This is a genomic window from Arthrobacter gyeryongensis, assembly GCF_039543785.1.
GTDB classification, from domain to species: Bacteria; Actinomycetota; Actinomycetes; order Actinomycetales; family Micrococcaceae; genus Arthrobacter; species Arthrobacter gyeryongensis.
The window spans coordinates 115,344-173,014 of sequence record NZ_BAABKK010000004.1 but is presented as its reverse complement, the minus strand read 5'-3'; the positions used below and the strand labels follow the sequence as shown (position 1 = coordinate 173,014).

Annotated in this window: 48 protein-coding genes and 1 riboswitch (1 of these 49 only partly in view); of the genes, 25 read left to right on the top strand and 23 right to left on the bottom strand. The window is 64.2% G+C overall.

The genetic code is table 11. From position 1 onward, the window contains the following. The 4 genes from ABEA18_RS03250 to ABEA18_RS03235 all read right to left on the bottom strand — a co-directional run. A protein-coding gene (locus ABEA18_RS03250; RefSeq protein ID WP_345447895.1) for a GntR family transcriptional regulator crosses the window boundary here: on the bottom strand, positions 1–520 show its 5' portion. It extends 221 nt beyond the left edge of the window; 520 of the gene's 741 nt are visible here — the first part of the coding sequence; its start codon is at positions 518–520; the stop codon falls past the left edge of the window. Between the two features lie 261 nt (positions 521–781). Then, positions 782–1,228, bottom strand: a complete 447-nt coding sequence (locus tag ABEA18_RS03245) for a hypothetical protein (RefSeq protein ID WP_345447894.1) — start codon at positions 1,226–1,228, stop codon at positions 782–784. Between the two features lie 40 nt (positions 1,229–1,268). After that, positions 1,269–1,673, bottom strand: a complete 405-nt coding sequence (locus ABEA18_RS03240) for a cupredoxin domain-containing protein (protein WP_345447893.1) — start codon at positions 1,671–1,673, stop codon at positions 1,269–1,271. Between the two features lie 127 nt (positions 1,674–1,800). Beyond that, complete coding sequence (locus tag ABEA18_RS03235) at positions 1,801–2,580, bottom strand: gamma-glutamyl-gamma-aminobutyrate hydrolase family protein (RefSeq protein ID WP_345447892.1); 780 nt, start codon at positions 2,578–2,580, stop codon at positions 1,801–1,803. Positions 2,581–2,643: 63 nt separating this feature from the next. On the opposite strand from ABEA18_RS03235, the gene ABEA18_RS03230 reads away from it, so the two are divergent. After that, positions 2,644–3,777, top strand: coding sequence for an LOG family protein (locus tag ABEA18_RS03230; RefSeq protein ID WP_345447891.1), 1,134 nt, complete (start codon positions 2,644–2,646; stop codon positions 3,775–3,777). A 72-nt stretch (positions 3,778–3,849) separates the two neighbouring features. Here ABEA18_RS03230 and ABEA18_RS03225 read toward each other — a convergent pair whose 3' ends face one another. The 10 genes from ABEA18_RS03225 to ABEA18_RS03180 all read right to left on the bottom strand — a co-directional run bounded on the left by ABEA18_RS03225 (position 3,850) and on the right by ABEA18_RS03180 (position 18,135). Beyond that, on the bottom strand, positions 3,850–4,677 hold the full coding sequence (locus ABEA18_RS03225) for an IclR family transcriptional regulator (RefSeq protein WP_345447890.1): 828 nt from the start codon (positions 4,675–4,677) through the stop codon (positions 3,850–3,852). A gap of 121 nt (positions 4,678–4,798) precedes the next feature. Next, a complete protein-coding gene (locus tag ABEA18_RS03220) occupies positions 4,799–6,055 on the bottom strand; it encodes an aminopeptidase P family protein (protein ID WP_345447889.1) in 1,257 nt (418 codons plus the stop codon). Between the two features lie 32 nt (positions 6,056–6,087). Beyond that, positions 6,088–7,494 carry an MFS transporter gene (locus ABEA18_RS03215; protein ID WP_345447888.1) on the bottom strand — a complete coding sequence of 469 codons (1,407 nt, stop codon included), beginning with the start codon at positions 7,492–7,494 and terminating at the stop codon, positions 6,088–6,090. A gap of 305 nt (positions 7,495–7,799) precedes the next feature. Beyond that, positions 7,800–8,774, bottom strand: a complete 975-nt coding sequence (locus ABEA18_RS03210) for an ABC transporter substrate-binding protein (protein ID WP_345447887.1) — start codon at positions 8,772–8,774, stop codon at positions 7,800–7,802. 39 nt (positions 8,775–8,813) lie between these two features. Next, positions 8,814–10,847 (bottom strand): ABC transporter permease, encoded by a 2,034-nt coding sequence (locus ABEA18_RS03205; protein WP_345447886.1) that lies wholly within the window; start codon positions 10,845–10,847, stop codon positions 8,814–8,816. Beyond that, positions 10,847–11,881 (bottom strand): quaternary amine ABC transporter ATP-binding protein, encoded by a 1,035-nt coding sequence (locus ABEA18_RS03200; protein WP_345447885.1) that lies wholly within the window; start codon positions 11,879–11,881, stop codon positions 10,847–10,849. The genes ABEA18_RS03205 and ABEA18_RS03200 overlap by 1 nt, the downstream gene beginning before the upstream one ends. Then, positions 11,878–13,398: an aldehyde dehydrogenase family protein gene (locus ABEA18_RS03195; RefSeq protein ID WP_345447884.1), complete on the bottom strand. Its 1,521-nt coding sequence runs from the start codon at positions 13,396–13,398 to the stop codon at positions 11,878–11,880. Before ABEA18_RS03195 ends, ABEA18_RS03200 begins: the two co-directional genes overlap by 4 nt. An 8-nt stretch (positions 13,399–13,406) precedes the next feature. Next, the gene (gene betA, locus ABEA18_RS03190; RefSeq protein ID WP_345447883.1) at positions 13,407–15,170 is read right to left on the bottom strand and encodes a choline dehydrogenase; all 1,764 of its coding nucleotides are present in this window, start codon (positions 15,168–15,170) and stop codon (positions 13,407–13,409) included. Positions 15,171–15,226: 56 nt separating this feature from the next. Continuing rightward, positions 15,227–17,734, bottom strand: coding sequence for a GcvT family protein (locus tag ABEA18_RS03185; RefSeq protein ID WP_345447882.1), 2,508 nt, complete (start codon positions 17,732–17,734; stop codon positions 15,227–15,229). Positions 17,735–17,784: 50 nt separating this feature from the next. Further along, positions 17,785–18,135, bottom strand: coding sequence for a bifunctional 3-phenylpropionate/cinnamic acid dioxygenase ferredoxin subunit (locus ABEA18_RS03180; protein WP_345447881.1), 351 nt, complete (start codon positions 18,133–18,135; stop codon positions 17,785–17,787). 233 nt (positions 18,136–18,368) lie between these two features. On the opposite strand from ABEA18_RS03180, the gene ABEA18_RS03175 reads away from it, so the two are divergent. From ABEA18_RS03175 to ABEA18_RS03160, 4 genes are read left to right on the top strand one after another with little or no spacing between them, the layout of a single operon-like run. Continuing rightward, positions 18,369–19,565 carry an NAD(P)/FAD-dependent oxidoreductase gene (locus ABEA18_RS03175; RefSeq protein WP_345447880.1) on the top strand — a complete coding sequence of 399 codons (1,197 nt, stop codon included), beginning with the start codon at positions 18,369–18,371 and terminating at the stop codon, positions 19,563–19,565. Positions 19,566–19,609: 44 nt separating this feature from the next. Continuing rightward, complete coding sequence (locus ABEA18_RS03170) at positions 19,610–20,746, top strand: aromatic ring-hydroxylating oxygenase subunit alpha (protein ID WP_345447879.1); 1,137 nt, start codon at positions 19,610–19,612, stop codon at positions 20,744–20,746. Positions 20,747–20,806: 60 nt separating this feature from the next. After that, positions 20,807–21,895 (top strand): S-(hydroxymethyl)mycothiol dehydrogenase, encoded by a 1,089-nt coding sequence (locus ABEA18_RS03165; protein ID WP_345447878.1) that lies wholly within the window; start codon positions 20,807–20,809, stop codon positions 21,893–21,895. Next, positions 21,892–22,533, top strand: a complete 642-nt coding sequence (locus tag ABEA18_RS03160; protein WP_345447877.1) for an MBL fold metallo-hydrolase — start codon at positions 21,892–21,894, stop codon at positions 22,531–22,533. Before ABEA18_RS03165 ends, ABEA18_RS03160 begins: the two co-directional genes overlap by 4 nt. On the opposite strand, the gene ABEA18_RS03155 is transcribed toward ABEA18_RS03160, so the two are convergent. Next, positions 22,530–23,354: an IclR family transcriptional regulator gene (locus ABEA18_RS03155; RefSeq protein ID WP_345447876.1), complete on the bottom strand. Its 825-nt coding sequence runs from the start codon at positions 23,352–23,354 to the stop codon at positions 22,530–22,532. The genes ABEA18_RS03160 and ABEA18_RS03155 overlap by 4 nt on opposite strands. Positions 23,355–23,457: 103 nt before the next feature. Between ABEA18_RS03155 and ABEA18_RS03150 the strand changes: the two genes are divergently transcribed. Further along, positions 23,458–24,195: a VOC family protein gene (locus ABEA18_RS03150; RefSeq protein WP_345447875.1), complete on the top strand. Its 738-nt coding sequence runs from the start codon at positions 23,458–23,460 to the stop codon at positions 24,193–24,195. A gap of 107 nt (positions 24,196–24,302) precedes the next feature. Next, positions 24,303–24,524, top strand: a complete 222-nt coding sequence (locus ABEA18_RS03145; protein ID WP_345447874.1) for a hypothetical protein — start codon at positions 24,303–24,305, stop codon at positions 24,522–24,524. A gap of 368 nt (positions 24,525–24,892) precedes the next feature. On the opposite strand, the gene ABEA18_RS03140 is transcribed toward ABEA18_RS03145, so the two are convergent. Continuing rightward, a complete protein-coding gene (locus ABEA18_RS03140; protein ID WP_345447873.1) occupies positions 24,893–25,564 on the bottom strand; it encodes a GntR family transcriptional regulator in 672 nt (223 codons plus the stop codon). 154 nt (positions 25,565–25,718) lie between these two features. Between ABEA18_RS03140 and glyA the strand changes: the two genes are divergently transcribed. Genes glyA through purU form a run of 7 tightly spaced genes read left to right on the top strand, consistent with a single transcriptional unit; the run spans position 25,719 to position 34,505 of the window. Next, positions 25,719–27,074 carry a serine hydroxymethyltransferase gene (glyA, locus tag ABEA18_RS03135; RefSeq protein ID WP_345447872.1) on the top strand — a complete coding sequence of 452 codons (1,356 nt, stop codon included), beginning with the start codon at positions 25,719–25,721 and terminating at the stop codon, positions 27,072–27,074. Further along, complete coding sequence (locus tag ABEA18_RS03130; protein WP_345447871.1) at positions 27,071–28,291, top strand: sarcosine oxidase subunit beta family protein; 1,221 nt, start codon at positions 27,071–27,073, stop codon at positions 28,289–28,291. The genes glyA and ABEA18_RS03130 overlap by 4 nt, the downstream gene beginning before the upstream one ends. A gap of 24 nt (positions 28,292–28,315) precedes the next feature. Next, positions 28,316–28,630 carry a sarcosine oxidase subunit delta gene (locus ABEA18_RS03125; RefSeq protein WP_345447870.1) on the top strand — a complete coding sequence of 105 codons (315 nt, stop codon included), beginning with the start codon at positions 28,316–28,318 and terminating at the stop codon, positions 28,628–28,630. After that, positions 28,627–31,584 carry an FAD-dependent oxidoreductase gene (locus tag ABEA18_RS03120; protein WP_345447869.1) on the top strand — a complete coding sequence of 986 codons (2,958 nt, stop codon included), beginning with the start codon at positions 28,627–28,629 and terminating at the stop codon, positions 31,582–31,584. The genes ABEA18_RS03125 and ABEA18_RS03120 overlap by 4 nt, the downstream gene beginning before the upstream one ends. Next, positions 31,577–32,212 (top strand): sarcosine oxidase subunit gamma, encoded by a 636-nt coding sequence (locus tag ABEA18_RS03115; protein WP_345447868.1) that lies wholly within the window; start codon positions 31,577–31,579, stop codon positions 32,210–32,212. The genes ABEA18_RS03120 and ABEA18_RS03115 overlap by 8 nt, the downstream gene beginning before the upstream one ends. Then, a complete protein-coding gene (locus ABEA18_RS03110; protein ID WP_345447867.1) occupies positions 32,212–33,603 on the top strand; it encodes an L-serine ammonia-lyase in 1,392 nt (463 codons plus the stop codon). The genes ABEA18_RS03115 and ABEA18_RS03110 overlap by 1 nt, the downstream gene beginning before the upstream one ends. Positions 33,604–33,605: 2 nt before the next feature. After that, on the top strand, positions 33,606–34,505 hold the full coding sequence (purU, locus tag ABEA18_RS03105) for a formyltetrahydrofolate deformylase (RefSeq protein WP_345447866.1): 900 nt from the start codon (positions 33,606–33,608) through the stop codon (positions 34,503–34,505). A gap of 31 nt (positions 34,506–34,536) precedes the next feature. Here purU and ABEA18_RS03100 read toward each other — a convergent pair whose 3' ends face one another. Next, a complete protein-coding gene (locus tag ABEA18_RS03100) occupies positions 34,537–35,103 on the bottom strand; it encodes a dihydrofolate reductase family protein (protein WP_345447865.1) in 567 nt (188 codons plus the stop codon). A 101-nt stretch (positions 35,104–35,204) separates the two neighbouring features. Then, the gene (locus tag ABEA18_RS03095; protein ID WP_345447864.1) at positions 35,205–36,686 is read right to left on the bottom strand and encodes a PucR family transcriptional regulator; all 1,482 of its coding nucleotides are present in this window, start codon (positions 36,684–36,686) and stop codon (positions 35,205–35,207) included. 109 nt (positions 36,687–36,795) lie between these two features. Here ABEA18_RS03095 and ABEA18_RS03090 point away from each other — a divergent pair, with 109 nt between their 5' ends. Together ABEA18_RS03090 and ABEA18_RS03085 are read left to right on the top strand one after the other, a co-directional pair. Next, positions 36,796–38,325: a purine-cytosine permease family protein gene (locus ABEA18_RS03090; RefSeq protein ID WP_345447863.1), complete on the top strand. Its 1,530-nt coding sequence runs from the start codon at positions 36,796–36,798 to the stop codon at positions 38,323–38,325. Between the two features lie 11 nt (positions 38,326–38,336). Next, positions 38,337–39,290: a polysaccharide deacetylase family protein gene (locus tag ABEA18_RS03085; protein WP_345447862.1), complete on the top strand. Its 954-nt coding sequence runs from the start codon at positions 38,337–38,339 to the stop codon at positions 39,288–39,290. A 19-nt stretch (positions 39,291–39,309) separates the two neighbouring features. On the opposite strand, the gene ABEA18_RS03080 is transcribed toward ABEA18_RS03085, so the two are convergent. Then, positions 39,310–40,152 (bottom strand): matrixin family metalloprotease, encoded by an 843-nt coding sequence (locus ABEA18_RS03080; protein WP_425550468.1) that lies wholly within the window; start codon positions 40,150–40,152, stop codon positions 39,310–39,312. A 124-nt stretch (positions 40,153–40,276) separates the two neighbouring features. Then, positions 40,277–41,464 carry a VIT1/CCC1 transporter family protein gene (locus ABEA18_RS03075; protein ID WP_345447861.1) on the bottom strand — a complete coding sequence of 396 codons (1,188 nt, stop codon included), beginning with the start codon at positions 41,462–41,464 and terminating at the stop codon, positions 40,277–40,279. 265 nt (positions 41,465–41,729) lie between these two features. Here ABEA18_RS03075 and ABEA18_RS03070 point away from each other — a divergent pair, with 265 nt between their 5' ends. Beyond that, positions 41,730–41,918: a hypothetical protein gene (locus ABEA18_RS03070; RefSeq protein WP_345447860.1), complete on the top strand. Its 189-nt coding sequence runs from the start codon at positions 41,730–41,732 to the stop codon at positions 41,916–41,918. Positions 41,919–41,955: 37 nt separating this feature from the next. Here ABEA18_RS03070 and ABEA18_RS03065 read toward each other — a convergent pair whose 3' ends face one another. Beyond that, positions 41,956–42,270 carry a hypothetical protein gene (locus tag ABEA18_RS03065; protein WP_345447859.1) on the bottom strand — a complete coding sequence of 105 codons (315 nt, stop codon included), beginning with the start codon at positions 42,268–42,270 and terminating at the stop codon, positions 41,956–41,958. Positions 42,271–42,284: 14 nt separating this feature from the next. After that, a riboswitch (SAM riboswitch) is annotated at positions 42,285–42,404 on the bottom strand. An 83-nt stretch (positions 42,405–42,487) separates the two neighbouring features. Continuing rightward, positions 42,488–44,020 carry a sodium:solute symporter family protein gene (locus ABEA18_RS03060; protein WP_345447858.1) on the bottom strand — a complete coding sequence of 511 codons (1,533 nt, stop codon included), beginning with the start codon at positions 44,018–44,020 and terminating at the stop codon, positions 42,488–42,490. Positions 44,021–44,323: 303 nt separating this feature from the next. Here ABEA18_RS03060 and ABEA18_RS03055 point away from each other — a divergent pair, with 303 nt between their 5' ends. From ABEA18_RS03055 to ABEA18_RS03045, 3 genes are all read left to right on the top strand, one after another. After that, on the top strand, positions 44,324–44,899 hold the full coding sequence (locus tag ABEA18_RS03055; RefSeq protein WP_059388136.1) for a helix-turn-helix domain-containing protein: 576 nt from the start codon (positions 44,324–44,326) through the stop codon (positions 44,897–44,899). Positions 44,900–45,169: 270 nt separating this feature from the next. Beyond that, entirely contained in the window at positions 45,170–46,585 is a 1,416-nt protein-coding gene (locus tag ABEA18_RS03050; RefSeq protein WP_236815871.1) for an ammonium transporter, read from the top strand. Then, positions 46,582–46,923 carry a P-II family nitrogen regulator gene (locus tag ABEA18_RS03045; protein ID WP_345447857.1) on the top strand — a complete coding sequence of 114 codons (342 nt, stop codon included), beginning with the start codon at positions 46,582–46,584 and terminating at the stop codon, positions 46,921–46,923. The genes ABEA18_RS03050 and ABEA18_RS03045 overlap by 4 nt, the downstream gene beginning before the upstream one ends. A gap of 65 nt (positions 46,924–46,988) precedes the next feature. Here ABEA18_RS03045 and ABEA18_RS03040 read toward each other — a convergent pair whose 3' ends face one another. Continuing rightward, positions 46,989–48,977, bottom strand: coding sequence for an APC family permease (locus ABEA18_RS03040; protein WP_345447856.1), 1,989 nt, complete (start codon positions 48,975–48,977; stop codon positions 46,989–46,991). A 283-nt stretch (positions 48,978–49,260) separates the two neighbouring features. Here ABEA18_RS03040 and ABEA18_RS03035 point away from each other — a divergent pair, with 283 nt between their 5' ends. The 5 genes from ABEA18_RS03035 (at position 49,261) to ABEA18_RS03015 (ending at position 57,541) form a co-directional block, all read left to right on the top strand. Beyond that, a complete protein-coding gene (locus ABEA18_RS03035; RefSeq protein WP_345447855.1) occupies positions 49,261–51,921 on the top strand; it encodes an exo-alpha-sialidase in 2,661 nt (886 codons plus the stop codon). A 181-nt stretch (positions 51,922–52,102) separates the two neighbouring features. Next, positions 52,103–53,167 carry an agmatinase gene (gene speB, locus ABEA18_RS03030; RefSeq protein ID WP_345447854.1) on the top strand — a complete coding sequence of 355 codons (1,065 nt, stop codon included), beginning with the start codon at positions 52,103–52,105 and terminating at the stop codon, positions 53,165–53,167. Then, positions 53,164–54,828, top strand: coding sequence for a thiamine pyrophosphate-binding protein (locus tag ABEA18_RS03025; protein WP_345447853.1), 1,665 nt, complete (start codon positions 53,164–53,166; stop codon positions 54,826–54,828). Before speB ends, ABEA18_RS03025 begins: the two co-directional genes overlap by 4 nt. A 179-nt stretch (positions 54,829–55,007) precedes the next feature. Then, positions 55,008–55,490, top strand: a complete 483-nt coding sequence (locus ABEA18_RS03020) for a MarR family winged helix-turn-helix transcriptional regulator (protein WP_059388130.1) — start codon at positions 55,008–55,010, stop codon at positions 55,488–55,490. Positions 55,491–55,501: 11 nt separating this feature from the next. After that, a complete protein-coding gene (locus ABEA18_RS03015) occupies positions 55,502–57,541 on the top strand; it encodes an MFS transporter (protein ID WP_345447852.1) in 2,040 nt (679 codons plus the stop codon). Positions 57,542–57,671 lie beyond the last annotated feature (130 nt).

The window sequence follows — 57,671 nt, the reverse complement described above, 5'->3', positions numbered from 1 at the left end:
TGGCGTAGAGGCCCTCTGCCTGGAGCATGGACTCGTCCATGGTGGTGATGTCGTCGCGGACCCAGTTCTCCATCAGCGCCAGCGGCTTACCGCCCACTTTGCGCAGGCGGGTGAAGTGGTAGACCTTGGAGCCGGCCGGAAGCTGGAGGGCGGTCAGGGTGGCTGCGTCGGCTTCCATATGCGAGAAGCTGAGGACCTGCGTTGTGGGCTTCTTGCCGTTGTTGCTCAGGTCGTCGTAAAGGCTCGAAAGCTCCAGGGGTCGGCGGACCTGGCTCGACACCACCTGTGTTCCGACGCCCCGTTTTCGGACCAACAGGCCCGAGCGGACGAGTTCGTCCATGGCCTTGCGCATAGTGGGCCGGGACAGGTTGAGCTGGGCGGCGAGGTCTATCTCGTTGTCCAAACGGCTGCCGGGCTCCAGCACTCCGCTGTGGATGGCTGCCTCGATGCCCTGGACCACCTGGTGGTACAAAGGCACAGGGGAAGAACGGTCGATAGTGAGGCCAAGTTGATTCGCCATTGCATGCTCCCTCGCATTCCGGGACTGTCCCGGAAGTTGCAAGCATGTCCGCTCATGTTCGCTTGATAGGACATACTGCTTTACTGATGATAGCAGGAGCATTGTGCGGGTCAAGGATGCCGGAAGCGCGTTTATTGCGGCGTTTCAGGGGGTGTTGTTTGGGACCTTGTTTGGGAAATGTCCAGACATCAGAACCATGCGTGGGCAGGCCATCGGCGGACGCCTTTCGGCGGCCGGTGCGTCTTCCGGCGTCGGGCGCTTTCAGCGTCGGCGGGCGCTGCCGCGTTGCCGGAAGTAGCCGACGCCGGCCAGAACGGCACCCAGTCCCTCGGCGACTGCGCTGAGGGACTTCTCAAAAAACCAAACGGGCTCATACATGGACGGGAGTGGACCTATGGCGGGTATGTCGACATAGCGGTAGAGGAGGACCGCTAGGAAGGCGCTTCCAGCGACGACCACCGCAGCGGCGTAGGCCGGCCGACTGCCGCGGACCAGGACATACAGGGCGACGAGAATTGCGACCGCGCCCTCAAGGCGGAACAGATTGCCCTCCCCGATTCCGCCAGGGGCACCCAATTGGTAGCCGGAGGCGAGATCGAAGTGCACCACGGCGTCGACAACCAGGGCTGCCGCCACAAGCAGTCGCAACAGGATGTCCTTGGGCCGGCGGCTCATCGGCTTGCGGCGGGCCGCTTCACGGGTGCTCATTTCACTGTGCTCATTTCCCGTGTGCTCACTTCCCGTGCGCTCATTTCACGATCAGGGTTCCGTGCATATTCGGGTGGTAGACGCAGTGGTAGGGGTAGCTGCCCGGTGTTGTGGGCGCGGTGAACTGGGCTGTTCCGCCCCCGCCATCGACGGCCGCGTCGAAGGCTTTTCCATCGTCCGAGGTGACCGTGTGGGCCTGGGTGTCCTCGTTCTTCACGGTGATTTTTGCGCCTGGGCTGACCGAGACAGGTCCTTGATAGCCGAAGTCCTTGATGGTGATGGTGAGCGATTGCGAGGTCCCGGACGGCGGGGCAGTCGAGGACGCGGCGGAAGGTGGGCTCGACGATGGGCCCTGGTAGCCGGTTCCGGACGCCCCGCAACCGCTCACGGCGATCAGGGCGGCCGCTCCTACGATGACCATCATGGCTTTGGGGCTGTTTCTCATGATTGGTTCCCCGCTTCTCGTGTCCGGTGGCGCGAATGTGTTTGCCACATTGATGAGACGAATTCCGGAGCGGTCAGGTTCATGGGCGTGGGAAATTGATTCCGGCGAGTGGAGGCGTACCGCTCGATCACCCCACGGGACGCAGCGTCCTGCAGACCTCCACGAATGCCTTGAACGGCGCGAGCCGTTCCTCCGCAGGCAGCTGCGAGGCCTCGGGATGCCATTGCACGGATGCCACCCAGCGCTGCGGATCCTCGAGGGCCTCCACGGTCCCGTCCTGCGCGACCGCCGTCACCACCAAGCCGTCGCCTACCCGAGCCACAGCCTGGTGATGCCCTGAGGCGATCCGCACCGAGTTCCGTGAACCATAGAGCCCGGCCACCTTGGAATCCGGTGAAAGTTCGACGTCGTGCCACGCCCAGGCGCTGAGCCCACCTTCCGCCGGGGTCAGGGCGTTGTGCTCCACTAGCGATGGGTGCATGTCCTGGATGAGCGTCCCACCATAGACCACGTTGAGGAGCTGGTGGCCGCGGCAGATGCCGAGGGTGGGCAAACCGGCGTCGAGCGATCCCCGGGCGACCGCCAGGTCCAGGCGATCCTGGTCGGGGTTGACGTCGTAGCAGGCCTCAGTTGCTTCTTCGCCATAGAGTCGCGGATCCAGGTCTCCGCCGCCGGGCAGCAGGACCCCGTTGAGGGAACGGAGCTCAGCGGCGAGCGGACCGGCTTCGTCGGTAAAGGAAGCGTCCAGCAGCACGGGCTCCGCGCCGGCGTCGCGCACTAGGTCGACAATGAAGTCGAAGAGTTCATTCGCCTCTCTCACGCGAGGATCCGCGGTTTCGGAGCCGCTGAGGCGGACAGGTATGCCGATCCGGGGCCTTGAGCTGCTTTGCTGTTCGGAAGTCTGCATGCTCCATGATGCACTGGCCGGTCGGCTCCTGCGCAACGGGAACCGCGGGCATACGCTGATGCCATGAATCCGTCCCGCGCCCTGACTCCTAGTCCCCGCACGCTCGACATTGAGAGCGTGGCCCATTTCGACAGGCTCCTGGGCTCCGGTGCCGCAACGATGCACGGATGGCACGCCCAGTCGCTGGACCTGCGAGGCCGACGCACGGACCTGGAGAGGCTCGACCCCCAAGGTGCCATCTTCCTGGGCTGTACCTTCGACGACGGCGTGGAGGACTCCCTGCGTAGCCGCGGCGCCCTCATCTTCCCCAAACTCCGCGGAGTGCCGTTCAACCCATACCGAGGCCGCCTCTACAGTGCCGCCGAACTGTACGAGGACATTGACTCCACGGAGTACGAAGCCACCCTAGACGCCCAGATCTACCACTGGAGCATCATGCCGGGGCAACGGACCAGCCTGGACGCCACCCTCGCCGCCGCACTCCACGACCACGCCATCGGGGACGCCCTGGATGAACTCCTGGGCAACGGGGATTTCGCGGGGAACAAGATCGTGGGAGTCATGGGCGGGCACGTCGCGCAACGTGGAACACAGGAGTTCGAGGACGCGGCGCGGCTGGGCCGGCTCCTGGCTCTGTCCGGCTTCACGGTGGCGACCGGCGGGGGACCGGGTGCCATGGAGGCGGCCAATTTGGGCGCCTACCTGAGCGGCCTGCCCGACGCCGACTTCGCCTCCGCGCTGCGATCGCTCGCGGCGGTGCCGGGTTTCCGCCCCTCGGTGACGGCCTGGGCGCGGGCGGCGGCCGCCGTCGTCGGGCACCACCCGAGCGGGAAGATGTCGCTGGGCATTCCCACTTGGTTTTACGGGCATGAGCCGCCCAACCTCTTTGCCACCCACATCGCCAAGTACTTCGCCAACTCCATGCGCGAAGCGATCCTGCTCGAGCTATGCAACGGCGGCATCGTTTTCCTTCCAGGCTCCGCCGGCACCGTGCAGGAAATCTTCCAGGACGCGTGCGAGAACTTCTACGGCGCCCCGGAAACCGTCACGCCCATGGTGCTCGTGGGGCGTGACCACTGGGAGCACAAGTATCCCGCGTGGCCCATGTTGCAGAGCCTCGCTGCGGGGAAGGTGATGGAAGGCCGGATCTTCCTGGTGGACAGCGTCGAGGAGGCGCTCGCCGTCGTCGCGGGCTAATTGCTTGGGCCCACACCGCCAGGGTTCCCTGGCCGTGGGGACTTGCGAGGCGAGGGTCGCGGTGGGTGGGAGTTAGTGCGGGGCGCGGCCGCCCAGACGCGTGGTGATTTTGCGGGCTGCGTCTTGGCATGCCTCGCCGAGGCTGGCGAGCGTGTCCTGCGAGACCCGGAACTTTGGCGCGGGGATCAGGACGGAGGCCACGATGTCGCCACGGTGGTCGAAGACGGGGGAGGCAACGCCGACTTCTTCGATGGACGTTTCGCCGAAATTGAAGGCCCAGCCCCGCTCCACAGACTCCCGGAGCCGGAGCAGGTAGGCCTCGAGTGCTTCGTCGTCGAGCCCGGGCAATGTGATGGAGCCGCTGCGCAGGAGCTTGCGCACGCGGTCGGCGTCTTCGGCTGCAAGGAAGACCTGCACCGAGGAGCTGAGCGCCTCGTTGTAGCGGGCACCCAGCGGAGCGAGATGCTTGACCTGGTGACGGCTGGCGATTTGCTCCACGCACATGGACTCGCTCCCGTTCCACACCATGAGGGCGCTCGTCTCGCCCGTCCGTTCGCTCAGTTCGCGCAGCACGGGATAGGCAACCCGGCGCTCTTCCAGCTCGGCAAGGAGCGGGCCGGCAAGGGCGATCATCCCCAGGCCCAGCCGGAAGCGGCGGGACTCGGGGTCGCGTTCCACCAAGTGTTCTTGTTCGAAGGTCGCCAGGATCCGGGACACGGTGCTCTTGTGCAAGCCGATCCTGCCGGCGATCTCGGTGACTCCTAGCAAAGGTTCCTCGGCGGTGAAGCTGCGGAGCACGGCAATGGCATTCTCGAGTACCGAAGCGCCTTTGGAATCGCCGTTGGCCGGGGTTTCGCTGGTGGTTGCACGCGGTTCTGCACGCGGTTCTGCTGGGGTCATGATGGTCACTATATGGCTCTTTTTATTGGGACATGCCCAGCCTTCGCCTAGAGCAATGAGCATATGAGTCATATGTCCACTGCTCGGGCGCAAGGCTGGGCATGTCCATTCGAGGTGGGTGTCAGGCGCCGATGATGTTGTATTCCGGGCCGAACGGGAACTTGGTGATGTTCTCGGCACCATCTTCACCGACCACCAGGATGTCGTGTTCGCGGTACCCGCCGGCACCCGGCTGGCCGTCGAGGACCGTGATCATCGGTTCCATGGAGACAACCATTCCTGGCTCCAGGACGGTGTCGATGTCTTCTCGCAGCTCCAGTCCGGCTTCGCGGCCGTAGTAGTGCGAGAGGACCCCGAAGGAGTGTCCGTAGCCGAAGGTGCGGTTGGCGAGCAGTCCATGTGAAACGTAGATTTCGTTGAGCTCGGCCGCGATGTCCTTGCAGACGGCGCCGGGCTTGATGAGTTCCAATCCGCGCTTGTGGACCTCCACGTTGATGTTCCACAGTTCCAGGGAGCGGGCATCGGGTTCGCCGTAGAACAAGGTGCGCTCCAGGGCCGTGTAGTAGCCCGAGGTCATGGGGAAGCAGTTCAGCGAAAGGATGTCGTGTTCCTGGATCTTGCGGGTGGTCGCCCAGTTGTGGGCGCCGTCCGTGTTGATGCCGGACTGGAACCACACCCAGGTATCGCGGATCTCGGAGTCCGGGAACGTCCGGGCGATCTCGTGCACCATGGCTTCGGTGCCGATCAATGCGACCTCGTACTCTGTGATCCCCGCCGTGATCGCGTTGCGAATGGCCTCGCCGCCTAGGTCGCCGATCCGGGCACCGTGCTTGATGACCTCGATTTCCTCGGAAGACTTGATCATGCGCTGGCGCATCGCGGCCTGGGCCACGTCCACAAGCGTCACGCCGGAGAAGACGGCCTGGATCTTGTTGCGGTTGTCCAACGGAAGGGAATCGTCCTCGACACCCAGGCGCCGGACGTTGATCCCGCGGGTGCGCAGCACTTCCTGGATGCCGAAGATGTAGTTGTCCCGGCGCCAGTCCGTGTAGACCAGGTTGTCCCCGTAGCTACGGCGCCACGGCATGCCGGCGTCGATGTTGGCGGTGACGGTGACGGTGTCGTCGGCCGTGACAACCATGGCGTAGGAACGGCCGAAGTAGGTGAACAGGAAATCGGAGTAGTACTTGATGGAGTGGTAGCTGGTCAGGACGACGGCGTCCAGTTCCTTCTCTGCCATGATCCGGCGAAGACCCGCAAGGCGTCGCTCAAACTCTGCGTCGGAGAAAGTCAGGGAGACCTTCTCTCCGTTGTTGAGGACCTTGAGGCGCTCAAGCTTGGCGACGTCGTTGACCGCTTCATTCTCGGTGATGGTCATGGGTGGTGTTCCTTTCAATGGGTGGGTTGTTTTCAGTCCTGCTGCAGGGGCTTCTTGGAAGTCTCCACAGCGAAGAGGACCGCGATGAGGGAAATGACGGAGGCTGCCACGAGGTACCAGCCGGGGGCCAGCTGATTGTGGGTCAGGCCGATGAGGAGTGTTGCCATGAACGGTGCGGTGCCGCCGAACAGGGCGTTGGAAAGATTGAAGCTGACGGCGAAGCCGCTGTAGCGGACCCTCGTGGGGAAGAGCTCGGCGAGGAAGCTGGGCAGGGTGCCGTCGTTGAGGGTGAGCATGGCGCCCAGCAGGATCTGCACCAGGACGATGACCAGGAAATTGCCCGTGTCGAGGAGCATGAACGCCGGAACGGTCAGCACCACGAACAGCACGGAAGCGGTGATGAGCATGCGCTTGCGGCCGAACCTATCCGATGCGATCCCCGTCAAGAAGATGAATCCGATGTAGCTGAGGAGGGCAATGGTCGTAGCCAGGAACGATTCGGCTGCACCGAAGTGAAGCTCCTCGGAGAGGTACGTGGGCATGTAGCTGAGGATCACGTAGAACCCGACGGCGTTGAGCAGCACGGCGCCCGTCGCGATGATGAGCTGCTTGCGGTACGTCTTGAACATCGCGAATGCCGGAGCCTTGACCGCGGTGTCTTTCGCGGCCATTTCGCGGAATGCCGGGGTGTCCTCGAGCTTGGTGCGGATGTAGCGGCCGATCAGGCCCATCGGGGCGGCCAGGAGGAAGGGCAGGCGCCAGCCCCATTCGCCGAGTTGCCCGGCGCTCAGCACCGAGCTGAGCAGTGCCGCGAGGAGGGACCCGAGCAGCAGGCCTGCCGCTGTACTGGCAGGTACGACGGCGGCATAGAGTCCGCGCCGATTGGCCGGCGCGTACTCCACCAGGAAGGCGGAGGCACCCGCGTATTCGCCGGCCGCCGAAAAGCCCTGGACGACGCGGACGAGCAGCAGGAGGACCGGCGCCATGACGCCGATGGTGTTGTAGCCGGGGATGAGGGCGATGCAGAACGTAGCCACGGACATGAGCACGATCGAGAGGGAGAGTGCTTGTTTGCGTCCGAGCCGGTCACCGATGTGGCCCCAGATGAATCCGCCCAGTGGACGGACGAAGAAGGAGACCGCGAATACGCCAAACGTGGCGAGCAGGGCGGTCTGCCGGTCCGATGCGGGGAAGAAGACAGTCGAGATAATGCCGGCAAGGTAGCCGTAGACGGCGTAGTCGAACCATTCGACGAAGTTGCCGATGAAGCTTGCAGTGATGACGCGGCGGCGGGTGTCTTTGCTGACCGTGTGGTTGTCGGCTGGCTTTGACAGGCCGCCCGGGGTGGCTGTTGCATCGGGAAGCTCGCCGGATCCGCCTTTGGATCCGGCATGAGCGCTTCCCGGGATTGCTGCCACGGAGGATGTTTCGTTTTTCATGAATCCACCAAGAACTTTTGGGGTTGCATTCAACGCAACGCTGTTGCATCAGAATAGATGTGTTCCCCGTCACCGTCAAGGGTCTTCGCTCGCCACCCAACTGACCGGCACTTGTTGTCGTTTTGAGGGCGCTAAACGACAACAAGTGCGAGTCAGTTGGGGGAGGGTGGGGGAAGTTGGGTGCGGTAGTTGCAACATGGTTGCGTTGAGCGGTGCGAAAGGGGCAAGGCCCGCCTGGTCAAGGCACAAAAGAAGCTCCCCGGATCGCAAGGATCCGGGGAGCTTCAAAGCAAGTGTCAAAGGGACTATTTGAGCCAGGCAGCCACCACATCGGGGTGGGCATCCACCCATTTCTTGGCCGCGGCATCGGGCTTCATGCCGCCCTGGATGTCAGTTGCAACCGAGTTCTGGTCTGCGTTGGTCCAGGAGAAGGCCTTGAGCAGTTTCGCGGCGGGAGAACCGCTGTCCGCGAACTTTTTGGCCATCACTTTGTTCAGTTCGTAATCGGGGTAGTCACAGGCCACCTTCTCGGCGTCGGCATCGCAGCCCGGGGTGTAGGTGGGCAGGCTGACCTTCTTGAGGGGGACCTCGGAAAGGAACCATTGCGGTTCGTAGAAGTAGCCCAGCAGCGGTGTCTTGTTTTTCTCCGCCGTACGGAACGACTGGATCAGAGCTGCCTCCGAACCGGAGAAGACCACTTTGTAATCGAGGCCCAGGTTCTTGACGAGGGCTTCATCGTTGGTTACGAACGCCGGGTCGCCGTCCAGCACCTGGCCCTTGCCGCCCGACTCGGACGTGGCAAGGATGGACGCGTATTTGTTCAGGTTTTTGCTGTCCAGGATGTCCGGGTATTTCTGGGCCATCCATGGTGGTACGTACCAGCCAATGTGCCCTTCATTGCCCGTGGGGCCGGCGTCCACGGCTACTTTTTGGTCCGTGATGTACTGCTTCGTGAGGTCCGCGTGGCCCCAGTTCTCGAGAATGACGTCGACTTCGCCCGATCCGAAGCCCTGCCAGGAAATCTGTTCCGACAGGTCCTTCTGGACTACCGTGCAACCGAGCTTGTTTTGGGCGATGTAGCTGTAAACGGCCGCATTTGCCGTGTAGCCCACCCAAGCGTTGAGGGCGACATTGACGGTTCCACAGGGCGTATTCGAGGAGCCAGCGGCGGCCGCTTGATTCACGGAAGCGCCTCCGCAGCCAGCAAGCAAGAGGGCTGCCGTAACGGTTCCGGCCAATACGGGAATTGTTCGTTTCAAAAGCTGTCTGGTTCTACTCATGGTTGGGGTCTCCTGTTGGGGGCGGTAAGCGGGGAGGAATTAGTGCGCGCTCGATTTTCCTGAAGGGACTTTTCGGACGGGGTTGGCTGCGGCAGCTTGCGTCATGCGGTCCAGCAGGATGCCGAGGAAAACGATGGCCAGGCCTGCGGCGAGGCCCTTGCCGAACAGTGAACTTTGGACAAAGCCGGCAACGACGTCGTACCCGAGGCCACCTGCTCCGACCAGCGCTCCGACGACGACCATGGCGAGGACGTAGATCAGGCCTTGGTTGGCGGCGAGGGCAAGGGATTGCCGAGCCATGGGCAGCTGGACCTTGGTGATGACTTGCCAAGGAGTTGAGCCGCTGGAGACGGCCGCTTCCATGACGGTGGGCGAAATCGCGGCGATGCCGTCGGCCGTGATCTTGATGGCAACTGGCGCCGCATAGATGATGCCGGCGATGATGGCGGTGAAGCGGGTGGCGCCGAAGAGGCCCAGGAACGGAACCAGATAGACAAATGCAGGCATGGTCTGCCCCGCGTCAAGCATGGGCCGCATGAGCTGGTCCACTTTGTTGGACCTGCCCATGGCGACGCCGAAGATGATGCCCAGGACCATGACAACCGCGGTGGCGACAAGGGTTCCGGCCAGGGTGACCATGGAATCGCTCCACAGGCCCAAATAGATGATCACGCCCAAGCACGACGCAATGACCGCTGCCAGCTTCCAGCCGCCGAGGGCGAAAGCCGCCACGACGATCACGGCGACCAGGAGGTAGAACGGCGTTTCCGTGAGAAGTGACTGGAACGGGTTCAGGATTCCGTTGGTGACTGCCTCCCGGAAGGACACCGTAAACAGGGAGAGATTCGTCTGCAACCATTCGCTCGCGGCACTTACTCCGCTGACAATGGCCGGGCCGATGTTGAGGTCCTTCGGGAAGGCGGCGGCCCAGAGCATCGTGCGGGACAACTGGACCATGGCGAGTACCACCAGCAGCGTCGCTGCCAGCAATATGTACCGCGTTCGCCGCGATATCCGGCGTTTGCGGTTTGCTCCGGGTTCGGCCCGACGGCTGGCGGCCGTGGTCACCCGGTCCAGCACAATGGCCAGCAGGACGATGGACAGTCCGGCATTGACCGCCGTGCCGACGTCAAGCGACTGAAGGGCGCGGATCACCACCTGTCCCAGCCCTGGCGCTGCGATCAGCGCCGCGATGGTCACCATGGACAAAGCAGCCATGGTGCTCTGGTTGATCCCCATCACGATGGTGCGCCGGGCGAGGGGGAGCTGAAGGGTGACGAGCCGCTGCCAGCCGGTGGTTCCCAAGGAGTCGGATGCTTCCCTGGTGTTTTCCGGGATGTTCCGGATTCCGTGCGCAGTCAGCCGGATGAGCGGAGGCACCGCGTAGATCACCGTGGCGATTACCGCGGAGGCGGGGCCGATCAGAAAGATGAGGGCCAAAGGTGCCAGATAGACGAACGTGGGGAGGATTTGCATGAAGTCGAGGACCGGAGTGATCACTTGGGAGACCCTCCCGGAGATCCCTGCCAAGACTCCGAGCGGAAGTCCGATCAGGAGGCTGAACAGCACGGCTGTGAGGACGAGGGCGAAGGTGTAAGCCGCTTCAACAAACAGCCCCTGGAGGCCGAAGAACGTGAATGCGGCGGCCGTCAGCAATGCCACCCGGGCGTTGCCGACCGCAAAGGCGATCCAGCTCAGCAGCGCGACGGTTCCCAGCCAGCCGATTTCCGGGAGGCGAAGCCCGGTGGAGCTGGCGGCGAAGATACCGGTGAACAGGTTTGCAACCGCGTCGACGGCAGCCCGGAGGGGTGTGAAAACGTACTGGAAAACGGGATTGTCCGCACGGTTCGCTGCCACCCAGGCATTGAATTGGTTGAGCGAGCGGTGGAGGTCAGTCAGCTCCGACGCCGGCAGCGTGAGTGTCGCAGCGCCGTGGAGGATCAGGAATCCAACAAGCCAGACGACGCCCGCCCCGCCCAGAAGCAGGGTGCGGCGGCTGAGCCGTTTGCGAGCTGGGCGGACGGAAACGTGACCGGTCTGAACCGGGGCGCGATCGCGAACGAGAGTGGACATCACGCCGCAACTTCCGTGCTGCGGATGACCGACAAGATGCTGTCGCGGTCGATCTGGCCGGTGATCTTGCCGGAGTCTTCCACCAGGACAGGACACGATGAGTTCATGACGGTGGGAATTGCGTCGCGGATGATCATGCCTGCGCTCAGGACGGGAGCATCCCCTGGAGTGCCCAAAGCTACAGGATCGGTGATCCACTTGAGCGTCAGGACATCCGCGCGGGGTACTTCGGAGACGAAGTCGGCAATGTACTTGTCCGCAGGCGATCCGACGAGATCATCGCCTGAGCCGCATTGGACCGTCTCTCCGTTCCGCATGATCAGGATGCGGTCCCCGAGTTTGAGCGCTTCCGAAAGGTCGTGGGTGACGAACACCATCGTCTTGCCCATCTCTTTGTGCAGCCGGATGACTTCCGCCTGCATGTCGCGTCGGATGAGCGGGTCCAGGGCCGAGAAGGGTTCGTCAAAGAGGATGGTGTCCGGATCGCCTGCCAAAGCGCGGCCCAATCCGACGCGCTGCTGCATTCCACCGGAGAGTTGGTCAGGGAAATGCTGCTCGTAACCCTTGAGGCCTACGAGCTCGATGATTTCGCGGGACCTGGCGTAGCGCTCGTTCTTCGCGGCACCGCGGACCTGCAACCCGTAGGACACATTGTCCAACACGGTGCGGTGCGGCAGGAGGCCGAAATGCTGGAAGACCATGGACATTTTCCGCCGACGCAGTTCCCGAAGCTCAGTGGTTCCTGCCTGCGTCACGTCCTTGCCGTCCACCAGGACACTCCCCGACGTCGGTTCGATCAGCCGGGTGAGGCACCGGATCAGGGTGGACTTTCCGGATCCGGACAGGCCCATGACGACGAACACCTCGCCCTTGGCGACATCGAAGTTCATGTCCCGCACGGCAGCATTGCAGCCGGTGCGTTCACGCAATTCGGCGGAGCTCAAAGCCGAGAGTTCGGGGTCTTTGGGGATCTTTTCACCTCCGGGTCCGAAGACCTTCCAGAGGTTGCGAACTGATATGTCAGGACTGCTCATTGCTGTACTCCTGCCTGTGGAGGCTCGAACCAATGGCTGGGCCCGGGGCTGATGTTTTGCCAGATGTGTTTTGTTTCCCGGTATTCGGCCAAGCCCGCGAGCCCCAATTCGCGGCCGTTGCCGGACTGTCCGAAGCCGCCCCATTCGGCCTGCGGAACATACGGGTGGTAGTCGTTGATCCAGACCGTCCCGTGGCGCAATGCTCCGGAAACTCGCTGGGCCTTCGAAGCGTCCGCCGTCCACACTGCTCCGGCGAGCCCGTAGACCGTGTCGTTGGCCAGCCGGACAGCTTCTTCCTCGGTGGTGAACGTTTCCACCGTCATGACGGGGCCAAAGGATTCCTCCTGGACCACGCGCATCGAGGTGGTGCAACCGTCCAACACAGTGGGCGGGTAGAAACTGCCACCGGCCAGCTCCGGGCTGTCCGGAATGACGCCCCCGCAGAGCAGCCGGGCGCCCTCCCCGACCCCGGCCTGCACGTAGGCGTGGACCTTGTCCCGATGGGCCGTGGAGATCAGCGGACCGGTCTGGGCTTCCTCGTCGAAGGGGCCGCCCAGCCGGATCAGGCGTGCACGGCGGACCACCTCGGCCACGAACTCGTCGTGGATGGACTCTTCGACAATGAGCCTGGCCCCGGCCGAGCAAACCTGGCCGGAATTAAGGAAGACGGCCGTCAAGGCGTTGTCAATAGCGGCCTCCCGGTCGGCGTCGGCGAAGACCACGTTCGGGTTCTTGCCGCCGAGCTCGAGGGCCACGCGCTTGACCGTCTCCGCAGCAGCCACCGTGATCCGCTTGCCGGTTTCCAGTCCGCCCGTGAAGGAGACCAGATCGACCCGCGGATCCGAACTGAGCACAGCCCCTACTTCGGGTCCCGTTCCCGTCACGAGGTTCGCGACGCCGTCGGGCACGCCGGCCTCCCGCAGGGTGTCCATGAGCAGGATGGACGTCGATGGCGTCAACTCACTGGGCTTGAGGACAAAGGTGTTCCCGGCAAGCAGTGCCGGTGCAACCTTCCACGAAGCCTGCAGAAGCGGATAGTTCCACGGGGTGATGAGGCCGCAGACGCCCACGGGTGCATGGACGACCCTGCTGATGGCGCCGGGCCGGCCGGTGTCGATCACGCGGCCCGCGTCCGTGCCTGCCACGCTGCCGTAGTAGCGGAAGCAGGCTATGACGTCGTCGATGTCGTATTCGGCTTCGATGAGCCGCTTGCCGGTGTCGAGGGCTTCGGCCGCGGCGTATACGGCCTTGTCCCGCAGCAGCAGCCCGGCCACGCGGAGCAGGAGCGCGCCGCGTTCCAGTTCCGGGGTGTTCGGCCAGCGGCCGTCGTCGAACGCCTTCCGGGCGCTCGCCACCGCGGCCTCGGCATCGGCAGGGGTGCACTCCGCGACGTCGGCAACGTGGGTACCGTCCGCCGGGCAGCTGATGCTCCGGATGCCTCCGCTGGACTGCTGCCACACGCCGCCGACGTAGCTGCCACGCACCGTGTGGATCTGTGAAAGTTGGGGGCTGTTCATGCCGCTCCTTAGTTCCTAGCCGAAGTGGCTTCGGGCTGGCTTTCCAGGATGTCCGGAACCGGCCCGCCCACACCTGGACCCGGGCTTTCTGAACCCGGAACCGCGCCGTGCCGGTAGAACTCGGCGGCGATCGGAGCGAGGGGTTTGCGGCCCTGAATCAAGTCCGCAGCCTTCTCGGCCAGCATCATGACCGGTGCGTAGATGTTGCCGTTGGTCACGTAGGGCATTGCCGAAGCGTCAGCCACCCGCAGGCCAGAGGTGCCATGCACCCTCATGCTGAGCGGGTCCACCACGGCCATGGGATCGGTGGCCGGGCCCATCTTGGCGGTGCAGGAAGGGTGCAGGGCGGTTTCGGCGTCGCGGGCTACCCAGTCGAGGATTTCCTCGTCGGTCTGGACGGCCGGACCGGGGGAGAGCTCGCCGCCATCGAAAGGCGCCATGGCCGACTGCTCCAGGATCTGCCGGGAAATCCGGATGGCTTCGACCCACTCTCGCCGGTCCTGCTCCGTGGAAAGGTAGTTGAATTTCATGGACGGGTGGGCGGTTGGATCCGTCGAGGTGATCTTCAGGCTGCCGCGGGCGTCGGAATACATGGGCCCGATGTGCACTTGGTATCCGTGCTTGGCATCGGCTTTCTGGCCGTCGTAGCGGACCGCCACAGGCAGGAAGTGGAACATCAGGTTGGGGTAGGCCACGTCCTCGTTGGAGCGGACGAAACCGCCGCCTTCGAAGTGGTTCGTGGCCGCAGGCCCCTTGCGCCCGAACAGCCACTGCAGGCCGATCCACGGATAGCGCCACAGGCTCAGGCTTGGCTGCATGGACACCGGCTGGGTGCAGGCGTGCTGGATGTAGACCTCCAGGTGGTCCTGCAGGTTTTCGCCGACGCCGGGGAGGTCAACTACAGCTTTGATGCCTAGGGACTTGAGGTGCGTGGAGTCCCCGACGCCGGACAACTGCAGGAGCTGCGGGGTGTTGATGGCTCCTCCGCACAAGACGACTTCCTGGGCGTCCACGCTGTGCTGCTTGCCGTTGCGTCGGTAGCTGACGCCCGTGGCCCTGACCTCGGAAGTTCCAATGCCGTCGAAGTTGATTTTCGATACGAGGGCCCGGGTCCTTACTGTGAGGTTGGGCCGGTCCAGGTGTGGCCGCAAGTAGGCACGCGACGCGGAGAGCCGCTGGCCCTTGTGCACATTGCGGTCGAAGGGGCCAAAGCCCTCCTGCCGGTACCCGTTGACATCGTTGGTCCGTGCGAATCCCGCTTGTTGGGCGGCGCGGAAGAAGGCCTGGAAGAGGGGATTGCGCGCCGGACCCCGTTCAAGGACCAAGGGTCCGTTGTGTCCCCGCAGTTCATCGTCGGGTTCCGCGGCGAGGGCGGTCTCCATGCGGTTGAAGTAGGGGAGGCAGTGCGCGAAGTTCCAGGTCTCCATCCCGGCGTCGGCTCCCCAGCGTTCGTAGTCCAAAGGGTTGCCGCGCTGGAAGATCATGCCGTTGATGGAGCTGGAGCCGCCCAAAACCTTGCCGCGGGTGTGGGCGATCCGGCGTCCGTGCATGTGCGGCTCGGGGTCGGATTGGTAGCGCCAGTCGTAGAACCTGTTCCCGCTGGGGAACGTGAGCGCTGCGGGCATCTGGATGAACAGGTCCCAGGGGTAGTCGCTGCGGCCGGCCTCCAGGACCAGGACGGTCTTGGTGCGGTCTGCGCTGAGCCTGTCCGCCAGCACCGATCCGGCGCTGCCCCCACCCACAATGACGTAGTCAAACTTTTCGTTGGCCATTAGTTGAACTCCTTTGAAGTGATCCCCATTGCTGTGTCGAGTAGCCAGGAGGGGCGTCAGCCCCGTAGCTTTTCCATGGTTGGATCCACGAGGGGATCGGGGGAGATGGTGGCCGGGATCCGCTTGCCGAAGTATTCGATCTCGACGGCGTCACCCTCGCCCGCCTCGGCGGGCAGCCAAGCGTAGGCGATGGGCTTGCGGACGGTGTAGCCGTAGGCGGCGCTTGTGACGTAGCCGGAAGGCTCTCCCCGGTAATAGACAGGTTCCTTGCCCAACACGACGGACGTGCCGTCGTCGACGGTCAGGCAACGCAGGCGTCGGTTGACGGGCAGTTCACGGCGGGCTTTGAGGGCCTCGGCGCCGACGTATCCTTCCTTGTCCTTGCCGACGGAGAAGCCAAGGCCGGCCTGGAAGGGCTCGTGTTCCGGGGTCACGTCGGTACCCCATAGCCGGTAGCCCTTCTCGAGGCGGAGGCTGTTGAACGCGCCGCGGCCGGCGGCGATGATGCCCTGCTCCTGGCCGGCCTCGAACAGCAGGTCCCAGAGCCTTTGGCCGTTTTCCGCCGTCGTGTACAGCTCCCAGCCCAACTCGCCCACGTAGGACAGCCGCATCGCGGTGACAGGGATCCCGCCGATTCGGACCTTCTTGGTGCGGAAGTACTTCAATCCGTCATTGCTGAAATCGTCATCGCTCACCTTGGCGATGACCTCGCGGGCGAGCGGCCCCCAAAGTCCCACGCAACACGTGGATCCAGTGGTATCCCTGACCTGGACCCACTGGGTGACGTCCTTAGCGGTCTGTTTGCGGGCTTCGGTGGTGAGGTAGGCGAAGTCGATGTTGCCGTTCGCGCCCACCTGGAACGTCGTCTCATCCAGCCGTGCCACCGTGATGTCGCTGCGGATGCCGCCGTCGCCGTTGAGGAGCAGGCAGTACGTCACCGCACCCGGCTTCTTGTCGACCTTCCCGGCGCTGAGGCGCTGCAAGAGGGCTTCGGCGCCCGGACCGGAAACCTCCAGCCGCTTGAGCGGCGTCATGTCATAGAGCGCGACGGCGGTGCGCGTCTTCCACGCTTCGGCCGCGGAAATGGGGGAGTGGAACATCGCGGCCCACGGTTCGCGTTCCGGTGCGCGCCATTCTTCCGGGAGCACCTCCAGCAGGCCGCGGTTGGCCTCGAACCAGTGCGGGCGCTCCCAACCCTGGGCTTCGAGGAAGAACGCCCCGAGCTCCTTCTGCCGCGCATTGAACGGGCTCACGCGCAGTTCGCGAGGGGAGACGCGCGGCTGCAGCGGGTGCAGGACATCGTAGATCTCCACGAAGTTCTGCTGGGAGGTTTCGCTGACATAGCTCTCCGCAGTCTGGATCTCTTCAAAGCGGGAGACTTCGCATTCGTGGAGCGGCGTACGGGACTGGCCCTCGATCAAGAGCTCGGCCACTGCCCTGGCCACGCCGGCGGAGTGCGTCACCCAGACGGCCTCGGCAACGAAGAACCCTTCAACGTCCTTGGACTCGCCGACGAGGGGACCGCCGTCGGGGGTGAACGAGAAGATCCCGTTGAAGCCATCGGCAATCCGGGCGCCGGCGAGTGCAGGAAGGAGTTCCTTGGAGTCCTCCCAACTCGGCAGGAAGTCCTCCTCGGTGAACGCCAGGCGGGACGGCATGCGGTGCTCGGACATGTCAGCGGCGGCAACCTCGGGCAGCTCCCGGAGGTCCACGGGCATGGGCTTGTGGGCGTAGGAGCCGATGCCTATCCGGTCCCCATGCTCGCGGTAATAGAGGTCCTTGTCCTGGTGGCGGAGGATGGGCATCCAGGCGCCGTTGCCGGGGTCAAGCAGCCGCGAGGCATCGTTCCGGCCCACGAGCTCAGGCACGGAGGTGGTCTTGACGTACTGGTGGGCGAGGGGGAGGAGCGGCACGGACATGCCCACCATGGCCCCGACCCGCGGTCCCCAGAACCCGGCGCAGGAAATCACGATGTCTGCCGGGATCACACCGTCGGGCGTTTCGACCCCGGTGACTTTACCGCCTCTCTGTTCAATGCCGGTGACGGGAGTGGAACCGCGGAACGTGACGCCTGCCGCGCTCGCCTTGGCGATGAGCAGGCTTACCGTGCGGGCCGCGGAAGCCAGGCCGTCGGAGGGGACGTAGAGACCTCCAAGTACCTTTTCCTGATCGAGCAGCGGGTAGTGCTTGGCGCACTCGTCCGGATCGATGAGGCGGCCTTCGATACCCCACGACGCCGCGTAGCCCAGCTTGCGCTTGAGGTCCTCCAGGCGCCCTGGCGTGGTGGCCACCTCGAGACCGCCCACCTGGTTGAAGCAGGAGACGCCGGAATCGCTGAGTGAGAGCAGCTTGTCCACGGTGTAGGACGCGAATTCGGTCATGGCCTTGGAGGCGTTGGTCTGGAACACGAGGCCGGGGGCGTGCGAGGTTGAGCCACCCGCCAACGTCAACGGTCCCTGCTCGACCACGGTGATGTTGGTCCAGCCGCGGGTGGACAGCTCATCCGCAAGATTGGAGCCGACAATGCCGGCTCCGATGATGACGACGCGGGGTGTTGTGGACATGCGTGTTGCTCCTGAGGTAAGTCGTATGGAAGTTCGGGGCTCGCCGGAAGCTAGGCGTGGCCGTCGACGGTCAACCCGGGTGGGAGGTTGGGTGCGTCTTCGGATTCTTTGACCATGATCTGGCCGTCCACTACCAGGACTTCGTGGACCCTGATGGGCAATTTCGCGGGAGGCGCGTCGGCGGCTCCCGTGCGGAGGTTGAACTTTGAAGCATGAAGGGGGCACTCGACCCAGCAGTCCTCTACCCAGCCATCGGCAAGTGAGGCGTCTTGGTGGGTGCAGGTGTCGTCAAGGGCGAAGAGTTCGCCCTCTTCGGTGTGAAAAACGGCAATGGGCGGAGACGTCTCAAGTCGAATCGCGTCCCCCGGAGCCAACGAGCTAAGCGGGCAAGCACTGTGCATCTCATGAACCTTCTTTCACCGGGCTGACCGAAACCTGCGGGGCGGTTGTCTCATAATCAACGCTGATCACAATACGCAACAGAGTGATTGACCTCACAGTGCCTTGTCAAGGGGTTTAATTTCTTGCGCGGATTCCTTGACACGCGATGTGAAGTCGGTCACGCTTTTTCGCATAATGAGGTTTGTTGCGTATTGCGCAATATGCTTTCCAACGGCTCTGCGAGGAGGAAGCCATGGAGACATTGGCGATCGTGGGTGCATCATTGGCGGGTCTTTCCGCCGCCCGCGCTGCCCGGGCGCAGGGTTTTTCCGGCCGGTTGCTCATCATTGGCGATGAACAACAGCGGCCGTATGACCGCCCGCCCCTGTCCAAGGAGTTCCTGGCAGGAAAGATTGGTATTAAGCACGTCATGTTGGAAGCCGAGGAGGCGGGAGCAGACGACCCGCTCCAGGCCGATTGGCTGCTGGGCTCGCCGGCACGAAGCTTTGATGCCGCCACCAGGACCATCACGCTAGGCGATGGACGCACTGTGGTGGCGGACGGCGTCGTCATTGCCACGGGAGCTTCGGCCCGCACACTGCCCGAACTAGCGGGCCTGTCCAATGTGTTTACGCTGCGGACACTTCAGGATGCGCAGGATCTGGCTCCGGAGCTCGTTGCCGGCAGCCGCCTGTTGGTTGTGGGTGCCGGCTTTATCGGAGCGGAAGTCGCATCGACAGCCAAGGGTCTGGGAATGGACGTAACCATTGTCTGCAAGAGCGAAGTGCCGCTTAGCGCTCCGCTCGGTCCGGAGATGGCTGCCGTCATGGCGACGCTCCACGGGATCAACGGAGTGGAGCTGATTTGTGACGCGGGAATCGACTCGTATTACAGCTACGAAGGAAATGTGACCGGTGTCCGGCTCAGCGACGGACAGTACCGCTCCGCCGACGTCGTACTCCTTGGAATCGGCGCGGTCCCCAACGTCGGGTGGCTGGCCGGTTCGGGCTTGGCGATCGACGACGGCGTCACGTGCGATTCGATGGGCCGGACCAATGTCCCCGGTGTGGTTGCCGTGGGTGACTGTGCGGCCTGGTTCGACGAACGCGTCGGGCGCCACCACCTCGTGGAGCATTGGAGCGGCGCCCAGGAACGTGCCGCCCTTGCCGTGACCGGGCTCTTGGATCACTCAGCCGCACCTCAACCGCTCAACCTGCCGTACTTCTGGTCTGACCAGTACGGAGTGACGCTCCAGTTCGTCGGTCATGCGCGTGACGCGGAGCGCGTCGAGATCGAGGCGGGACAGCTCGAGAACCACAGCTTCCTGGCCGTGTACTACCGGGGCGAGGAACCGGTGGGCGTTCTGGGTGTGAACCAGCCGCGACTGTTCACCCGCTGGCGCCGGCAACTCAACGCCCGCAACGCCCCGCCCGTCCTGGCAACCCCTTAGACACCCTCAAGCCCCACCGCTTTCATCACTGAATAGGAGTCAGCATGACCACTGAAGTTGTTTCCCCCAGCCTGATCCCCACTCTCCCCGGCCACACTTATGTCAGTGAAGACATCTTCCGCGCCGAGCAGGACCACATCTTCGAACAAATGTGGTTCTGCGCAGTGCGGACGGCGGACCTGGAGAAGGCCGGCTCGTTCAAAACGGTGCAGATAGGCCGCGAGAGCGTACTCATCAACCGCACCCGCAAGGGGGAAATCCGCGCGTTCTACAACATCTGCCGGCACCGCGGCGTGAAGCTGTGCATGGAGGAGTCCGGCGAGGCCAACCGCTCGTTCCAGTGCCCGTACCACGCCTGGACCTACGATCTTGAGGGAAAGCTCATCGCGGCCCCGAACCTCACCAAGATGCCGGATATCGATCGCAACGAATACGGACTGGTCAAGGTCCATGTCCGCGAATACATGGGCTACGTCTGGGTCTGCCTCGCGGATGAGCCGCCGTCCTTCGAGGAAGACGTCATGGGGGCGATCGAGGAACGCCTCGGGGACCTGCGGGCTGTTGACGACTATGACATCGCGAACCTGAGCCTTGGCCGGCGCATCAAGTACGACGTCAAGGCCAACTGGAAGCTCATCATCGAAAACTTCATGGAGTGCTACCACTGCGCCACGATCCACCCCGAACTCACCGAAGTCCTGCCCGAGTTCGCCGACGGTCTGGCGGCACAGTATTTTGTGGGCCACGGCGCCGAGTTCGGTGACGACATCAAGGGTTTCACGATTGACGGTTCCGAAGGCCTGGATCGAATTCCCGGAGTGGGCGATGACCAGGACCGCCGGTATTACGCAGTGACCATCAAGCCGAATGTCTTCGTCAACCTGGTTCCGGACCATGTCATCATCCACCGCATGTTCCCGGTGGCCGCCGACCGCACGATCGTCGAATGCGACTGGCTGTACCTTCCCAGCGTGGTGGAATCCGGCAAGGACGTGAGCGCATCGGTAGAGCTCTTCCACCGGGTCAACGAGCAGGACTTCGACGCCTGCGAACGCTGCCAGCCAGCCATGGGTTCCAAGATCTACGCCAAGGGCGGCGTCCTGGTACCAAGCGAGCACCACATCGAGGCGTTCCACAGCTGGGTCACCAACAAGATCGCCGACGTACCCTCCGACAGCTAGCCTGAAGAATGTGTGTCTTGTGACGAGCTACCGCGAACTTAGGAAAAGGAACACCAACTAATGGTTTACAAAGTACGGGCGGTCATCGCCAAGGAAAAGAACGCTCCAGCCTCCGTGGAGACCATCCTGGTGCCGGACCCCGGTCCGGGCGAGGCGCTGGTGGACATCCTCACTTGCGGCGTTTGCCACACCGACCTGCATTACAAGCAGGGCGGCATCACCGATGATTTCCCCATCCTGCTCGGCCACGAGGCCACAGGTGTGGTCAGCGCCGTCGGGCCGGACGTCACCGAAGTGGCGCCCGGGGACCGGGTCATCCTGAACTGGCGTGCCGTGTGCGGGGAATGCCGGGCGTGTGCCAAGGGCCAGCCGCAGTACTGCTTCAACACGCACAATGCCACCCAGAAGATGACCTTGGAGGACGGCACGGAACTGACCCCGGCCCTGGGGATCGGCGCCTTCGCCGAGAAGACCCTCGTGGCCGCCGGGCAATGCACCAAAGTGGACGACGACGTCGATCCCGCCGCGGTCGGGCTGCTCGGCTGCGGTGTGATGGCAGGCATCGGCGCCGCCATCAACACCGGTGAGGTCAAGCGGGGCGAGTCGGTGGCCGTGATCGGCTGCGGCGGCGTCGGCATCGCCGCCATTGCCGGGGCAAAGCTCGCCGGCGCCACCACGATCATCGCCGTGGACATCGACGCCAACAAAATTGAGATGGCCAAGTCCCTGGGAGCCACGCACGGGATCAACTCCAGCCAGGAAGACCCCGTCGAGGCCATCCGGTCACTGACCGGCGCCAACGGTGCCGATGTGGTGATCGACGCCGTCGGACGCCCCGAGACCTTCAAGCAGGCCTTCTACGCGCGCGACCTCGCCGGCCGCGTGGTGCTGGTGGGCGTCCCGACGCCGGGCATGTTGCTGGAACTGCCCCTGCTGGATGTCTTCGGCCGGGGCGGTTCGCTGAAGTCCTCCTGGTACGGGGACTGCCTGCCCTCCCGCGACTTCCCGATGCTCGTGGCGCACTACAAGCAGGGGAACCTTGACCTGGACGCGTTCGTGTCGGAACGGATCACGATCGACCAGGTGGAAGAGGCTTTCGCCAAGATGCACGAGGGCAAAGTGCTCCGTTCGGTGGTGGAAATCGCATGAGCGTCGTCATTGAAAACCTCATCACCTCGGGCACGTTTTCGCTCGACGGCGGCACGTGGGACGTGGACAACAACGTCTGGATCGTCGGCAACGACGACGAATGCGTCGTCATCGACTGCCCGCACGACGCGTCGGCGATCATTGACCAAGTCCGTGGCCGGAAGGTACGGGCCATCCTGCTCACCCATGCGCACAATGACCACATCGGAGCAGTGCTCGAGGTGGCGAAGGCCGTGAACGCCCCGATCCACCTGCACCCGGCGGACATGGTTCTGTGGGAGAAGGTGTACCCGGATGCCGCGCCGGACCGTTACATTGCAGACGGCGACGTCTTCGAAGTGGCGGGCACGGCCCTGCAAGCCATCCACACGCCGGGCCACTCACCGGGTTCCACGTGCTTCTACCTGGAAAGCGAAGGCACGGTGTTCACGGGCGACACCCTCTTCAACGGCGGTCCAGGGGCGACGGGCAGGTCGTTCAGCGACCACCCGACCATCCTGGCCTCGATCCGGGAACGCCTCCTGACGCTTCCCGCGGAAACCGTGGTCCGGACCGGTCATGGCGGGGACACCACCATCAAAGCCGAGGGGGACAACCTCGCCCAGGCAGCGCTCGATCGCCAGGTCGACGGCGTTTAGGCGCCGCTGGCTGCGGTGTAACCCATCTTGACGCTGATTGAATACCCGGCTTGCTTGAGCGCATCGAGCAGGCCGGGTATTTTTTCCGGCTCAAAACGGAAGGCCGGCCCGGAAAGGCTGATAGCTCCGATCACCGTGCCGCTGTGGTTGCGGACCGGAACGGCGACGGCGTTGAGTCCGCGTTCGAGTTCTTCATACGTGACGGCGTACCCGGCCTCCGCGATGACCGGCATTTGCCGCTCCAGCTCGTCCCGGTCGGTGATGGTTTGAGGCGTGTATCGCGCCTGGCCGGATTCCCTGAGAACGCGGTCACGCGTCGCAGGCGGCAGCGCTGCAAGCATGACCTTGCCGCTGGACGTCGCGTGGAGCGGGGTGAGCCCACCGATCCAGTCCTGCGTGCCAAGCGTGTTGGGGCCGATGGCCTGATCCACATTGACCGCGAAATTTGACCGCAGCACGGCCAGGTTGGCAGTCTCCGCGAACTTCTCCGCCAGGGCTTCGAGATCTTCCCGGGCTTCCTTCACCAAGCTGAGTCGGGCCGGAATGGCACTGGCCAAGCGCAGGATGTTGAAACCGAGTTGGTACTTTCCGCGCTCGTGATTCTGCTGCACCATGCCACGGGCGTCCAGGGCGCTCAGCAGCCGCGACGCCGTTGACTTGTGGACGCCCATTTCCTCCGCGATCTCACTCACGCCGGCAGCTCCGTTGCGGGCGATGATTTCGAGCACGGTGATGGCCCGGTCCACGGACTGCACCCCGGCGTGCTGCGCGGCGGCGGGATCGGTATCGGGGTCGTTGGCAATGCTTGCATCAGCGTCCATGTGGTTCATCGTCTCAAACGCGGTCAAATGAGTGGCCTCTCCGGACAGCGTGTCTTGGGGTACTTCGGTCTGTCTCGCCTGCCTGGATATAGGATCGGGCGATATGGCACTGCGACTTGTTCAAGTGAATTTCAAGGCCCGGGATGACTCGGCTCTCGGCAGGTTTTGGGGGGAGGTCCTTGGCTGGGATATTTCCAGCGAAGGACCCGGTGTGAGCAATGTTGAACCCGTCGGCTTCATCGGGCCGGACCCCGTTGCCGTCTGCGTCGATGTCGTCACCGTCCCCGATCCCGAAACGGTGAGGTACCGCGCCCACCTCGACCTCGCCACCACCTCTGAGGCCCATCAAGCGGAGCTTGTGGCGCGCCTGTTGAAGCTCGGCGCGACGCCCGCCGACATTGGCCAGGGCGATGTGCCATGGACGGTCCTGGCCGATCCGGAGGGCAACCTGTTCTGCGTGCTGGAGCCCCGGCCGATCTACCGGGACACCGGCCCGATCGCCGCGGTGGTGGTCAATTGTGCGGATCCGCGGGCCATGGCCCGGTTCTGGAGCGGGGCGATGGACTGGACCCTGCACGAGGTAAGCGACGATCTTGCGCGGCTGCGTTCGGCCAAGGGCGTCGGGCCGTATCTGGAGTTCGTCCGGACACCCGCCGCGAATGCCGCGTGTGGCCGGGTCCATCTCGACCTGAGGCCGTACCGCGGCGATGATCAAGCGGCAGAGGTGGCCCGGCTGCGGGCCCTGGGCGCCACGGACGCCGACGTCGGCCAGGGCGATGTGCCATGGGTGTGCCTCGCCGACACGGAGGGCAACGAATTCTGCGTCCTCACCCCGGGCTGACGGATCTAAGACAGCTGACACGCGTTTCTTTTGGCCTGATGCGATTGCGCAGCAACGCATCGTCCCCCGCGCTGACTGCCTTCGCAATGAACCATGGGGTAGCAACCATGTCAACCACGCGGGCCATCACAAACTATCCGTTCACAGCTATCTCTGCTGTCCTGTCAGGATCTGCCCTCTTTCTTGCAGCCGGAGAAACGCCGAGTCGGAACCGCACCGTCACCATGGCCACGGCCGTCGTGCTGCTCGGAATGGTCATCCTCTTGACGCTCCTGAGCCTGCAGACAGGAACAATTGGCCCCCACAGCGGCGAGGTCTCGAAAGTGTAGCTCCCGCTGTTCAATGCTCTCAGGCGCGCACGACGGCGACACGCCCCGGAAAGGACACGTCGCCGTCGTTGTTAATTCCTTCGGTGCTGGGCGGCGTGGATCGCCTGGGCCGTTCCTTCTTGGGCGCCGTCGTGCCACACTTGGTGGACTATCGATTGACTGGGGGATCCGGGTCAGGAGATTGGTATGTGTGTTCTGATGCAACCGCGCACCTCGGGCCGCCGGCTGGCGGTGATCGAGCCATGATCATCGGTTGGGCTTACTTCATGTCGGGAATAATCGCAGTTGACTCGCTCTTGCTGGGATTGCTGCTGTTGAACGTGAAGTGGCCTAGGCACTGGAAGAGATGACGCCTGAGGTCCTCGAACCTAGAGCACCTTGCGGATCGTTTCTTCGAAACTCACCACGTGGTGCAGGGCGAGTGCAGCCGCCCTGTCCTCATCGCCGTCGGCGATTGCGGTGAGCAACTCAGCGTGCTCTGCGACGTGGCCCGTCACTGAAGGCACCTTGTCCAGCATGTGGCACCAGATGCGTGTTGCCAGGTTGTCGTAGCGGATCAGCACGTCCTCGAGGTGCGGGTTGGCCGCGGCCTTGTAGATGAGCCGGTGCACCTGGATGTCGTAGCGCATGAGTTCCTGCTGCCCGGCGTCGTGCGCTTCCAGGCCGCTTATGGCTGCCGCGACCTCGCGCAGTTCCTCCCGCAGCTTGGGGCTGGCCATGCGGGCAGCGCGCCGTGAGGCCAAGGGCTCAAGCAGTTCCCGGATTTCGGACACATCCGCCAATTGGGTGATGTCGACACCGGTGGCGAAGGTACCGCGGCGGGGATACGACACCACGAGGTGGTCGCTTTCGAGCCGCTTGATGGCCTCGCGCACGGGTGTACGTCCGATACCGAGCTCCGCGGCAATCTGACCGTCGTTGATGGGGTCGCCGGGTTTGATGTCCAGCATGATGAGCCGGTCGCGCAGGAGCAGATAGGCGTTTTCCGCCAGGGACGTTCCCTGCGTGCCTGTATCTAGTGCTTCCAGTGCAGTGCTCATGTGCCCTCTCCCGTTTGCCACAATTCCAAGTCTGGCGGATCAGTTGCTGCCGGACTGTTGACGTTTGTGTGATCTCCAACATACTATGGCAACAGTTCTAATATATCAGTTGCTGATTAGTCAGTAAATATAAGTATCTCAAAAGGAGAACACGATGGTTGAACCGCTGATCCGTCCGCTCGCCCAGGCGGACCCGGAGGTTGAACAGGCGATCGCCCAGGAACTCATCCGCCAGCAGTCCACGCTGGAAATGATCGCCTCCGAAAACTTCGCCCCTGCAGCCGTCATGCAGGCACAGGGCTCGGTCCTGACCAACAAGTACGCGGAAGGCTACCCGGGCAAGCGCTACTATGGCGGCTGCGAGCACGTGGACGTCATCGAGCAGCTGGCGATCGACCGCGTCAAGGCTCTCTTCGGCGCCGAAGCCGCAAATGTCCAGCCGCACTCCGGCGCCCAGGCCAATGCCGCAGCCATGTTCGCGCTCCTCGAGCCGGGGGACACCATCATGGGCCTCGACCTCGCACACGGCGGCCACCTGACCCACGGCATGCGCATCAACTTCTCCGGCAAGCTGTACAACGTCATCCCGTACCACGTCAGCGAATCCGACCTTCGGGTGGATATGGCAGAAGTCGAAGCCCTGGCCCTGGAACACCGCCCGAAGCTGATCGTTGCCGGTTGGTCCGCCTACTCCCGCCACTTGGATTTCGCCGAGTTCCGCCGCATCGCCGACCTCGTGGGTGCCTACCTCATGGTGGACATGGCCCACTTCGCCGGCCTCGTCGCCGCGGGACTGCACCCCAACCCGGTCCCGTATGCCGACGTCGTGACCACCACGACCCACAAGACCCTCGGGGGTCCGCGCGGCGGAGTGATCCTGTCGAAGGAACAATACGCGCGCAAGATCAACAGCGCAGTCTTCCCCGGCCAGCAGGGCGGCCCACTGGAGCACGTGATCGCGGCCAAAGCGGTCGCGTTCAAGATGGCAGCAGAGCCCGAATTCCAGGAACGCCAGGTGCGGGTGCTGGAAGGCGCCAAGCTCCTTGCCGAACGGCTCTTGAAGGAAGACGTGGCCGCAGCAGGGATCTCGGTGGTCAATGGAGGCACCGACGTCCACCTGGTCCTCGTTGACCTGCGCCACTCGGAACTGGACGGACAGCAAGCCGAGGACACCTTGCACCGCATCGGTATCACCGTGAACCGCAACGCCGTCCCGTTCGACCCGCGTCCCCCGATGGTTTCCTCCGGACTCCGGATCGGCACTCCGGCACTAGCCGCCCGCGGCTTCGGCGCCAAGGAATTCGCGGAGGTCGCGGACATCATCGCGACGGCGTTGATCGCCGCAGCGAGCGACGGCACTCTAGGTGACCACACCGCCGTCGAACTCCGTGCGAGGGTTACCGCGCTCGCCGAACAATTCCCGCTTTACGCGCATCTTTCCCAGAGCGGCAGCGGCAACGATGCCGCTGCGACCGAACTTGAGGCAGAAATGATTGGAGCAGCCCAGTGAGCGCAGACCAACTCCCCGAACACCCGGATTTCCTGTGGCGTAACCCGGAGCCGAAGGCTTCCTACGACGCCGTGATCGTGGGCGGTGGCGGCCACGGCCTCGCCACCGCATACTTCCTGGCCAAGAACCACGGAATGACCAACATCGCCGTCTTGGAAAAAGGCTGGCTGGCCGGCGGCAACATGGCCCGAAACACGACGATCATCCGTTCCAACTACCTCTGGGACGAGAGCGCTGCCATCTACGAGCACGCCTTGAAGCTTTGGGAGATCCTGCCTGAGGAACTTGAATACGATTTCCTCTTCAGCCAGCGAGGCGTCATGAACCTGGCCCACACCCTGGGCGACGTCCGCGAAAGCGTCCGCCGGGTCGGCGCGAACAAGCTCAATGGGGTCGACGCCGAATGGCTGGACCCGCAGCAAGTCAAGGAACTCTGTCCCATCCTGAACATCAGCGACAACATCCGCTACCCGGTCATGGGCGCCACGTACCAACCCCGGGCCGGCATCGCTAAGCACGACCACGTCGCCTGGGCCTTCGCCCGAAAGTGCGACGAACTGGGCGTGGACATCATCCAGAACTGCGAAGTGACGGGCTTCCTCAAGGACGGCAACCGCGTGGTGGGCGTCAAGACCAACCAAGGAACCATCCACACCGAAAAAGTTGGCCTCGCCGCGGCCGGCCACAGCTCGGTCCTCGCCGAAATGGCCGGCTTCCGCCTCCCGATCCAGTCGCATCCCCTCCAGGCGTTGGTGTCCGAACTGCATGAGCCCGTCCACCCCACGGTGGTCATGTCCAACCACGTGCACGTCTACGTTTCCCAGGCACACAAGGGCGAACTGGTCATGGGCGCCGGCGTGGACTCCTACAACGGCTATGGCCAGCGCGGCTCCTTCCACGTGATCGAGCACCAGATGGCCGCCGCCGTCGAACTCTTCCCGATCTTCGCCCGGGCCCACGTGCTCCGGACCTGGGGCGGAATCGTGGACACCACCATGGATGCCTCGCCGATCGTCGGGCTCTCGCCGGTGGAGAACATGTTCGTCAACTGTGGCTGGGGAACGGGTGGCTTCAAGGGCACGCCCGCTGCCGGCCTGACGTTCGCCCACACCATCGCCACGGGTACTCCTCACGAGCTCAACAAGCCTTTTGCGCTGGAACGCTTCGAGACCGGTGCCCTAATCGACGAACACGGCGCCGCCGCCGTCGCCCACTAGCCGCAGCCCTTTAGGAGACCAACCATGCTGCTCATCAGCTGCCCCAATTGCGGGCCACGAGACGAAACCGAATTCCACTACGGCGGCCAGGCCCACGTTGCCTACCCGGAAAACCCGGACGCGCTGACGGACCGCCAGTGGGCCGAGTACTTGTTCTACCGCGACAACACGAAAGGCGCCTTCGCCGAACGCTGGGTGCACAGCACCGGTTGCCGCCAATGGTTCAACATGCTCCGCGACACCGTCAGCTACGACATCCAGGCCATCTACAAAATGGGCGAACCGCGCCCCGATGTGAACACCGCAGCAGCCACCACTCCGGAAGGAGCCACGAAGTGATCCCGCAGAACGCCCGCCTCGCCACCGGCGGCCGCATCGACCGCAGCATCTCCTGGCGGTTCACCGTGGACGGCCAGGAATACACCGGGCACCCCGGAGACACCGTTGCTTCAGCATTGCTGGCCAGCGGCCGCATCAACGTCGGCAACTCGCTCTATGAGCATCGGGCCCGCGGCATCATGTCCGCCGGCGTGGAAGAATCCAACGCCCTGGTCAAGGTAGCTGCCCGCTTCCCCGGCCATGTCGCCGAGTCGATGCTTCCCGCGACCACCGTGTCCCTCGTGGACGGGCTCAGCGTTGAGTTCCTGAACGGCCTTGGCAAGCTCGATCCCAACGAGGACCGTGCCGAGTACGACAAGAAATACGTCCACACCGACGTCCTGGTGGTTGGCGGCGGCGTTTCCGGCCTCGCGGCAGCCCGTGAAGCCGTCCGCACCGGCGCCCGGGTCATCCTGATCGACGACCAGCCCGAACTCGGCGGCTCGCTGCTTTCCGCCTCCACCGCCCCGGAACTCGCCGAGACGATCGAAGGCAAGCCAGCCCTGGAATGGATCGCCGACGTTGAGGCCGAGCTCGTCTCCGCCGCCGAATGCACCGTCCTCAACCGCACCACGGCGTTCGGCTCCTATGACGCGAACTATGTGATCGCGGCACAGAACCGTACGGACCACCTCGGCAGCCCGGCCGCGGACGGCGTCTCCCGCCAGCGTATTTGGCACATCCGTGCCAAGCAGGTAGTCCTCGCCCCCGGCGCACACGAGCGTCCGCTCGTCTTCGAGAACAACGACCGTCCCGGCATCATGCTGGCCTCGGCGGTCCGGAGCTACCTCAACCGCTACGCAGTCGCTGCCGGGCGGAGGGTCGTCATCGGCACCACCAACGATTCGGCCTACCTGCTAGCCGCGGATCTGCTCGCTGCCGGTGTCAAGGTCGCCGCCGTCGTCGACGCCCGTCCGAAGCTCAGCGACAAGGCCGCAGCCGCCGTCGAAAGCGGCATCCGCGTCCTCGTCGGCAGCGCCGTCGCCGATACCTCCGGCGCGGGGGAAAACGGCCGGATCGACGGCGTCACCATCCGCAGCCTCAACGACGACGGCGAAGTCACCTCCGGCGTCGAACGGATTGCTTGCGATCTGCTGGCGGTTTCCGGCGGCTGGAGTCCTGTGGTCCACCTCCACAGCCAGCGCCAAGGCAAGTTGCGTTGGGACGACGAGCTGGCCGGCTTCGTGCCGAGCTCCGTGGTCAGGGATCAGCAGGTTGTCGGCTCAGGCCGCGGAAGCTACGAACTGGGGGATTGCCTCGGCGAAGGCGTATCCGCGGGTGCCGCGGCCGCCATCGCCGCGGGGTTCAGCTCCCAGGCGGTGCCCACCGAAATCAAGGCGCCGAAAGCCTCCGCCCCCACCCGCCAGTTGTGGCTGGTGCCGGGCCAGAGCGGAAACGCGGCGGAGTGGCACCACCACTTCGTCGACTTCCAGCGCGACCAGTCCGTGGCCGACGTGCTTCGTTCCACCGGGGCCGGCATGCGCTCGGTGGAACACATCAAGCGGTACACCTCCATCAGCACCGCCAACGACCAAGGCAAGACGTCGGGCGTCAACGCCATCGGCGTGATCGCCGCGGCACTCAAGCAAGCCGGCGAAGCCGTCGCCGGAGGCAGCCGCAGTATCGGCGACATCGGAACCACGACCTACCGGGCTCCTTTCACGCCGGTGGCCTTCGCGGCGTTGGCCGGACGCCAGCGCGGCGAGCTCTTCGATCCCGCCCGCGTCACCTCGATCCACCCCTGGCATGTTTCCCGGGGAGCGCTCTTCGAGGACGTCGGGCAGTGGAAGCGCCCGTGGTACTACCCGCAAGCGGGCGAGGATATGGACGCTGCCGTGCTTCGCGAGTGCGCCGCTGTGCGGGAATCCGTGGGCTTCATGGACGCCACCACCCTCGGCAAGATCGAGATCCGTGGCAAGGATGCCGGCGAGTTCCTGAACCGCATCTACACCAACGCATTCAAGAAGCTCGCCCCGGGTTCCGCCCGCTACGGGGTCATGTGCACCCCGGACGGCATGATCTTCGACGACGGCGTGACCTTGCGCCTCGACGAGGGCCGCTACTTCATGACCACCACCACCGGCGGCGCCGCGAAGGTCCTCGACTGGCTCGAGGAATGGCACCAGACCGAGTGGCCGGAGCTGGACGTGGTGTGCACTTCGGTGACTGAACAGTGGACGACGATTGCCGTCGTCGGACCCAAGTCCCGCGCCGTGATCGCCAAGGTCGCCCCGCAACTGGCGGCCGACGGCGGGTTGGACGCCGAAGCGTTCCCGTTCATGACGTTCCGCGAGACCACGCTGGCGTCCGGAGTCCAGGCACGGGTTTGCCGGATTTCGTTCTCGGGTGAGCTCGCCTACGAAATCAATGTTCCGTCCTGGTACGGGCTCAACACCTGGGAAGCCGTTGCTGCGGCAGGGGCCGAGTTCAACATCACCCCCTACGGCACCGAGACTATGCACGTGCTTCGTGCCGAGAAGGGCTACCCGATCGTCGGGCAGGACACGGACGGCACGGTCACCCCGCAGGACGCCGGGATGGAGTGGATCGTTTCCAAGGCCAAGGACTTCATCGGCAAGCGTTCCTACAGCCGCGAGGACGCGGTCCGCACGGACCGCAAGCACTTGGTCAGCGTACTGCCGGCGGACGGTTCGTTCCGTCTTCCGGAAGGCACCCAGCTCGTGGAAAAGGGAATCCCGGTCAACCCGGCATACGGCCCCGTGCCGATGCAGGGCTTCGTGACCTCGAGCTACCACAGTGCCGCTCTGGGCCGGTCCTTCGGCCTGGCACTGATCACCAACGGCCGCAACCGGATCGGCGAGACCCTGGTGGCCGCCGTCGGCGACCAGTTGCTGGACGTCGTTGTGGGAGAAACCGTACTTTTCGACGCTGAAGGGACCCGTAAAGATGGCTGAAACAGCAACACCCGCAAACCCCGAGACGCTCCGTGCGGCACGCCGCAGCCCGGCGTCGCACCTTGCACCGACCTTTGAGTCCGGTTCCATGCCTGGAATCGTGGCGTTGAAGGAGATCCCGTTCCAGACCATGGTGGGCGTCCGGGTTGACCGGGCGTCCGACGCCGGAGCCCGCCTCGCGTCCGTGACCAGCGGACTGCCGGCCGCGTGCGGTGAGATCAGCGGGGATGAGAGGGTCACCACCCTCTGGCTTGGGCCGGACGAATTCCTGGTGGTCGCACCGGAATCTGCCCACGATTCCCTGGGCGGAGACCTGGTCCGTGCACTGGTGGAGGCCCTGGGCGACGACCCGGGCCAGGTGGTGGACTTGTCCGCCAACCGCACCACGTTCGAGCTGTCCGGCGTCCGTGCCCGGGACGTCCTTGAAAAGGGCTGCTCGCTGGACCTGCACCCCCGCGCCTTCCGCACAGGGACGGCCCTGGCCACGGAAATCGGCAACATCCCGGCGATGCTGTTGAAGACCGGCGAGGACAGCTTCCGGATCTTCCCACGGGCTTCGTTCGCCGAGTTCCTGGGCCGCTGGCTGCTTGACGGCATGAGGGAATTCGCTTCTCCCGAGGTTCCCTGATGGCACTGAGTGTGCTTGACCTGTTTTCCATTGGCATCGGGCCGTCGTCGTCGCACACGGTCGGCCCGATGCGGGCGGCAAAGCAGTTCACCGACGGCCTGGAATCCTCCGGGCAACTCGCGGCAACGGTGCGCGTCCAGGCAGAGCTTTTCGGCTCGCTGGGCGCCACCGGCCGCGGCCACGGCTCGGACAAAGCCGTAGTACTTGGGCTCCAAGGCCAGGCGCCGGAAACGGTGGACACGTCCACCGCCGACGACCAGGTAGCCGCCGCAGCCCTCGACGCCGAATTGCGGATCGCCGGACACCACCGCGTGGACTTCAATTGGGACGAAGACGTGGTCCTGCACCGACGCAAATCCTTGCCCGCCCACCCCAACGGCATGACTTTCCGGGCCCTGGACCACACCGGGGAAGTGCTACGCGAACGCAGCTACTACTCGATCGGCGGCGGCTTCGTGGTGGACGGCGATGCGTCTGGGAGCGACAAAGTCGTCGCCGACAACACAGTGCTGCCCTATCCCTTCACCTCCGCGGACGAGCTCCTGGCGATCTGCGCACGGGAGGACATGTCCATTTCCGATGTCATGCTCGCCAACGAGCTCGTGTGGCGCAGCGAAGCCGAACTTCGCGAGCGCCTGCTGCAGATCTGGGCCGTCATGCGCGAATGCGTGGACAACGGCTGCGCCGCGGAAGGAATCCTGCCGGGAGGCTTGAACGTGCGGCGCCGGGCGCCGTCGTTGTTCAAGACGCTCAAGGCAACCGACGCCGGTCTGCAGGGTTCAAGCTCGGCAGACCCGCTGCTCGCCATGGAATGGGTGAACCTGTTCGCGCTGGCCGTGAACGAGGAAAACGCCGCGGGCGGCCGCATCGTCACGGCACCCACCAACGGTGCGGCCGGCATTGTGCCGGCGGTGCTGCACTACTACACGAAATTCGTGCAGGGAGCCGACGACGACGGAGTGGTCCGCTTCCTGCTCGCGGCGGCCGCCGTCGGGATCCTGTTCAAGATCAACGCATCCATTTCAGGCGCCGAAGTCGGTTGCCAGGGTGAGGTGGGCTCTGCCTGTTCCATGGCTGCCGCCGGTCTGTGCGAAGTCCTTGGGGGTACTCCCGAGCAAGTGGAGAATGCCGCCGAAGTGGGTATTGAGCACAACCTCGGCCTCACCTGCGATCCCGTGGGCGGGCTGGTGCAGATTCCGTGCATCGAACGCAACGCCATCGCCAGCGTGAAGGCCATCAACGCTGCCCGCCTTGCACTGCACGGCGACGGCAGCCACAAAGTGTCCCTTGATAAAGCCATCAAAACCATGCGAGAGACAGGAGCGGACATGAAAAGCAAGTACAAGGAGACCTCCCGCGGAGGCCTCGCCGTCAACGTAGTGGAGTGCTAGCCATGACTGTCACACAGAATGAATCCGTTAGTTCGGCGCTGCCGGCTACCACCGTTGAGCATGTCCTCACGCTCGATTGCCCGGAAACGCGGGGGATCGTGCACGCTGTCTCCGGTTTCCTCCTGGAACACGGCTGCGACATCATCGACAATAAGCAATTCGACTCCCAACTGGATCACCATTTCTTCATGCGGATCCACTTCGCATCGGATGGGGATCAGTCGACCATCGACTCGCTGCGGGAATCCTTCGCTCCTGTCGCCGAAAAGTTCGGCATGCGCTGGCAGCTGCAACGCCACGGTGCCAAGCGGCGGGTGTTGATCATGGTCTCGAAGTTCGAGCACTGCCTCAACGACCTCCTGTTCCGGGCGCGCATCGGGGAACTTCCCATCGACATCGTCGGGGTAGTCTCCAACCACCCGGACCACAGGCGCACGGTCGAATGGCACGGCATTCCGTTCTTCCACGTGCCGGTCACCCCGGACACTAAGACGGCGGCAGAGGGCCAACTCCTTGACCTCATCGATCGCCTGGATGTCGAACTCGTGGTCCTGGCCCGCTACATGCAGGTCCTCAGCGACGATCTTGCCCGCAAGCTCGATGGCCGGGCCATCAACATCCACCATTCGTTCCTCCCCAGCTTCAAAGGGGCCAAGCCGTACCACCAGGCCTACGCGCGGGGCGTCAAGACCGTGGGTGCCACCGCGCACTACGTCAACGGCGAATTGGACGAGGGGCCGATCATCGCCCAGCAAGTGGTGGAAGTGGACCACACCTTCGGTCCGGACGACCTGGTGGCGGCCGGTCGCGACACCGAGTGCAAAGCACTCAGCAACGCTGTCCGCTGGCACTGCGAAGGGCGCGTGATCCTGCAAGGCAGCAGGACCGTGGTGCTCAAGTAGTGCTCGAACGGCCCACCCAACGGTGGGCCGTTCAGGCGCTGCTTCGTGAGTAGCGGAGCAAAACCACGCCATTGCTGAAGGTGTGCGTCCCCTCGAGCCTGAGGTCCATCCGGACACCAGGGTCCTCGAACAGCGGCCGGCCCCGCCCCAGGACCACGGGATTTACGCGAATTCGGAATTCGTCGACCAAGCCGTGCCGCATTAACGCGGAAGCCAGATTGGCGCCGCTCAGGACGATGTCGCCGCCGGGTTGCGCCTTCAGTTCCGCGATCTGTTCAGGCACGACGTCGTGAATCACCGTGGTGTTCGAGCCTGCCTGTGTGCGGGCCCGCGAAAACACGAACTTAGGCATCTCGCGCCAGATCCCGGCGAACTCGAACATGGGCGCCGAGACGTCCGGATCCGGCGCGGCCGTGTTCCAGTAATCGGCCATCACATCGTAGGTAATGCGCCCGAACATGAAGGCCCCCATCCCTCGGAACTCCCCGTTCAAGAAGCCGAGGAGTTCGTCGTCGACGAGGCCCCAGCTGATGTCCCGGTCGATCGTCTCGAAGAATCCATCCAAAGAGACCGACATCATCAGGATGATCTTGCGCATTCGAGTACCTCCCGTGCGGCGAAAGGCGACACGGCCGCCGTCGTAACTTCCAGTGAAGCACCCCGGGATCAAGCCGAACAGGGCATGATCGGGCTGGCAAGCTAAAGCCGGGCCAGGCGGGTTGCCAAGTGAAGGGCGGCCAGCCGGCCCGTACCCCGGGGATCCCCGCCGCACAACTCGAAAATCCGCTGGAGCCGGTGGTGCATCGACTGCCTTTCCAAGTGCAGTTCGCGTGCCGCCTGAGCGGTGTTGCACCCGGAATCCAGCCACACCGCCAACGTCCGCATCAGCTCCGAGCGCCGCTGCTCGTCATGCTCGACGACGGCGCCGAGCTGCCGCCGCACGAATCCCTCGCGGACGGCCGCGTCGAGGCTTGCTTCCGCCAGGCGCTCGACCGCGAAGTCCTCGGCATCGACCACACCGTTCCGGGTTTCCGACCCCGGGAAGAGCTCAAGCGTCCGGCGCGCCTCTGCCAGCGACCATGGCGCCTCGCCGATTCCCTGCGCCAGTGGACCGACGGCTATGACCGAGCCGTCGGGGACCTCCAAGGCCCCAAGCGCCTGGATGAGCGCAATGCGCGAAGCCACTGCCGTGGCGTGGGGGAGAGCGGCCAAGGCGATCAACTCGGCGTTGTCCGCGTAGCTTGCACTTTGCGGAACCGCGTGGTCCAGGATGCTGTCGAGCCGTGTCCGAAGCTGTCCAGCGGCCGAGGAACGCACCACGACGGCGGCGACCGGACCGCTGGCGGGAAATCCTGAGGCCGGCCCCAATTGCTGGAGCCGCCATGACTGGGTGCCCGAACTGATGGCCCGCATGAGCTCGATTCCCGCAAGTTCCTTGAGCCCGGGTGGCATGCGTTGCAGCAACGCCAGGCCGAGGATATCGACGCACCGCTCCCCGGCCACCCGCGCAAGGTTGGCGTCGCCGTCGTCGGGCACTTCCAACTCCAGGCGGGCGGCCAGCACGCCGCGGACGGGCACATCGACTGTCGTGACGGTGCAGGACTCGGGCTGCACAGCCGCCGTCGCGCTTCCCAAAGTGATGCCCGACGGCGAGACGAGCCTCGCGCCGGCGCCCGTGCGGCTGGCCAGCACGGCAAGGAGCTGATCCAGTCCGCCTCCGTGCGCGAGTTCCGCCGCCATGGCATGGCTCGTTTCGTCGCCGAATTGCAATTGCGCCACCGACTCGCTGACCAGCAGCGAGTTGATGGCTTGCATGATGCCGACGAAGGGAGCCACTTTGCACAACTCGATGATGGGAAGCCCGGCCTCCTGGCCGGCGTCGAGCATGGACTCCGGTATAGCGGGCAGCTCGGGGCCAGTCTCGATGGCCAAAGCGGTGATGCCGCGGGCCGCCAATTGGCGGACGTAGTCCACCCGCCGCTCGTCCGAAGCAGTGGCGAGAGCCTGCCCGCCGCTCAGAAGCAGCTCGCCGCCCCGCAGCAGCGGAGCGATGTCCAGCACTTCGCTCGAGTGGACCCAGCGGAGCTGCCGGGACAGTGCCCCAGGCACATCCGTCCGCAGGACTGGTTCAGCGGCTCTCAGGCTCTCGTGTTCGAAGGCGTCGGCAAGGAATAGGGACATGACACTCCGTAACTAATTTCGGGGGACTATCGTACACATCGTATCTTGTTGCTGTGATCTGGGGCACATACATTGGAGTAGTCCCTTTCCTACACGGAGGATCCCCCCAATGCACGAGAACTTATCCACTGCGACGCCTGGGGCTGCAACGGCGCAGACCGACGTCGAACAGAACCTGCAGTCCATTCCCGAATCAGCGCGTACCCGCAGCGTAGCGGGCCAATTCTGGATCTGGGCAGGCGCGAACCTTGCCCCCATCAACTGGGTCCTTGGGGCCCTCGGCGTCCAGCTCGGACTGGGCTTTGCCGATACCGTCACTGTCCTCGTGGTGGGAAACCTGATCGGTATGGCACTCTTTGGCCTGTTTGTCCTCCTGGGGCAACGGACTGGTGCCACCGGCATGGTCCTGGCCCGGGCCGTCTTCGGCCGCCGCGGCAACTACCTTCCGAGCGCCATCCAGGCACTGCTCGGAATCGGTTGGTGCGCCGTCAACACCTGGATCATCCTGGACCTCGTGATGGCGCTTCTTGGCAAGCTCGGCATGGTCGATCCGGAGCAGCCCAACGTAGGCCCCAAGATCCTGGTGGCTCTCCTGATCATGTCCGCCCAGGTCACCATCGCCTGGTTCGGCTACAAGGCCATCGCGGCTTTTGAAAAGTGGACCGTCCCGCCCACCATCGTGGTGCTGATCGCCATGTCCGCCGTGGCCTGGTTCGGCATGAACATCGACTGGGGCTACGCGGGCCCTCCCGGTGCTGTCCTTGAAGGCGGCGCGCGGATCGCGGCCATGACCACCGTGATGACGGTCATCGGCATCGGCTGGGGCATCACCTGGTTCACCTACGCGGCGGACTATTCACGTTTCGTCAGCAAGTCCGTCCCTAAGCACAAGGTCTACTTGGCCTCGGTATTCGGCCAGTTCCTCCCGGTAGTGTGGCTCGGCATCCTCGGCGCCAGCCTGGCAACGAAGAGCGGCACGGCCGATCCCGGCCACCTCATCGTCGACAACTTCGGCGTCCTGGCCATCCCGGTCCTGTTCCTGGTGCTACACGGTCCCATCGCGACGAACATCCTGAATATCTATACCTTTTCGGTGGCCGCGCAGGCATTGGACATCAAAGCCAAGCGTCGTTCCTTGAATCTCTTTGTCGGGCTCCTGGCCCTGGTCGGCGTCGTGTTCTTCATCCTGCAGGAGGATTTCGCGTCCACATTGAGCACGTGGCTCGGCGGCCTCGTGGCGTGGGTAGCCGCGTGGGGAGGCATCATGCTGGTGCACTACTTCTGGGTGGACAAGCGTAGCCCCGTGGCAGTCGATCGACTCTTCGACCCCGTGGGCACCCGTCGGCTCCCGGCAGTCAACTGGGCCGGGATCACCGCGCTCTTGGTGGGCATCTTTGCCACGTGGCTGTTCATGTACGGCGTCCTGCCGATCATGCAGGGCCCCATTGCCACGGCCATGGGCGGGATCGACTTGTCCTGGCTGGCAGGCGGGCTCGTTGCCGCGGCAGTTTACGGCGCACTGGGCCCACGGGTTCATGCCCGATACCTTCCGCTGCCGTCCGCAGCCGCAGTTTCCTCCGCAACCGCGACGTCGCAGCACCTTGCGGAAGACGCCGTCGCCAATCTGGTCAACGACTGAAAGGAACCCCGATGACTTTTCCTGACGAGGCACACCTGATCACGTGGCCCGAAAACTTCAAGGCGGCGGCGTCGTTCACGTTCGACGTCGACGCCGAATCGTGCACCATTGCGCACGATCCCACAAGCACCAGGCGCATGTCGCTCATGAGCCACCAGTCCTACGGCCCGAGGGTCGCGGTTCCGCGGCTCCTGAAGATCCTCGAGCGACAAGAGATCCAGGGAACGTTCTTCATCCCGGGGTTCACGGCGGAAAGCTACCCCGACGTGGTGCGGCGGATCGTCGACGGCGGCCATGAAGTCGCCCACCACGGCTACTTGCACGAACCGATGCAGGGAATCGACGCCGCCACCGAGGCCAACTATCTGGACCGCGGGCTCGAAGCCCTCGCGAAGGTAGCCGGGGTCAGGCCGGTCGGCTACAGGGCGCCGTGGTGGGAGCTGAACTGGCATTCGCCTGCGCTCCTCGCGGACCGTGGCTTCCTCTACGATTCAAGCCTGCTCGACGGCGATGCCCCCTATCGCATGGCGGTTACCCGGGGTGATTCAGGGCATAGCAATTCACGGGACATTGTGGAGATCCCGGTCGATTGGGCCCTGGACGATTGGGAACAATACGCGTTCTACCCGGGAGTAACCGGAAGCGGAGTCATCGAGAGTCCGGCCAAGGTCTTGGAGATGTGGACCCTCGAAGCCGAAGCCCACCACGCCCAAGGCAGTTGCTTCGTCTTGACCAACCACCCGTTCATCTCCGGCCGTCCATCCAAGGCCGTTGCCTTGGAGCAGCTGATCGACCGCGTCAAGGCCTTGGACGGGATGTGGGTGACCACCTTGGAGCGGATCGCCGAACACACCAAGGCCACGGTCAACGAGATCCACAGCCACGCCCGGATCGAGGTGCCCTCCTACCCAGGCGCAGGAGCCAGCTTCAAGCCTGCCCGTTTGCTGGAAACCGCCCCCAACTAAGCCCAGGGCCTGGACTGGGCTACAGATCGCTCCGGCACGGGGCGGTGTGGAGTTTGTAGAGCCCGTTCAGGTCTCCGGCTGCCAAACCATCGGGGGCGCCGATCTCGGGGTACATGAGCTGGATGGGGTCCTCTATGTGGTCAAGGCCCACCACGTGGCCAAGTTCGTGTTGAATCACGGCGGAGACGTAATGGGCGCCCCCGGGGACGCCCAGCAGTTCCGTGATTTGCGGGGCGTCGAGGTCCAGGCTTCCCGAGACGTAGCTCTTAGGCCCGGTGCCGAAGCTGTACATGGTGCTGCCGCCGGTTCCGATGACGGTTCCTGCCAACGCCGGAGCCGCTTCGGGAGTGGTCCAGGAAATCAGCATGGGCGCCCAACGATCTCCGTAGAGCGCGGGCTGGTAGGGCTTGCGCTTCTCGGAGGGGTTTTCCGTGCTGGGGCCGTCGTCAACGAATTTGAGGCCGGTGGCGGCGGCGATCTTGGCGATGGCGTCGGCGATGAGCCCCTCGGATCCGGCCGGGGCGAGGGCTGCGTTGACTACGTAGTGCAGCGGCCGGCACGGAGAGTAGCCCACGGGGGTGCCGTCGGCGTTGGTGGCCAGGAACTTGTAGGAGCTGCTGGCCACGGCAGGCTTCGCGGGGGAGCCGAGCGGGTGCCCGGCTTCCTCCAGTCCAGGCGGCGGGGTATCCGGCGCGCGGGCCGCTTTTTGGGGCGCCTGCCCGGGAGCCCCGTCCTGCCCGGGGGTGCTTGCCGTGGCATGGGCGGAGGGGCCAAGGTTCGGAAGCAAGCCGGTGATGCCGGGGTCGCCCCGGAGGAATCCACTGACGAGCACGGCCACGGCGGCGACGACCGCCACCACCATCAAGTTTCGGAATAGCGCCAGAGCGGTACTGGGGCGCTTGGGCGGCGGGCCGCCGTCGTACCCGTAATTTGAATGCAAGTCTTCCCCCAAGTCCGTGCGCCGGCGCCCCATCGGGCCGGCGCTACTAACCGATGACTGCGCCGAAGACGAGTCCCAGCCCATACGTTGCCGCGGCCGCACCGAGCCCGATGGCCAGCTGCCGGAGGCCGCGGGTCAGCGGCGAGGTTCCGGACAACAAGCCGACGACGGCGCCGGTCGACAGAAGCGCGATGCCCACCAGCGTACCGGCCACAGCAAGCGCCGCGAAGCCCGTCATGCCGAAGATGAACGGCAGGATGGGCACGATGGCGCCCGAACCGAAGAAGCAGAAGCTTGAGATCGCGGCGCCCCAGGCGGAGCCTACGGCCTCGTGCTCGTTGACGGTTTCTTCCACTTCGGGGTGCAGCGAGAGGCTGGGATCGCAATCGCAGCTGTAGAGGCCCATGCGTTCGGCGGCCCGGTGTTCGGCAGCTTCGCGGGACATGCCCCGGGCCAGATACACAAGGACCAGCTCATTGTGCTCAATGTCCAGGGCCGGGGCGGCCCTCAGCGTGGCCTGGGTGGGGCGGGTGGCCTTGAGGAGCTCGAGTTGCGAGCGGACCGAGACATACTCGCCGGCACCCATGGACAGTGCGCCCGCCAGCAGGCCGGCGATACCGCTGAACAGGACCACGGTGGCGGGAACGCCGGTGGCCGCCATGCCCATCACGAGGGAAAGGTTGCTGACCAGGCCATCATTGGCGCCGAATACGGCGGCGCGGAACGTGCCTGACAACCTGTTGCGGCCGCGTGTCGCCAGGCCACGGACTACTTCTTCGTGGATCTGTTCGTCAGCCGCCATGGCGCGGGTCGCTGCTGGATCCTTCGCGTAAGGCGAGCGGCCTTCAGCCCGTTGGGCGAGGGCCAACACGAACACCGATCCAAAGTTCCGGGCCAGGAAGCCGAGCATTTGGCTCCGGACCGAGGCCGCCTTCGGCATGCCGGCATGTTCGCCGAGGAGCTTGAGCCAGTGTGCCTCGTGGCGGCCTTCAGCCTCTGCGAGGGCCAAAAGGATTTCGCGTTCCTCGCCGTCTCGGCGCTGCGCCAGTTGGCGGTAAACGGCGGCCTCGGCTCGCTCATCCGCCAAGTACTGCCGCCAGCGCTTGATGTCCGACGACGACGGGGGAGTCTTGGGGGCAGCTACGTCTTGCGATGGACTGCTTGAGTCCTGCGGATTGTGTGAATGCGAGTTGTCTGGATCTGTCGGGTTCTGTGGATCTGCGTGCGGGTGCACCGGGACTCCTGGGTTGCTGGGGCGGGCTTCATCGCCTCATTGCGGCTCCACTCTATCGCCAATTTCCGCGGCTTTTCGGCCGGTAATCCTCACTGGAGAATTTAGGTCAGCCTCAAAAACAGGAGGCTCCCGGGAAGCCTTGACCGCGGCAAGGGGCAGTGCTGGGATGGATGGACAGGGTCCACGAATTGGCGGGGTAGCGCTGGACGGCTGCCTCCTATGCCTGTGCGATGGGCTCAGCGGCACGTCGAACGGAGGTTGCACCATGGACAGCACCGAGACCCACGCCCGCCACCCCGACCGTCCCACGGTCGAGGCCGATCCCGCCTATGACTACAACGAGGACCTGGCGGTGGACGAGGACTGGGAGGACCAATCCGAGGTTCTCGACGACGACGAGCGGCCGGTTGCCCTCGATGCCGACGAACACCGTGATGCTGAAGATATCGAATAGCCCCGGCTCGCTGAACCGACTTGCTAAGCCCCGGTAGCTAAAACGCGCTCAGGATGAAGTGCTTCTGCACGCCTGCCCGGTGCCCGGTTGCCGCCACTGTGAGGGTGAGTTTCCGTGTCGCCGGGAACCAGCGGGCGGGTTGCACCGCTCTCGAAAGTGCTTCGGTGATGAGCCGCGGCTCATGATGCCAATAGCGTTCCAAGTTCCCGTCCACCACGAACGTGATGGAGCCTTGGGACAGGTCGACGCCGGGAATCACCCGGACGAACTCGTCCACCCGCCGGGGCCGGGGCAACAATAGGGTGCCGGACTGGGTGGTGCGGTCGGCGGCGGCGCCGTTTTCGAAAGGCATGGCCTTCTCCCGTGGAGTTGCTCTTGCCCGTTCGGTTGTCTCTGGTCCGAGCCGGGCCGCTTCTTCATCCGAACCACCCGTGAACATGGGGTTGGCGTGTGGCAAGTCGGAGCTTGGCACCACATCTCTTGAAGCTCTTCCTACTGTACATGCGGCAGCGGCACCGCGCCCTCAAGGAGAAGGTGCGGCGCCGCCGTCGTACTTGATTCTGTGAAGTTTAGTGGCTGGCCACCGGGTGGGCTTCCAAGGGGAGTTCCTCCACGGCCGCTCCGGCAACGCGGCGGTCCCATGCCTCGCGGACCGCGGGTTCGGTGGGAGGCGTCAGCAGGGAGACCACAACGTACACCAGCAGCGAGGCTCCGAGGCCCCAGTAGATGGGATCGTTGGCGTAGACGCCGTCTTCGCTGGGGATGATTCCCGTGGCGTAGGCGATCAGCAGGCCCAGCGTCAGTACGGATCCGACCGCCATGGACCAGGCCGCGGCAATACCGGTGCCGCGCTTCCAGACCAGGCCACCCAGGATGGCAACGAGGAGTCCACCCACGAGGATGTCGTAGGCGATGGTCAGGGCCACCACGACGTCTTGCGCCGCCATGGAGATCAACACGGCCACGATGCCCAGGCCAAGGACCCAATACCGGTTGGCCTTGACGTCGTGCTCGGGGTTCTCGGTGTCGTCGGTGTTGATTGTCTTGCCGAACCAGCTGGCCACGAACGGGACTACGTCGGCGCGGGCAACGGTGGCTGCGGCGATGAGGGCACCGGAAGCGGTGGACATCATGGCCGCGACTGCCGCGGCCATGACGAGGCCGCCGATGCCGATCGGCAGGATGTGGGTGGCTACCTCGGCGTAGACAACGTCCTTGCCAAGGGCCTTTACGTCGATATTGGGCAGGGCCACGCGGGCGGCAAGGCCGATCACAGCTCCGGCGACGCCGTACAGGACGCAGTAGATGCCGGCAGTGGCGCCGCCCCAACGGGCCACCTTGGGGGTCTTGGCGGTGAAGACGCGCTGCCAGATGTCCTGGCCGATCAGCAGGCCCAGGGTGTAGACCACGAAGTAGGTGATGATGGTCTGCGCTCCGATGCCGTCCAACTGGAAGAAGCTGGCGTCAACGCGGGCTCGGATGCCGTCGAAGCCGCCTGCAGCGTTGAGGACGAACGGGAGCATGAGGAAGAAGATGCCCACTGTCTTGATGATGAACTGCACCTGGTCGGCGAGGGTGATGGACCACATACCGCCGATCGTGGAGTACACGAGGACGATGGCGCCGCCGACGGCGATGGCAAGCCAGCGCTCCCAGCCGAAAAGGACAACGAAGATGGTGGCGTAAGCGCCAGTGGACGTGGCGCACAGCATGAGGGTGTAGGCCAGCATAACGATGCCGGAGGTTTGCGTGGCGCGCTGGCCGTATCGCAGGCTCAGCATCTGGGAGACCGTGTAGATCTTCAGCCGCTGGATAGTACCGGCGAAAAGCAGGCTCAGGAGGAGCACGCCAGAACCGATCGCGACCACCAGCCACATGCCGGAGACGCCGAACTTGTAGCCGAGACCGACGCCGCCAACCGTCGATGCGCCCCCAAGGACGACTGCGGCCATGGTGCCGGTGTAGAGCATCGGACCGAGGCGGCGTCCTGCCACCAGGAAGTCGCTGTTGTTCTTGGTGCGCGACTTGCCCCACCAGCCGAAGGCCAGCATGGCGAGCAAATACACCACCACGATCGCAATATTGATGAACGAAGAGTCCACGGTTGGCTCCTGAAAGTGATGCGCAGAGCTCTGGGGGAATCCGACGCCGGTCCGCGGGGGTTCGTGCGGGGTTGCGGAAGGTCTCTGCGCTGGTGATTGGGGAGAGTAGCCTGTGATGTGTGCCTCACAAGCAACACTTGTTGCCTATGAGGATACGTAGTGATGCGAGTAACAGTCAAGGCGCTGTCTTGCACAGCGGACTCATCGGCGGCCCCCCGGCTAGCCAAAGGCCCTGCCACGCGGGCGATCCGGCTACTATTGCTGCAATGACAGGGCCGCATAAACGGCCTGAAAGGTTCGTGAATGAAGGCTCTCCCCGTTGAACCGAGCAATGTCCCCGTTGCCATCGGTTCCAGAATCCGTGCCGCCCGCCAATCGCAGCGGCTCACCATCGAGCAGGTTGCCGACGCCACTGGCCTCACCAAGGGGTTCCTGAGCCGTGTGGAGCGTGACCTGACATCGCCGTCGGTCGCTTCCCTTGTGACCCTTTGCCAAGTTCTTTCAGTGTCCATTGGAGACCTTTTCGCCGCACCGGAGACGCACCTGACCCGGCGCGACGACGGGCCGCGGATTTCGCTCGGTGGCCAGGGAATCGTGGAGCGGCTGCTGACTGCCCGATCGGAACGGCGGTTGCAGATCCTGCAGGCCTCCATCGAGCCACGCGGCCGCGGAGAAGCCGAGCTTTACGCCGTCGATTGTGACGTCGATGTCCTGCACGTCGTCAAGGGCCGGATCAAATTGATCCTCACCAACGAGGAGTACGAGCTCGAAGAGGGAGACACGCTGTCCTTCCCGGGCCGCGAGCCTCACACCTGGGTCAATCCGACGGACGAGCCCGTCGAGGTGCTCTGGATCCTGGTGCCGGCAGCCAGCCGCTGACACTGGCGCCTTGCCCAACCGCCGTACGAGGCCGACACGCGGCGTGTAACACGCCTGAAATATGACTGACTTCAGGATTTAACCCTTGGGTCTTTGGTGTTACGTGCCTGAAATGAACGGTGCCGAATGCTGAAACAGGGCGACGGTACGTTCGAGTCAACGCAACTTGTCAAGGTCGGTAACCCGTGGGGTACCAGGACCTGTTCGTTTTAAAAATGGTCTCGCCGTGCGGGCGCCATGGAGCGCCGTATATGCAGGAAGGCTCCCGAAATGAACCCAGTATTCTTCAGCGTAGGGCTGGATGTGAACCCCCAGACCCTCGATCCCGGCGCAACAGCCTGGATGCTTGCAGCTTCCGCCCTCGTCCTTCTCATGACGCCAGGCTTGGCGTTCTTCTACGGCGGCCTAGTCAGGATGAAGTCCGTCCTCAACATCATGATGATGAGCTTCGGTGCCATCGGCGTGGTCGCGGTGGTCTGGGCCCTGTGGGGCTACGGACTCGCGTTCGGCCCGGATACCCTGGGCGGCTTCATCGGAGATCCCTTCGCGAACTTCGGACTCAGCGGACTGGCCAGCGTCATTGGCGGGAAAGCCCCCGGGCTACCGGACATGGTCTTCATAGGATTCCAAGCCACGTTCGCCATCATCACGGTCGCGCTGATCAGCGGCGCTGTGGCTGAACGTGTCAGGTTTGGCCCATGGCTGCTGTTTGCCGGCCTTTGGGTCACCATCGTCTACGCTCCCATCGCCCACTGGGTCTGGGGCGGCGGGCTCTTCGGTTCCACCGGGATCATCGGCAGCAAGATCTCAGCCCTCGACTTTGCCGGTGGCACCGTCGTCCACATGAATGCGGGCATGGCCGGGCTGATGCTGGCAGTCGTGCTCGGCAAACGGCTCGGATTCATGAAAGATCCCAACATCCGGCCGCACAACCTCCCCTTCGTGATGCTCGGGGCTGGCCTGCTGTGGTTCGGCTGGTTCGGCTTCAACGCCGGTTCGGAACTGGCCGCTGATGGAATCGCCGCGCTCGCCTGGACAAACACCCTCCTGGCCACAAGCGCAGCGCTCCTCGGTTGGCTGCTTGTCGAAAGGCTCCGCGACGGCCACGCGACGTCCCTCGGCGCCGCATCCGGCGCCGTCGCGGGCTTGGTGGCAGTCACCCCGGCCTGTGGATTCGTGGATCCGATTGGCGCGATCGTCATCGGCGTCATCGCAGGTGCCGTCTGCGCGCTGGCCATCGGATTGAAGTTCAAGATCGGCCTGGATGATTCCTTGGACGTTGTTGCCGTCCACTTTGTCGGCGGCCTGTGGGGGACCCTGTCCCTCGGATTCTTCGCCGTACCCTCGGCAAAGACTGAAGGCGGCCTTTTCTACGGCGGCGGCCTGACCCAGTTCTGGCCCCAAATATTGACGGCGCTGGTGGTCACCGCGTGGACGGCGATCATGACGACGCTCATCGGGCTGGCCATCCACAAGACTGTGGGCATGCGCGTCAAGGAGCACGAAGAGCTGGCGGGCATCGACATCACGGAGCACGCGGAAACCGCCTACGAGTTGGCCATGGTCGGCGGATCCTTCAATCCCGGAGAACCACAGAACGGCAAAACTCCGTCGGGTTCCAGCGGCGAACCGGAAGCTAGCTCTAACGGGAAAACAGATCGGATGCGCAGCAAGGCGTCGACGTGAAACTGGTTACGGCCATCGTGAGGCCGGAGCGGATCGACGAGGTCCGGGAAGCCCTGGAACGCTTTGGAGTCAACGGGATGACCGTGAGCCAAGCGAACGGATATGGCCAACAACGGGGCTACATCGAGGTGTACCGGGGCGCGGAATACAACTCCGATCTCCTTCCCAAAATCCGGGTGGAGGTCCTGGCGACGGACGAGCTGGTGGACGGAATAGTGGACGCCATCATCTCCGGCGCCAGTACCGGCCAATTCGGGGACGGCAAGATCTGGACCATCGAGGTTTCCCAGGCGGTGCGAGTCCGGACAGGGGAGCGCGGCGCGTCTGCGATCAGCTAGGGCGATCGGCTGGAAAAAACTGTGTGGGTGCCGCTCCATGAGGAGCGGCACCCACACTGCCATGCTCAGCCCACGTGCACCCAGGGCCTGCGCGTGATGTCCGGTTCGGCTTCGCGCAGCACTTCGCGGGTTACCGGGGCGATCTCGCCTTCGCCGAAGAAAAGGAACTTGCTCAGGTTGGCGATGGGGTTGCCTTCGGTCCAGCGGAAATAGATATGCGGCATAAGTCCCGTGACGTCCCGGATGTGGAGGAGCACCGCGGCCAGGGTGTTGGGCACGTTGTTGCTGTGGATCTCCAGGATCTTGAAGCCGTGCCGGACCTTGCCTTCCACAAAGAGTTCCTGCTCGAAGTCGGAACTGTCATCCACGATGATCTCGATGAAGATCGCGTCGCTGTCTATCGGCAAGTGGTTGGCCTGCTGCGCATGCTGCAGCTTCAACTGGTACCGGTCGGCACTCAGCCGCTTGGGCTCGTGCGCGATGATCCGGATGGGCCCTTCCTCGTTGGCGGCCGTGAACTCGAGTGCCATCTGGTCCATCTTGATGTGCGTAGCCCGCAGCTCGAAGGACCGGCGTATACGAGACGCGAAGCTCACCAGGACAATGCCAAGAATGAACAGGGCCGCGATCCTGATGCCGTCAGGGCGTTCCACCACATTGGCCACGGTGGTGTAGGCGAAGACGACCGCCACCGCACCGAAAGCGATGGTCTTGGCCTTCTGCTTCTTCCGGCGGGCGGACAGGGTCACTGCGATCGAAGCCGAGGTCATGAGGACCAGGACGCCGGTGGCGTAGGCGCCGCCTTGGGCCTCCACGTTTGCCTCGAAGACCAACGTGATGATGAATCCAACTGCGGTGAAGACCAGGACCAGCGGGCGGACGGCTTTGGTCCACGCGGGGGCCATGCCGAAGCGCGGCAAATAGCGCGGCACGAGGTTCAGCAAGCCGGCCATGGCAGAGGCGCCCGCAAACCACAGGATGGCAATGGTGCTGATGTCATAGACCGTGCCGAAGCCGTCACCCAAGAACTGGTGCGCAAGGAATGCGAGGGCTCGCCCGTCCGCCTTCCCTCCCGGCTGGAATTCGGCGGCCGGAATCAGGAACGTGGTGATGAAACTCGAAGCCACTAGGAAGGCACTCATGATGAGTGCCGCCGTCGTGAGCAGTTTGTGGGTGCCGCGGATGCGGCCCGCGGGATTTTCCTCCGTGTCGCCCGGGGTGCCCTTAATCTGTGGCATGACCGCGACGCCGGTCTCGAACCCTGAGAGGCCCAGGGCAAGTTTGGGGAAGACCAGGAGGGCGATGCCCACCATGATCAAAGGGTTTCCGTGCTGCTGGTTCAGCGCTGCCCACCAATCGGTCACGACATGCGCCTCGGTCACCACGTGCGCCAAGCCGACCGCGACGACGACGGCGTTCAGCACCAGATAGACGCCCACCAACACGACGGCGACGTTGATGGCCTCCTTGAATCCCCTGAGGAACACCACACCAAGTCCGGCGATGAGCGCCAGGGTGATAGTGATTTCCTGGCCGTGGAGCCATTCCGGGGCGAAGGGGTTTTCGATGGCGTGGGCGCTCGCATCGGCGGCGGAGAGGGTCATGGTGATCATGAAGTCCGTGGCGGCGAATCCCAGCAAGGCGAGGACGAAGAGTTTGCCGCCCCAGCGGGGGAGGAGCCGCTCGAGCATCGCGATGGAGCCTTCGCCGCGTGCGCTTTCGGCGGCGACCCGGCGGTAGACCGGCAGCGCGCCGAGCAAGGTGACGGCGACCAGGACGATCGTGGCGAGCGGCGAGACGATACCGGCCGCGAGCGCCGCAATGGCGGGCTGGTAGCCGAGGGTGGAGAAGTAGTCGACGCCGGTGAGGCACATGACTTTCCACCAGGCCTGCGGCGTGTGGTCCTGGTCCGGTTTGCCGTGCGGACCTTGGCGCTTTCCGGACGTCTCTGGCATTCCGTCGAGCAACCATCGCTTGAATTGCCCCTGTTTGATGTCGCCCGCGGGTTTGGGCCTGTCAGAGGGTTCGGCAGGTGGCCTGGTCAGCGTTGTCACATGGTCCTTTCGCGCGCAGCGTGGAAGCTGCTCCAGATGGAGCGTACGGGTGGGGCGGGGGCCGGATGCCCGTCTTTATGGAATCTTTACGCCGCATGTGAGGCGGGTCACTTCCTGGAAGGACGCATTCAAGCACTTGGCATGTGAGTGACATCACGTAGCATATAGAACGTCCTATGTTGGATGTGACCAAAATTCGAAAGGTCTACGCATGAATAACCCGCTACTCAGTGACAGGGTCAGGAGGCGGTCGGGATGGAGCCGGGGCAGACTTGCCGTCTCCATGGCAGCCGCCGCAGTTCTCGTGACGTCAACCGTCTTGCCCGCCTATGCTGCGTTGGATCCGTTCCCGAGTCCCAACGTTCCGTCCAATCCTCCGGGAAACTACGCCGAGCAGGTCCTCGCTTCCAACGGTGACAACGCCATCGATCCCGTCCTGGGCAAGTACTACCGAATCGTCGCGCTCGCGGATTTGGGCGACGGAGTCCTCCTGGCTTCCTACGACGGCCGTCCCGATGGGGGCGATTCTCCTTCTGCCAACTCCATCGTCCAGCGGCGCAGCACCGACGGCGGAAAGACGTGGGGCAGTCCCACCTTCATCGCCCGGGGACAGGTGGGCTCAGCGGGCGTGCAGAAATACGGTTTCAGCGACCCCAGCTACGTCGTGGATAAGGTCACCGGGACGGTATTCAACTTCCACGTCTACTCCAAGAACCAGGGATTCGCGGGCAGTGTGCTCGGCAACGACGATTCCGACCCCAACGTGATCAGCTCGCAAGTGTCCGTCTCCACCGACCGCGGACTCACCTGGTCCACAGATCCGGCCAATCAGCCCACCCTGCCGGTGCCGTCCAGCTATCCTGCGGGTTCGGCCTACGCCGGGTTCGGAGGTCCGCTCGTCACCGGTACCGTCAAGCCAAACGGCAGCACCGTCAACGGCGTTCCCAATGTCGGCGGCGTGGTCAGCATGTTCGCCTCGTCCGGCGAGGGCATTCAGCTCAAGTACGGAGCGCACGCCGGAAGGCTCATCCAGCAATTTGCCGGAACCGTTGTCCAGCCTGATGGAAGCCGCCAGATCCAGGCCTACAGCGTCTACTCCGATGACCACGGCAAGACGTGGAATATGGGTACGCCCACGGGTACAGGCATGGACGAAAACAAGACCGTGGAACTCTCCGACGGCCGTGTCATGTTGAACTCGCGGGACAGCACCGGCGCCAATCCGCACTTCCGCAAGGTGGCATATTCCTCCGACGGCGGTGTCACGTACAGCACGCCGGTTGCCGAAACGCAGCTCCCGGATCCGCGCAACAACGGCTCCATCACGAGGATGTATCCGGACGCTGATGCCGGATCGGCCGATGCCAAGAAGCTGCTGTTCTCCAATTCGCCCACTCCAACCGCCGGCGGCGCGCGGGTGGACGGCACCATCCGTTACTCCGCTGACGACGGCAAGACGTGGGGCTCGTCGCGCGTCTTCAAGCCCGGAAGCATGTCCTACTCCACCGTGAGCGCCCTGTCGGACGGTACTTTCGGCGTCCTGTACGAAGGTGACAGCAACACCATCACCTTCGGGAAATTCGATACGGCCTGGCTTAATCCGGTTGCCGCCGTCGTTGTTTCCGGTGCCGCCACCGTCACGAACGGTGGCAGCACGCAGCTCAGCGTGACCGTCACCAACAAGGACAGTTCGCCGCTTCCCGCTTCGACCGTCAGCCTCGACGCCCTGCAGGATTGGACGTCGACGACGGCGCAGCTCGCCTCCTTGGATCCGGGTGCCTCGGCGACTGTCCAGCTGACTGTCGCTGCGCCGTCGTACGCCAAGGCAGGTGCGGTGCCCCTGACCGCAAGGTTGAACGTCGGTGCGTCATCGGTTACCGCACCCGTCTCAGTGACGGTTTCGGGTGGTTCTGCCAGCAACGTGGTGGGCGCCTACATTTTCGGCACCCGCAATGACGCCGGGAGGGACCTGGCAACCAAGCCGTACGCCGTGGGCAGCGCGGTGCCGTACAAGTTCCGGGTGTACAGCACCGGCAACGTCACGGAATCCGTTGTCCCGCAGTCCGGCAACTTCCAACCGTTCCTGCCGCCAGGCTCGGGCAATTGCCGGTTCAGCGCCCTTGGCGTGTGGGGCAATTACCTCTGCGGCACCCCGCAGCACACCGTGACGGCAGACGAAGTGGCCCAGGGATTCTTCGTCCCCAGCACCGTCTGGCAGGTAACGGGGAGTGGGGCTGCCACCCAGAACTACACCGTTACGGGCGACGAGGTGGACCTCCTCGTCCGCAATCCCCAGTTGAGCGGATCGGTGGTGTCCACGTTCAACGATGTGGACGGAGACGGGTTCGCCGGTCCGGGCGATACGGTGACTTTTGCCTACACGGTCACCAACAGTGGCAATGTGGCGTTGACGAACCTTTCGGCTGCAGCCATTGGGCTGTCCAAGCCAACCCTTGCCGTGGGTGAGTCGGTCAACCTCACCTCCACCTACACGCTGACCGACGCCGACATCGCGGCCAAGCAACTCCCGGCGATGACCATCCCGGTCAGTGCCGGCAACGGCGCCAAGGTTGCGTCCCTTCAATTGGCCAGGCAAGCGCTCGCGCTGAAGGTCAAGCCCGCAATGCCCGGCTCGGAGCCTGCCTTGGCTTCCCAGGATCTTATCGGCACGAATCCGCCGCTGGACTTGGGGCTCGGAACGGACAAATACCGCACTGGACAGACCGTGACGGTCCACAACGTCGAGTATGGCCAGTGGTACTACGTCTACCTGAACAAGCGGAGCTACCGTCTGGGTTGGTTCTTCCCAACACAGCAGAACACCCTTTCCTTCGTTCTCCCCAACGATGTGAAAAACGGAATGGACAGCCTCGTTGTGCTGGACTCGGAAGGCCGTCAAGTGTCATTCGGAGACTTCCAAGTGACGCCCTTCGGGAGCAAATAGCCCGGAAGGGGACATGAAGTGACAAGCTGGGCCGGGCGCCGGGGAGCCCGGCCCAGCTTGTTGTGGGGGACTTTGGCGGATTTGTTCATGTAAACAAGTGATGCATATAAGGCAACTTTGAGTGTATGATTGGTGTCACAGTCACTGTCCGATCCACCTATTCACAAAGGAGTGGCGCATTTTGGAAGAGCTTCGTATTGAGGCCAACGGCAACCTTGGTCCCATTGATTCGGCCCGAATCCCGCGCTATGCCGGTGCTGCCACCTATGCCCGCTTGCCGCGACTGGACCAGGTTTCCAAGGCCGATGTCACGGTGGTCGGCGTCCCCTTCGACTCCGGCGTTTCCTACCGCCCCGGCGCCCGCTTCGGTGCCAATCATGTGCGAGAAGCCAGCCGTTTGCTGCGCCCGTACAACCCGGCCTGGGACGTCAGCCCCTTCGAGAACATCCAGGTTGCCGACGCCGGCGATATGGCCGTGAACCCGTTCAACATTAACGAGGCCATCGAGACCATCCAGCAGAACGCCCTGGACCTGACCGCCAACGGAAGCAAGCTCGTGACGCTCGGTGGTGACCACACGATCGCCCTGCCGCTGCTCCGCGCCGCTGCCGAACGCGCGGGCGAGCCGGTTGCCATGCTGCACTTCGACGCCCACCTGGATACCTGGGACACCTACTTCGGCGCGGAATACACGCACGGCACTCCGTTCCGCCGCGCCGTCGAAGAGGGCATCCTGGACACCGAGGCCATCAGCCACGTCGGTACCCGCGGCCCGCTCTACGGCAAGAAGGACCTCGACGACGACCACCGCTTCGGCTTCGGCATCGTCACCTCGGCGGATGTCTACTACCAAGGCGTCCTCGAAACCGTGGCCAAGATCCGGGACCGCATCGGCAACCGTCCGCTGTACATTTCCGTGGACATCGACGTCCTGGATCCGGCCCACGCCCCGGGCACCGGCACGCCCGAAGCCGGTGGCATCACGAGCCGCGAGCTCCTCGAAATCATCCGCGGTCTCCGCGGCATGAACCTCGTGGGCGCAGACATTGTCGAGGTCGCTCCGGCCTATGACCACGCTGAAATCACTGGCGTCGCGGCCAGCCACGTTGCCTACGAGCTCGTCACCCTCTTGGCTGACAACGCCGTCGAAGGCAATCGCCATGGCGCCCCGAACGGCTATGCCGCACAGGCCCTTGGCCAGGAATCCCGGCGCCCGGCCGGTTTCGCCGCGGCGGTCACGAAGTGACGGACCAGCGCAACGGCGGGGACCTCGTCGTCGAGACTCTCGAGGCGCTCGGTGCGAAGACGGTCTTCGGGATCCCCGGCCAGCACGCCCTGGGCCTGTTCGACGCGATGGGCCGCGGCAATCTGCATTTCGTGTCCTCCCGCGTGGAGAACAACTCTGCTTTCGCCGCGGACGGGTATTCCCGTGCCACGGGCGAGGTCGGCGTGTTGTTCCTGTCTACAGGTCCGGGCGCTTTGACGTCCCTGGCCGGTCTGCAGGAAGCGTATGCGAGCGGCGTGCCGATGGTGGTCGTGGCGAGCCAGATCCCCTTGGAGGGTCTGGGGGCGCGCCGGAAGGGAATGCTGCACCAGCTCGATGACCAGAAGGCCTCGGCCGCGAACGTCACCAAGAGCCAGCGCCTCATCCAGCACGCGTCCGGGATTCCCTCGGCCATCCAGGACGCATGGACCGAGGCCATTTCCTCTCCGCAGGGGCCGGTGTGGATCGAGATTCCGCAGAACGTTCTCCTGGACCCCATCATGGTCCCGCCGGTGGAGGACGCCCTCGCCGAAGCCGCCGACAACCCGCCGCGTGTGGAGTTGATCCGGGAAGCGGTTAAATGGCTCTCGACGGCGGAACGTCCGGCCATCATCGCCGGCGGCGGCACGCGCCGTGGCCGGGCCGAGAAGTCGCTCCTGTCGATCGCAGAGAAACTCCGAGCCCCGGTGATCTGCACTCCCGGTGGCAACGGAGCGTTCCCGTGGACCCACGAGCTGTCCCTGCAGTCCTGGATCGAAGACCGCCACATGACGGATGTCCTCGAGGACGCCGACGTGCTGATCGTCGTTGGTTCCTCCCTGGGCGAGGTGACGTCCAACTACTTCACCTTCGAGCCGCGCGGTCGCATCATCCAGATCGACGCCGAACCCCGGGTCCTCGAGTCCAACCGGCCGGGCCTGGGCATCCGCGCCGACGCCGGCCAGGCCCTTACCGCGCTCGACTCTGCCTTGGATGAGGCCTTGTCTGCGACCGCGGCGGCTCCGGACTGGCACGGCACTACGCCCGAGAACCTTGTCAAAGAGTCCCTGGCCAAGGTCAAGGCTCGCCTTGAAGAGCAGGACCTCGGCAAGGAACTAAAGTTCATGGCCGATATCCGCGAAGCCGTTCCGGCGGACATGCAGACCTTCTGGGACATGACGATCTCCGCGTACTGGGGATGGAGCTGCTGGGATTCCCGCGAGGGCCAGTTCCACTCGGCCCAAGGCGCCGGCGGCCTCGGTTACGGCTTCCCGGCGGCCATCGGCGGTGCCGTGGGACTGGAAACCGTGGGCAAACCCAGTCGCGTGCTGGCCGTCTCCGGCGATGGATCCTCGATGTACTCGATCTCCGAATTGGCCACCGCCAAGCAGCACAACGTCCCGGTCACTTGGCTGATCGTGGACGACGGCGGCTACGGTATCCTGCGCGAATACATGGTGGGTGCCTTCGGCAAGGCCACGGCCACCGAGCTCGCCCGCCCGGACTTCGTCAAGCTCGCCGAGGCCTTCGGCGTCCCGGCCCGCAGGGTGGCCCCCGAGGATGTCGGGGACGCGCTCAAGGAAAGCTTCGCCGCGGACGGCCCCAACGTCGTCGTGGTTGAAACCCTCCTGAAGATGTTCGGCCCGACGCACTTGGGCGACTGACACTCCGGACCCTCCAAACCCCAGCGCGAGCTGGCAGATGATGACCCCTTTTTCGAAAGATGAGGGCATTACCTGCCAGCTCGCGCTTGGTGTTTAACGCACCTCACACATCATTAGTTTCCCAAAGCAATCATTCTGGCGTATAGTTGCTTTAGGCAAACAAAAGTGAGGTGTCTTCCATGGCTGTCGCATCCAGCACGGCAACCGAACTCGTCCATCAGATTTTCGATCTGCAGCGGGTGTTGCGTTGCATCGTGACCGCGAACATCGCGAAAGATGCCGATGTGGGCTTCGCCCTGCAGGGCGTCATGCGCTTCATAGGCGAGGGGGAGTCCCGGGCCACGAAGCTCGCATCCCGGCTCGGCGTCAGCCCACCGGTCCTCAGCAGGCACATCGCCGAACTGGAGGAACTCGGTTTGGTGGTCCGCCGTCCCGATCCTGCCGACGGCAGGGCCCAATTGGTGGCCCTCTCCGAAGCCGGCATCGAAAAGGTCCGGAACTTCGAAGAACAGCGCAGCCTCAATTTGCGGGCCTACCTCGCGGAGTGGAGCGAGGAAGACGCCTTGGAAGCAGGGCAGGTCCTGGAGAAATTGACCACATCACTCAACCACTCAGTCCGGGCAACGGCGGCCGGCTCCCACCACTTGAACCACACAGCTTAGGAGCAGCAGCAATGGCAACCCGAATACAAGAACGTTCGACGGCGGTGCCGGCGTCATCCGCGCCCATGACGCACCGCCAGATCATGGAGGCCCTGACGGGCCTCCTCGCGGCATTCTTCACCGCCATCCTGAGCAGCACCATCGTGGCCAACGCCCTCCCGACCATCATGTCCGATCTCCACGGCACGCAAACGGACTTCGCGTGGGTCATCACGGCCGCACTGCTGGCCAACGCCGCAACCACCCCGATCTGGGGCAAGCTCGCCGATCTCTTCGACAAGAAGCTCCTGGTCCAGCTGAGCATCGTGGTCTTCGTGGCCGGCTCGGTCATGGCGGGCTTCTCCACGAGCATTCCCTTCCTGCTCACCGCCCGCGTCATCCAGGGCATCGCGATGGGCGGCCTCACCGCCCTGGCCCAGGCCATCATCGGCACCATGATTCCGCCGCGGGACCGCGGCAAGTACTCGGGTTACATGGGCGCCGTCATGGCGGTCGGTACCGCAGGTGGCCCGCTGCTCGGCGGCTTCATCGTTGACAGCCCGCTCGGCTGGCGCTGGACGTTCTTCGTCTGCGTGCCGCTCGCCGTCGTCGCACTCATCCTGCTCCAGGTGACCCTCAAGATCCAGCACATCAAGCGCCCCGCCAAGATCGACTGGCTCGGCTCCATCCTGCTGACCTCGGGCGTGAGCCTGCTCCTGATCTGGGTTTCCTTCGCCGGCAACCCGGACTATTACGACTGGATCTCCTGGCAGTCCGCCCTCATGGTAGGCGGCGGCGTGCTTCTCCTGGCCCTGCTGGTAGTGGTCGAATCCAAGGTGGCCCAGCCCATCATTCCGCTGAAGATCATCTCCCAGCGCACCACGGCTTTGGCGATCCTGGCCTCCGTGGCCGTCGGTATCGCGATGTTCAGCTCCTCCACGTTCCTTGGCCAGTACTTCCAGGTAGCCCGTGGCGCCACGCCTACCGAGGCCGGCCTCCTGACGCTGCCCATGATTGCGGGCAACCTCTTGGGCTCGGTGGCATCCGGCCAGCTGATCAGCCGCTTCGGAAAGTGGAAGCGCTTCCTCCTGGCGGGTACCGTGTTCCTGGCCGGTGGCCTTGCCTTCACCGGCACCATCGACCACACCACCGAACTGTGGATCACCTGCTGCTACACCGCCGTCTTCGGGCTGGGCCTTGGCTTGCTCATGCAGAACCTGGTCCTCGCGGTCCAGAACACCGTCCGCGCGCAGGACATCGGCACCGCCAGCGCGTCCGTGGCATTCTTCCGCTCCGTCGGCGGTGCGATCGGTGTTTCGGTGCTCGGTGCCATCATGGCCACGCACGTCAAGGACCTTGCCACCCAAGGCCTCGCCGCGGCCCACATCCCGGTGAGCGGCGGCTCCAGCAATGCGAGCATGGACCTGACGGATTTGCCGGCCCCGATCCGCGACATCATGCGGGCCGCCTACGGCGATGCCACCGCCCAGATCTTCATGATCTCCGCGGCGATTGCCCTGGTCGCGTTCATCGCAGTGCTCTTCATCAAGGAAGTTCCACTGCGGAGAACCGTGGACGCAACGCCTGAGAGGGAATTGCTGGCAAACGCTTCCGGCGAGGCCGGGATGACTCTGGACACCTCCACCCTGCCGGTGATCGAATCCGCTGAGTTTGTCCCAGCAGCCGACGACGCCGGCACCCCCTTGGGTGCCAGCCGCGCCCGAGCGGCAGCCGAGAAGGAGCACGATGAGCTGGACCTTGAGTTCGCCCGCATCCTGACGCAGGAACGGCCCGATCCGGCAGCTGGCCTGCGCGAGGTCCAGGACCAGCTTGCCCGCACCCAACGGCTGCTGGCCGAACAACAGCTTCAGCTGAGCAAGGCGCAGCGCGAGCTCCAGGTGCGCGTGCAGGAACAACTTGCCACCGCCGTCGAGCAGTCCCGGATCGCCGAGGAGTTGGCCGCGCTGCGCAAGGAACTCAAGCGGGAACGCCGCCGCCAGGAAAGGGCTGCCTTGCTACTCCTTGCCGGTGATGCGTCCAGGGCTGGGGAAACCGGGCGGCACGCGGGCTAAGCGCCGGCGGGCAACCGCCCGGGATGAGTGGCAGGAGCCGCTGCAGCGAGTTTGGAAGCGCTGCAGCGGCTCAGCTACGCCGCAAGGATGATATTCGGCTATCGATATTTCGCTGAGGCAACGGATTTCG

Excerpts from the sequence above, each read along its gene's own strand:
- ABEA18_RS03245 (WP_345447894.1), bottom strand. The coding sequence starts at position 1,228 with ATGAGCACCCGTGAAGCGGCCCGCCGCAAGCCGATGAGCCGCCGGCCC.
- ABEA18_RS03240 (WP_345447893.1), bottom strand. The coding sequence starts at position 1,673 with ATGAGAAACAGCCCCAAAGCCATGATGGTCATCGTAGGAGCGGCCGCC.
- ABEA18_RS03235 (WP_345447892.1), bottom strand. The coding sequence starts at position 2,580 with ATGCAGACTTCCGAACAGCAAAGCAGCTCAAGGCCCCGGATCGGCATA.
- ABEA18_RS03230 (WP_345447891.1), top strand. The coding sequence starts at position 2,644 with ATGAATCCGTCCCGCGCCCTGACTCCTAGTCCCCGCACGCTCGACATT.
- ABEA18_RS03225 (WP_345447890.1), bottom strand. The coding sequence starts at position 4,677 with ATGACCCCAGCAGAACCGCGTGCAGAACCGCGTGCAACCACCAGCGAA.
- ABEA18_RS03220 (WP_345447889.1), bottom strand. The coding sequence starts at position 6,055 with ATGACCATCACCGAGAATGAAGCGGTCAACGACGTCGCCAAGCTTGAG.
- ABEA18_RS03215 (WP_345447888.1), bottom strand. The coding sequence starts at position 7,494 with ATGAAAAACGAAACATCCTCCGTGGCAGCAATCCCGGGAAGCGCTCAT.
- ABEA18_RS03210 (WP_345447887.1), bottom strand. The coding sequence starts at position 8,774 with ATGAGTAGAACCAGACAGCTTTTGAAACGAACAATTCCCGTATTGGCC.
- ABEA18_RS03205 (WP_345447886.1), bottom strand. The coding sequence starts at position 10,847 with ATGTCCACTCTCGTTCGCGATCGCGCCCCGGTTCAGACCGGTCACGTT.
- ABEA18_RS03200 (WP_345447885.1), bottom strand. The coding sequence starts at position 11,881 with ATGAGCAGTCCTGACATATCAGTTCGCAACCTCTGGAAGGTCTTCGGA.
- ABEA18_RS03195 (WP_345447884.1), bottom strand. The coding sequence starts at position 13,398 with ATGAACAGCCCCCAACTTTCACAGATCCACACGGTGCGTGGCAGCTAC.
- betA (WP_345447883.1), bottom strand. The coding sequence starts at position 15,170 with ATGGCCAACGAAAAGTTTGACTACGTCATTGTGGGTGGGGGCAGCGCC.
- ABEA18_RS03185 (WP_345447882.1), bottom strand. The coding sequence starts at position 17,734 with ATGTCCACAACACCCCGCGTCGTCATCATCGGAGCCGGCATTGTCGGC.
- ABEA18_RS03180 (WP_345447881.1), bottom strand. The coding sequence starts at position 18,135 with ATGCACAGTGCTTGCCCGCTTAGCTCGTTGGCTCCGGGGGACGCGATT.
- ABEA18_RS03175 (WP_345447880.1), top strand. The coding sequence starts at position 18,369 with ATGGAGACATTGGCGATCGTGGGTGCATCATTGGCGGGTCTTTCCGCC.
- ABEA18_RS03170 (WP_345447879.1), top strand. The coding sequence starts at position 19,610 with ATGACCACTGAAGTTGTTTCCCCCAGCCTGATCCCCACTCTCCCCGGC.
- ABEA18_RS03165 (WP_345447878.1), top strand. The coding sequence starts at position 20,807 with ATGGTTTACAAAGTACGGGCGGTCATCGCCAAGGAAAAGAACGCTCCA.
- ABEA18_RS03160 (WP_345447877.1), top strand. The coding sequence starts at position 21,892 with ATGAGCGTCGTCATTGAAAACCTCATCACCTCGGGCACGTTTTCGCTC.
- ABEA18_RS03155 (WP_345447876.1), bottom strand. The coding sequence starts at position 23,354 with ATGGACGCTGATGCAAGCATTGCCAACGACCCCGATACCGATCCCGCC.
- ABEA18_RS03150 (WP_345447875.1), top strand. The coding sequence starts at position 23,458 with ATGGCACTGCGACTTGTTCAAGTGAATTTCAAGGCCCGGGATGACTCG.
- ABEA18_RS03145 (WP_345447874.1), top strand. The coding sequence starts at position 24,303 with ATGTCAACCACGCGGGCCATCACAAACTATCCGTTCACAGCTATCTCT.
- ABEA18_RS03140 (WP_345447873.1), bottom strand. The coding sequence starts at position 25,564 with ATGAGCACTGCACTGGAAGCACTAGATACAGGCACGCAGGGAACGTCC.
- glyA (WP_345447872.1), top strand. The coding sequence starts at position 25,719 with ATGGTTGAACCGCTGATCCGTCCGCTCGCCCAGGCGGACCCGGAGGTT.
- ABEA18_RS03125 (WP_345447870.1), top strand. The coding sequence starts at position 28,316 with ATGCTGCTCATCAGCTGCCCCAATTGCGGGCCACGAGACGAAACCGAA.
- ABEA18_RS03115 (WP_345447868.1), top strand. The coding sequence starts at position 31,577 with ATGGCTGAAACAGCAACACCCGCAAACCCCGAGACGCTCCGTGCGGCA.
- ABEA18_RS03110 (WP_345447867.1), top strand. The coding sequence starts at position 32,212 with ATGGCACTGAGTGTGCTTGACCTGTTTTCCATTGGCATCGGGCCGTCG.
- purU (WP_345447866.1), top strand. The coding sequence starts at position 33,606 with ATGACTGTCACACAGAATGAATCCGTTAGTTCGGCGCTGCCGGCTACC.
- ABEA18_RS03100 (WP_345447865.1), bottom strand. The coding sequence starts at position 35,103 with ATGCGCAAGATCATCCTGATGATGTCGGTCTCTTTGGATGGATTCTTC.
- ABEA18_RS03095 (WP_345447864.1), bottom strand. The coding sequence starts at position 36,686 with ATGTCCCTATTCCTTGCCGACGCCTTCGAACACGAGAGCCTGAGAGCC.
- ABEA18_RS03090 (WP_345447863.1), top strand. The coding sequence starts at position 36,796 with ATGCACGAGAACTTATCCACTGCGACGCCTGGGGCTGCAACGGCGCAG.
- ABEA18_RS03085 (WP_345447862.1), top strand. The coding sequence starts at position 38,337 with ATGACTTTTCCTGACGAGGCACACCTGATCACGTGGCCCGAAAACTTC.
- ABEA18_RS03080 (WP_425550468.1), bottom strand. The coding sequence starts at position 40,152 with ATGGTGGTGGCGGTCGTCGCCGCCGTGGCCGTGCTCGTCAGTGGATTC.
- ABEA18_RS03070 (WP_345447860.1), top strand. The coding sequence starts at position 41,730 with ATGGACAGCACCGAGACCCACGCCCGCCACCCCGACCGTCCCACGGTC.
- ABEA18_RS03065 (WP_345447859.1), bottom strand. The coding sequence starts at position 42,270 with ATGCCTTTCGAAAACGGCGCCGCCGCCGACCGCACCACCCAGTCCGGC.
- ABEA18_RS03055 (WP_059388136.1), top strand. The coding sequence starts at position 44,324 with ATGAAGGCTCTCCCCGTTGAACCGAGCAATGTCCCCGTTGCCATCGGT.
- ABEA18_RS03050 (WP_236815871.1), top strand. The coding sequence starts at position 45,170 with ATGAACCCAGTATTCTTCAGCGTAGGGCTGGATGTGAACCCCCAGACC.
- ABEA18_RS03035 (WP_345447855.1), top strand. The coding sequence starts at position 49,261 with ATGGCAGCCGCCGCAGTTCTCGTGACGTCAACCGTCTTGCCCGCCTAT.
- ABEA18_RS03020 (WP_059388130.1), top strand. The coding sequence starts at position 55,008 with ATGGCTGTCGCATCCAGCACGGCAACCGAACTCGTCCATCAGATTTTC.
- ABEA18_RS03015 (WP_345447852.1), top strand. The coding sequence starts at position 55,502 with ATGGCAACCCGAATACAAGAACGTTCGACGGCGGTGCCGGCGTCATCC.